The sequence below is a fragment of the Allobosea sp. 05T439 genome (genome assembly GCF_056396005.1).
In genome coordinates this window covers 223,960-279,496 of sequence record NZ_JBFTKP010000003.1, presented here as the reverse complement: position 1 = coordinate 279,496, position 55,537 = coordinate 223,960, and the positions used below count along the sequence as shown (strand labels likewise).

Here is a 55,537-nt window from a genome sequence, read left to right as displayed (position 1 = left end):
GGCCCCTGCGGCAATCCGAAGCGCCGATGGAGCATCCCATGAGTCGTGACGCCGCTGCCGAGAAGCATCTCTCGAACTCATTCTTCGGCGCTTCGCTCGCCGATTCCGATCCGGAGATCTCGCGTGCCATCGGTCTCGAGCTCGGTCGCCAGCGCGACGAGATCGAGCTGATCGCCTCGGAGAACATCGTGTCGCGCGCCGTGCTCGAGGCGCAGGGCTCGGTGATGACCAACAAATACGCGGAAGGCTATCCGGGCCGCCGCTATTACGGCGGCTGCCAGTTCGTCGATATCGCCGAGAAGCTGGCGATCGAGCGCGCCTGCCGCCTGTTCGACTGCCAGTTCGCCAATGTCCAGCCGAATTCCGGCAGCCAGGCCAATCAGGCCGTGTTCATGGCGCTGATGCAGCCCGGCGACACCTTCATGGGCCTCGATCTCGCTGCCGGCGGCCATCTCACCCATGGCGCCCCGGTCAACCAGTCCGGCAAGTGGTTCAAGGTCGTGCCCTACGGCGTCTGCGTCGTCGACCAGACCATCGATTATGATGCGATGGAGCGCCTCGCCGTCGAGCACAAGCCCAAGGTCATCGTCGCCGGTGGCTCGGCCTATGCCCGTCATTGGGATTTCGCCCGCTTCCGCGAGATCGCCGACAAGGTCGGCGCCTATTTCATGGTCGACATCGCGCATTTCGCCGGCCTGGTGGCGGGCGGCGCGCATCTCTCGCCGTTCCCGCACGCCCATGTCGTCACCACCACCACGCACAAGACCCTGCGCGGTCCGCGCGGCGGCATGATCCTGACCAATGACGAGGCGCTGGCGAAGAAGATCAACTCGGCGATCTTCCCCGGCATCCAGGGCGGCCCCCTGATGCATGTCATCGCCGCCAAGGCGGTCTCGTTCCACGAGGCGCTGCAGCCGGAGTTCAAGATCTACGCCCGCGCCGTCGTCGAGAACGCCAAGGCGCTGGCCGAGACGCTGAAGACCAAGGGCTTCGACCTCGTCACCGGCGGTACCGACAACCACCTCATGCTGGTCGACCTGCGCTCCAAGAAGATTACCGGAAAGGCTGCGGAAGCAGCGCTTGGTCGCGCCCATATCACCTGCAACAAGAACGGCATTCCCTTCGATCCGGAGAAGCCGATGGTCACCTCCGGCATCCGCCTGGGCACGCCGGCTGCGACCTCGCGCGGCTTCGGCGTCGCCGAGTTCCAGCGTGTCGGCGAGCTGATCGCCGAGGTGCTGGACGGGCTCGCCGCGCATGGCGAGGAAGGCAATGACGCCGTCGAGCAGGCGGTGAAGGCCAAGGCCCACGAGCTGACGGCACGTTTCCCGATCTATTGAAGACAAGGCGACCCCGTCGCCTGAAGGAGAAGAGCCGCGATGCGCTGTCCCTATTGCGGCTCCCTCGAGACCCAGGTGAAGGACTCGCGTCCCACCGACGATCACGCCTCGATCCGCCGCCGCCGCGTCTGCCCTGACTGCGGCGGCCGCTTCACCACCTTCGAGCGCGTGCAGCTGCGCGAGCTCACCGTGGTGAAGCGCTCCGGCCGGCGCACACTCTTCGACCGCGACAAGCTGCAGACCTCGATCGAGGTCGCCTTGCGCAAGCGCCCGGTCGCGCCGGAGCGCGTCGAGCGCATGGTCAACGGCATCGTCCGCCAGCTCGAGAGTTCGGGCGAGGGCGAGGTTTCGAGCTCCACCATCGGCGAACTGGTGATGGAGGGGCTGAAATCCCTCGACGATGTCGCCTATGTCCGCTTCGCATCGGTCTACAAGAATTTCCGCGAGGCCCGCGATTTCGAGGAGCTGCTCGGCCAGCTCAGCGGCGACGAGATCGAGGCTGCCGGCGTGGTTCCGCCCATTCGTGGCGATGACTGAGCAGAGCGCGCTCGACCGCGCCTTCATGCAGCAGACCCTCGCCTATGGCGCGCGCGGGCTGGGCACCACCGGCACGAACCCTAGCGTCGGCGCGCTGATCACGCAGGACATGCCGGACGGCCCCGTCGTGATCGCACGCGGCCACACCCAGATCGGTGGCCGGCCCCATGGCGAGGCCCATGCCTTCGACCGGGCAGGCGCTGCCGCGACGGGCGGCACGCTCTATGTCACGCTCGAACCCTGCTCCCACCGCACCATCCGCGCCGCGACGCCTTGCGTCGAGCGCACCATTCGGGCCGGCGTGAAGCGGGTCGTGGTGGCGATGGCCGATCCGAATCCGCGCTTTCGCGGGCTCGGCTTCGCGCTGTTGCGCAGCGCTGGCATCAGCGTCACCACCGGCGTTCTCGAAGACGAGGCCAGGCACACCCATCGCGGCTATGTCCTGCGCATCACCGAGGGGCGGCCGATGGTGACCTTCAAGGTGGCGCGCACGGCCGACGGCTATGCGGGCAGCGCGGCAGGCGGCCCCATCGCGGTGTCCTGCCAGGCTGCGAATGGCTGGGTCCATCTCCAGCGGGCGCATCACGACGCGATCATGCTCGGCGTCGGTTCGGTGCTCGCCGATAATCCGATGCTGACGGTCCGCCTGCCGGGAATGGCGCATCGCTCGCCGATCAGGGTCATCCTCGATTCGCATCTGCGCCTGCCGCCGGGCTCCCGGCTCGTGCAGTCGGCAGGCGAGGTTCCGGTCTGGGTGATCGCGGCGGAAACGGCCCCTGTTGCGAACGAGGCCGAGCTGGTCGCGGCAGGTGTCGAGGTCATGCGCGTCTCAGCCGGACCGGACGGTCATCTCGATCTCCGCGAGGCCCTGCATTTGCTCGGCGCGCGCGGCATCAACCGGGTCTTTTCCGAAGGCGGCCCGACGATCGGCGAGAAACTGGCTTTGGCGGGCCTGACTGATGAGGTCATCGTTTCGACCTCGCCGCGTATGCTGGGTTCGCCCGGAATCGTCGCCGTCCGTCCGGCCCTTGCCGGATTGCTGGCCGACCCCGATCTGTACCGGCTTGCGGAGAGTGGCCTGATCGGCCACGACCGTTTCGAGCGTTATGAGAGGATTGCCTGATGTTCACCGGCATCGTCACCGCCATTGGCACGATCGTGGAGGCCCAGAACAAGGGGCCGAGCCTGAAGCGGCTTGCGATTGCGAGCCCGTACGAGGCCGCGGGAATCGAGATCGGCGCATCGATCTGCTGCGCCGGCATCTGCCTGACGGTGACGGCTCTGAAGCCCCGCGAAGATGGCGAGGGGGGCTGCATCTTCCAGGTCGAGGCCGCTGCCGAGACCTTGTCCAAGACCCTCGCCGGGGAGTGGGAGGCGGGCACGAAGGTCAATCTCGAACGCTCGCTGAAAATGGGCGACGAGCTGGGCGGCCATCTGGTGACCGGTCATGTCGACGGCGTCGGCACGATCCTGAAGATCGAGCCGATCGCGGCCGATCCCGACGAGCCCTGGGGCGCAACCGCGCGCTTCCATATCCGCGCGCCGCAGGGTTTGCCGCGTTTCATCGCGACCAAGGGCTCGATTTGCCTCGATGGCACCTCGCTCACGGTCAACAGCGTCGAGGACGATGTCTTCACCGTCCTGCTGATTCCGCACTCCTTCAGCGTCACCACCTGGGGCGAGCGCAAGCAGGGGGACCGCATTCATGTCGAGGTCGATCTGATGGCGCGGTATGCCGCGCGGCTTGCGGAGGCGAGCCCGGGGGGGTAACCAGCCGACTTGAAATCCAACAAGGATAAGAACGATGGCCGGACCCCGGCAGATCTCGGCCGATAAGGCCGCAACTCCCGCCGCTCCCCTGGACGGCGCACGCGTGCTCGTCGTCGAGGCGCGCTTCTATGACAAGCTGGCTGACGAGCTGCTCGAAGGCGCGCTCGCGGTGCTCGACAAGGCCGAGTGCCGCGTCGACGTCGTGACCGTGCCCGGCGCGCTCGAAATCCCGACCGCGATCGTCATCGGCCTGCGGGCCGCCGACGAGGCAATCGACCCCTATGAGGCGGTTGTCGCGCTCGGCACCGTCATCCGTGGCGAGACCGGCCATTACGACATCGTCGCCGGCGAAAGCTCGCGCGCGCTGATGGATGTCTCGGTGGCCTATGCCATGCCGCTCGGCAACGGCATCCTGACCGTCGAGAACGATGCCCAGGCCTGGGCCCGCGCCAATCGTGCCGACATGGACAAGGGCGGCGGCGCGGCGGAAGCGGCGCTCGCCGTCCTGCGTTACAAGCGCTCGCTCGCGGACAAATCCTCATGAGCCGCGCGGAACTGCGTCGCGGTGCACGGCTCTCCGTCGTGCAGGCGCTCTATGAGATGGAGATCGGCGGACGCGGCGTCATCGAGGCGATGGCCGAGTTCGAGGCGTTCTGGATCGGCAAGGAGGTCGAGGATATCGAGCTTCCCAAGGCTGAGATCGCCTTCTTCCGGGACCTGCTCGGCGGCGTCGTCCGCGAACAGCGCCTGATCGACCGCTCGGTCGATGACGTTCTCGCCGCGGGCTGGCCGCTCAAGCGCGTCGAAGCCGTGGTGCGCGCCATCCTGCGCGGCGGCGCCTATGAACTCGCCTTCCGCAAGGATGTGCCGGCGCGCGCCGTGATCTCCGAATATGTCGCGGTCGCCCGTGCCTTCTACGAAGGCGAGGAGATCGGCATGATCAACGCCGTGCTCGACAAGATGGCCCGCGACTTCCGCGCCGACGAATTCGACACGCCGGCCGCCTGACGCGCTGATGGCCGGCGCTCCCCAACGACCCGGCGAGTTCGAACTGATTGCGCGCTATTTCGCGCCGATCGCCGGTGCGGGCGGCCTTGGCCTGCGCGACGATGCCGGGTTGCTGCGCCCGGCGCGCGGCTTCGAGCTTGTGGTCACGACGGATGCGCTGGTCGCAGGCGTGCATTTCCTGCCCGACGATCCGCCAGCCTCGATCGCCCGCAAGGCGCTCGCGGTCAACCTGTCGGACCTGGCGGCCAAGGGGGCATCTCCCTTGGGCTTCGTGCTCTCGCTGGTCCTGCCCAAGGGCTGGACCGAGCCCTGGCTCGCGGGCTTCGCCCAGGGGCTGGGGGAGATCGCGGCCGAGAGCGCCTGTCCGCTCGTCGGCGGCGATACCGTTTCGACGCCGGGGCCGCTGACGCTCTCGATCACTGCCTTCGGCAGCGTTCCGGCCGGGCGCATGGTGCTGCGCTCGGGCGCCAAGCCAGGCGATCTTGTCCTCGTCTCCGGCACGATCGGCGACGGCGCGCTCGGCCTCAAGGTCCATGCGCCGGCCAAGCCGGACTGGGTCGCCGGACTTAGCGAGCCCGATCGCGCCTATCTCGCCGACCGCTACCTGCATCCGCGCCCGCGCCTGGCGCTGGCGGCTGCCCTGCAGGATCATGCCTCGTCCGCCATGGATGTCTCGGACGGGCTCGTCGGCGACCTCGCCAAGCTGGTTGCGGCGTCCGGTATCGGGGCCGAGATCGATCTCGATACCGTTCCGCTCTCGGCCCCGGCCCGCGCCGCGATCATGGCTGACCCCGCTCTGGCGGAACTGGCCTGGACCGGCGGAGACGACTACGAAATTCTCTGCACGGCCTCAGAAAGGGAATTTCCTGCTATGGCTGCTGCGGCCGAGGCGACGGGTCTTGGACTCGCCTGCATCGGCCGGGTCACGTCCGAGCTGGGCGTGGTGCGTTATCTCGAACGGGGCAGGGCGCGCAGCTTCGCGCAAGGCTCCTTCGCCCATTTCTGAGGGCCGCTCGCTCAGGCCGCCCGGTATGTGAACGACGGCCCCAGCGATGAACCAGCATGTTTCCGTGGCCGAGGGCGATGCCCTGGCGAAGCGCAATGCCCTCGTCCTCGCCTGCGCCCAGGCGTTCGGCGGCGCGAACCCGGCGATCGTGGTCTCGCTCGGCGGCATCGTCGGCTCGCAGCTCGTCACCGACAAGACCTTCGCGACCGTACCGGTCAGCCTGATGCAGCTCGGCATCGCTTGCGGCGTCATCCCCGCCGCGATGCTGATGCGCCGGCTCGGCCGCCGCAACGGCTATCTCATCGGGGCGCTGACCGGCGTCATCGCCTCCAGCATCGCCGCCGCCGGCACGGGGAGCCGGATCTTCTGGCTGTTCTGCCTCGGCACCTTCATGTGCGGCCTCTATGGCGCCTTCGTGCAGAGCTACCGCTTCGCGGCGGCTGACACTGCGAGCGAGAGCTTCAAGCCGCGCGCCATCTCCTGGGTCATGATCGGCGGGCTTGCCGCGGGCGTCATCGGCCCGCAATCGGTCTACTGGACCCGCGACCTGACGCCGGACGCGCCCTTCGCCGCCAGCTTCATGGCGCAGGGGCTGCTCGCGCTGCTGGCGATCGGCGTCGTCATGATGCTGCGCGCCCCGCCGGTTGCGGCCGTGCGTTCGAGCGGCGGCCGGCCGCTTTCCGAGATCATGCGCCAGCCCAAATTCATCGCCTCGGTCACGGCTGCACTGGTCTCCTATGGCCTGATGAGCTTCGTGATGACGGCTGCGCCGCTGGCCATGGTCGGCTGCGGCCACAGCATCGGCGATGCTGCGCTCGGCATTCAGTGGCACGTGCTCTCGATGTTCGGGCCGAGCTTCTTCACCGGCCGGCTGATCGCCCGCTTCGGCAAGGAGAAGGTCACGGCGGCCGGCCTGTTGCTGCTGGCCTGCGCCGCCGTCGTCGGCCTGAACGGGCTCAGCGTCGCGCATTTCTGGATCGCGCTGGTCCTGCTCGGCATCGGCTGGAATTTCGGCTTCATCGGTGCGACGGCGCTGGTCACCGACTGCTATCGCCCGGAGGAGCGCGTCAAGGTCCAGGCCGCCAACGACTTCCTCGTCTTCGGCTCGGTCGCGATCGCCTCCTTCTCGGCTGGCGGGCTGCTGAACACCGGCGGCTGGCAGAGCGTCAACTGGCTGGTCTTCCCGCCGGTGGCCGTCGCGCTGGCGCTGGTCGCCTGGCAGGCCACGCAGAAGCGCGTCCAGCTGGCCTGAGGGCCGGCCCGGCGCGTGGCCGGTCGCAAGGCTCCGCAGAACAAGCTTCATCCCCCAGGACCCGGCAGGAGATACGATGCGCCCGCACCAGTTGCCCGTCACGACAGGCCGGTTTCCGCCCGGCGCCATTGGCCATAATCGCGGTGTGGTGCGGCCGAACTATGCGTTCATGCCGCCCGAAGGCGTGCTGATCAGCCGGCTGCCGCATTTCAGCGGGACGATCGTGCGGATCCTGGCTGCGCCGGTGCTGGGCGCCCAGTTCGCGCAGTACCTGCTCGAGATCGCACCCGGCGGCGGCACGCCCGAGGCCTTTCGCGAGGAGGGCATCCAGCATTTCTATTATGTGCTCTCCGGCCAGGGCCGGTTCGTCATGGCGGATGCTCCGGCGCTTGACCTGCGGCCGGGCCACTTCGCCTATGTCCCGCCTGGCACCGCCTTCACGCTGAGCAATACCGGTTTCGAGCCCTTGCGCGTGCTCGGGCTGCGCAAGCGCTTCGAGGCGATCGGCCTGCCAGCGCCCGAGCCGATCCTGTCGCATCGCGACGAGATCCCGGTCACCAACCATACCGGGGCGGAAGGGCGCGGCTTCCAGTTCCTGCTGCCCTGGGGCGACATGCGCTTCGATTTCGAGATGAACCTGATGTGGTTCAAGCCCGGCGCGCATTTCCCCGATGTCGAGACCCATGTCATGGAGCACGGGCTCTATATGCTGGAAGGGCAGGGGCTCTATTTCCTCGGCACCGAATGGCACGAGATCTGGGCCGGCGATTTCATCTGGATGGGCGGCTACTGCCCGCAGCAATTCTACCCGACCGGCTTTGCCGATGCGGCCTATCTGCTTTACAAGAACGTCAACCGGGATGTGGCGCTCTGACGCCCGCATAGACCTCCCGAACGGCCGGCCGCGCCTCGAAGCGGGCCGGCTCGCCCTGACATCTGCGTAAAATTGTCAGCCTCCGCGTTTGCGATTCTGTCGAAAGCTTGGCAGAAAGTTGGCCGGTACTGGCGATGCGCGACGCGGGCGCGATTCCCTCGACCCGTATTCTTCGTCTCCGGACCCAAGAAACCGAATGAATTCGGGGTCTGAAGCCCCGTTGGACGGAAGCTCGAGGTCAGGAATCCCGAATGTCAGCCTTGCTCATCATCATAGTTTTGAGTGCGCTATCGATAGCCTACGGCATCTGGGCCTATGGCGATGTCATGAAGCGCGACGCCGGCAACCAGCGCATGCAGGAAATCTCCGGCGCGGTTGCCGAGGGCGCGCAGGCCTATCTGAAGCGTCAATACGTTACGATTGCCATGGTCGGCGCGGTGCTTTTCGTGGTCCTGACCTATCTGCTCGGCCAATGGGTCGGCATCGGCTTCCTGATCGGCGCCGTCCTCTCCGGCGCGGCCGGCTTCATCGGCATGAACGTCTCGGTCCGTGCCAATGTCCGCACCGCGCAGGCGGCGATGAAGTCGCTCGGTGACGGGCTCGATGTCGCCTTCAAGGCGGGCGCGGTCACCGGCATGCTGGTCGCCGGCCTCGCCCTGCTCGGCGTCGCCGTCTATTACGGCGTCCTGACCTCGTTCCTCGGCTTCTCCCCATCGAGCCGCACCGTCATCGACTCGCTCGTGGCGCTGGGCTTCGGTGCCTCGCTGATCTCGATTTTCGCCCGCCTCGGCGGCGGTATCTTCACCAAGGGCGCGGATGTTGGCGCCGATCTCGTCGGCAAGGTCGAAGCCGGCATTCCCGAGGATGATCCGCGCAACCCCGCGACCATCGCCGACAATGTCGGTGACAATGTCGGCGACTGCGCCGGCATGGCCGCCGACCTGTTCGAGACCTATGCCGTGACGCTGGTTGCCACCATGGTGCTCTCGGCGATCTTCTTCGCCGGCCAGCCGGTGCTCGGCACGATGATGCTCTATCCGATGGCGATCGGGGCGGCCTGCATCGTAACCTCGATCATCGGCACCTTCTTCGTCAAGCTCGGCGCCAACCAGTCGATCATGGGCGCGCTCTACAAGGGCTTCATCGCCGCCGGCGTGTTGTCGGTCGGCGCGATCGCCATCGTCAACTGGCTGATGTTCGGCAGCTTCTCCACCGCGTTCACGACGGGGCAGGGCGTCAGCTTCACCTCCGCCAACCTGTTCGGCTGCGCGCTGGTCGGCCTCGCGGTGACGCTCTTCATCGTCGTCATCACCGAATACTACACCGGCACCGGCAAGCGCCCGGTGGTCTCGATCGCCCAGGCGTCGGTCACCGGCCATGGCACCAACGTCATCCAGGGCCTCGCGGTCTCGCTGGAATCGACCGCGGCGCCGACCATCGTGATCATCGCCGGCATCATCGTCTCCTACACGCTGGCCGGCCTGTTCGGCATCGCAATCGCCACCACGGCCATGCTGGCGCTGGCCGGCGTCGTCGTCGCGCTCGATGCCTTCGGCCCGGTCACCGACAATGCCGGCGGCATCGCCGAGATGGCGGGCCTGCCCAAGGAGGTGCGCCACTCCACCGATGCGCTCGATGCGGTCGGCAACACCACCAAGGCCGTCACCAAGGGCTATGCGATCGGCTCCGCCGGTCTCGGCGCCCTGGTGCTGTTTGCAGCCTACACCTCGGACCTGAACTTCTTCATCGCCGAGGCCAACAAGGCGGGCTCGACCAGCTTCCAGTACTTCAAGGGCGTCACGGTCGATTTCAGCCTGTCCAACCCCTTCGTCGTCGTCGGCCTGCTGCTCGGCGGCCTSATCCCCTTCCTCTTCGGCGGCATGGGCATGACCGCGGTCGGCCGCGCCGCCGGCTCCGTCGTCGAGGAGGTGCGTCGCCAGTTCAAGGAGAAGCCCGGCATCATGCTGGGTACGGACAGGCCGGATTACGGCCGCGCCGTCGACATGCTGACCAAGGCCGCGATCAAGGAGATGATCGTGCCCTCGCTGCTGCCGGTCCTTGCGCCGATCGTCACCTTCTTCGCCATCAACGCCATTGCCGGCCGCAACCAGGCCTTCGCCTCGGTCGGTGCCATGCTGATGGGCGTCATCGTCACCGGCATCTTCGTCGCCATCTCGATGACCTCGGGCGGCGGCGCCTGGGACAACGCCAAGAAGAGCTTCGAGGACGGCTTCGTCGACAAGGACGGCGTGCGCCACATGAAGGGCTCCGAGGCGCACAAGGCCTCGGTGACCGGCGACACCGTCGGCGACCCCTACAAGGATACCGCCGGCCCGGCGGTGAACCCCGCGATCAAGATCACCAACATCATCGCGCTGCTGCTGCTGGCGATCCTGGCGCATTCCTGAGCCGGTCGGCACGGCACGGAGACACTGCCCCGCGGAGCAATCCGCGGGGTTCTTCTTTGATCGCTCAAGGGCTTTCCCTTGATGTTGCAACGGCTTGGCGGCCCGTCTTGAATCAGGATGGCGACCACTTGAATCAGGATCTGAAGCTACGGCCGGGACCGTAGCGTTCCTGCAAGCTCCGGGCGGCCCGCGATGGCATGGTCTCTCCAACAGAAGGAGAGCCATCATGACGATCCAGGCCGCTGCTGCACCCGCCGAGGTCAAGTCCGGGGAGGTCGAGTCCGGGCACGCCGTCGAGCTTGCCCTGCTGGTCCTGCTCGCCACCCTCTGGGGCGGCTCCTACACCTTCATCAAGATCGGCGTGGAGACGATTCCGCCGCTGACCCTGATTGCCGGGCGTACCCTGATCGCAGGCGTGATCCTGTTGGCGGTCATCCGCTGCTGCGGCCTGAGGCTGCCGCGCGACCTCGACAGCTGGCGCAAGTTCCTGTTCCAGGCCTGCCTGAACAGCGCCGTTCCCTTCACCCTGATCGCCTGGGCCGAGCGCAGCGTCGATGCCGGCCTTGCCGCGATCCTGAATGCGACGACCCCGGTCTTCGTCTTCCTGATCACGCTGGCGCTGACGCGGAGCCGGGAGGTCGACCTGCGCAAGGCCTTCGGCGTCGCAGCCGGGCTTGCTGGCATCACCCTGGTGGTCGGCATGCAGACGCTGGGCGGGTTCGGCAGCGAACTGGCCGCGCAGATCGCCATCGTACTTGCCACGGTCTGCTATGCCTGCGCTGCCCTGTTCGGCCGCAACTTCACCGGCTTCGATCCGCTCATCCCCGCCGCCGGTTCGCTGATCTGCGGGGCAGCCCTGCTCACGCCGGTCGCGCTGGTCGTCGACCGGCCCTGGACGCTGAGCCCTTCGCAGGATTCGCTGATCGCGCTCCTGGCGCTGGCGGCGGTCTCGACCGCGCTCGCCTTCGCCATCTATTTCCGGCTGATCCGGACGCTTGGTCCCGTCGGCACCACGGCGGTGTCCTATCTGCGCGTGCCGGTCGGCGTCGCGATCGGCATCGTCTTCCTCGGCGAGCGCCTGAGCCCGACGGCCTGGGTGGGGCTCACCCTGGTCATCCTGGGCGTGATCGCGATGACGCTGCCCGAGCGCAAGCTGGCGCAGCCGGCCCAGATCGCCGTGCGTCCATTCGGACGCAGGAGCGGCGATCGAGCTCTTTGGTCAAGCATCGGATTTTTCCGAAAACCGGATTCCACCTTTCGGTCCGATGCTCTGGCGAATGCCGCAACCCAAAGAAAAACCCCTGCGGCGTGGGCCGCAGGGGTTTCTCGTGTTCGGTCATTCCGGTCGGGTCGGCTCAGTTGCTGGCCCCGCCCAGGCCGCCGAGCGGCGAGAACTTGGTGACGCCGCGGAAGAGGTTGCGCAGGAAGCTCTGCTCCTCGCCGCCGGTGACGGTGGTGCGGCTGATGAAGTCGAAGATCACGCCGTCCTGGAGGCCGTACTGGGCGATGCGCTCGACCTTGAAGGACTTGTTGAAATAGATCACCAGCACCTTCTGGTCGATGACGCTGGGTTCCTGGAACTGGAAGCGCCGGCGCACCGTCTGGCTGATATAGTAGAAGGTCCGGTTCCCGACGGTCGAGGTCGTCGAGGGCGTGCCCAGTATGGTCAGCACCTGCTGCACGTCCATGCCGGTCTTGATCTGCGCGACCAGGCGCTCGTCCATGACGAAGCCGCGGGTGTATTGTTCGTTCAGCCCCGCCGATGTCGGCAGGACGAATCCGCCCCGATCTGCTCCGCATCCGGCTAGAGCGAGTGACGAGGTCGCGAGAAGGCCGAAGAGGGCCGCGCGGCGGGTCATGTCGATCATGCGGGAGAATCCAGGAGCAGAGTGGGCAAGGAGGTATCCGAAGCCGCTTGTCAAACGGGTAGAGGTTGGCGTAACGCCCGAGAATGGCTTTGGCAAGGCAGTGGCGGCGAGCGGAGATGCGCTGGTGATCTTCGGCTTGTTCGGAAAACGCGCAAAAAGGCTCGCGCCGGTCGAGGCGCTGCTGGCCCGCGTGGCTGACGCGTCGCGCCAGCCCGGTCTTTATATCGGCGGCGGCATCCCCGACACGTTCGAAGGGCGCTTCGAATCGCTGACGCTGCATGCCTTCCTGATTCTGCGGCGCCTGCGCGAACTTCCGGCGCCGGCCAGCGATCTGGCGCAGGATTTCGTCGATGCCTGCTTCGCCTATCTTGAGCTCGGCTTCCGCCAGGGCGGGATCAGCGACATCGCCGTGCCCAAGCGCATGAAGAAGATCGGGCAGAGCTTCTACGGCCGCATCAAGGCCTATGAGAGTGCGCTCGCTGCGCCTGAGCCGGGCGCGCTGGCCGAGGCCTTGCGCCGCAATGTCAGCCCGGGCGAGGGGGCGACAGCCCTGGCCGATTATGTCGGCCAGGCGCTGGAACGTCTGTCGCAGCTCGATCTTGACGCAATTTTGGGGCAGGAGACTCTCTTTCCTGCATTCCCGGTTCACGAAAGTACCCCCAGTGTCTGATTCCGCTCGTGCCTTGCCGCTGAGCCAGCCCGTCCGCGTCGAGACGATCAAGCCGCGTGGCACCCATATCGTGGTCAGGCCCGAGGGCTCTGCGCTCGTCGGGCTCGCCCGTGCGCTCGACCTGCCTTCGATCGAAGCGCTCGAGGCGCGCTATGAACTCGCCCGCAATGGCGAGCGCGTGAAGCTGGAGGGCGAGATCGCGGCGCAGCTGCATCAGACCTGCATCATCACGCTCGAGGCCTTCCCGGTCAGCATCAAGCTGCCCGTGAAACTCGATTTCGCGCCGGAGGCCGAGGTTCTCGCCGCCGCCCGCCGCGAGGAGGAGGACGAGAAGAAGGGCGAGATCGACATCGAGGTCATGCTCAACGAGGAGGACCCGCCGGAGCCGATCATCGACGGCATGATCGACCTTGGCGCGATCACCCTCGAGTTCCTGGCGCTCGGGCTCGATCCCTATCCGCGCAAGCCCGGAGTGAATTTCGAAGCGCAGGTCGACGACCCGGCGCTTGCATCGCCCTTTGCGGCCCTGGCCAAACTGAAACGCGGCGAATGACGGCTTTACCGGCACGCGCAGTGGCTTGCGGCGGCTCGCCAAGTCGCTATTGTCCGCCGCCGCCCTATTTTGCGCCACAGCGGCCGAGCCCCTCGGGAACAATCAGCACCCAATGAAACGACCAGTTACAATCGCGCTCGATGCGATGGGCGGGGACCATGGCCCTGCCGTCGTCGTGCCAGGCGCGGCGCTGACCCTCGAGCGGCGGCCCGACGCGCGCTTCGTCATCTTCKGCGATCAGGCCCAGGTCCTGCCGCTTCTGGAGGCCCACCCGAAGCTCAAGGCGGTGACGACCTTCCACCACACCGAAGTGTCGGTGAAGATGGACGACAAGCCGAGCCAGGCCCTGCGCTATGGCCGTTACAAGTCCTCGATGTGGCGTGCCATCGACGCGACCAAGACCGGAGAGGCCGATGTCACGGTCTCGGCCGGCAATACCGGCGCGCTGATGGCGATGTCGAAATTCTGCCTGAAGTCGATGCCGCAGGTCGACCGCCCGGCGATCGCGGCGCTCTGGCCGACGGTGCGCGGCGAGAGCGTGGTGCTCGATGTCGGCGCGACGATCGGCGCCGATGCGCGCCATCTCGTCGATCTCGCGGTGATGGGCGCGGCCATGGCCCGCGTCGTCTTCGATCTCGACCGGCCGACCGTCGGCCTGCTCAATGTCGGAGTCGAGGAGATCAAGGGCGTCGAGGCCGTCAAGGAGGCCGGTCGCATCCTGCGCGAGGGCAACCTGCCGCATCTCGACTATCGCGGCTTCGTCGAGGGCGACGACCTCGGCAAGGGCACGGTCGACGTCGTGGTGACCGAGGGCTTCACCGGCAACATCGCCCTGAAGACGGCCGAGGGCACCGCCCGGCAGATCGGCGAGTATCTGCGCGCCGCGATGAGCCGGTCGCTGATGGCCAAGATCGGCTATCTCTTCGCACGTGGCGCATTTGCCGCGTTGAAGGACAAGATGGATCCGCGCAAGGTCAATGGCGGCGTCTTCCTCGGGCTCGAAGGCATCGTCATCAAGAGCCATGGCGGGACGGACGCGATCGGTTTCGCCAGCGCGACCGAACTGGCTTATGAGATGGCGCGCGATGACCTGATGGCCAAGCTGCGCGAGATGGTGGCTGCCTCGGTGCAGCCGGAGACGGCGCCTCAGGCCGCTGCCGTCGAATAGGGATCTCTGACTTGTCCATTCTGCGATCTGTGGTTTGCGGATGCGGCTCCTATCTGCCGGAGCGCATCGTCACCAATGCCGAGCTTGCCGAGCGCGTCGACACGACCGACGAGTGGATCGTCCAGCGCACCGGTATCCGCCAGCGCCATATTGCGGCCGATGACGAGCCGACCTCGGTCGTCGGCCTCAGGGCGGCGCAGGCGGCCCTGGCCGATGCCGGCATGGATGCCTCCGAGATCGACCTGATCATCGTCGCGACCGCGACGCCGGACCATACCTTTCCGGCAACCGCGACCCAGATCCAGGCGGCGCTGGGCATCACCGAAGGCGCGGCCTTCGACCTGCAGGCGGTCTGCTCCGGCTTCGTCTTCGGCCTCGCGACCGCGGATAATTTCATCAAGACGGGCAGTGCCCGCGCCGCGCTCGTGATCGGCGCCGAGACCTTCTCCCGGATTCTCGACTGGGAAGACCGCACCACCTGCGTCCTGTTCGGCGATGGCGCCGGTGCCGTCGTGCTCAAGGCGGAGCAGGGGGAGGGCACGCTGGCCGACCGCGGTGTCCTGACAACGCATATCCGCTCCGACGGGCGCTACAAGAACAAGCTCTATGTCGATGGCGGCGCAGGCTCGACCAAGACGGTCGGTTTCCTGCGCATGGAGGGCAAGGAGGTCTTCCGCCATGCGGTGCAGAACCTCGCCGATACCGTCCGCCACACCTTCGCCGCGACCGGGCTCAGCGGCAACGACATCGACTGGTTCGTGCCGCACCAGGCCAACCGGCGCATCATCGATGCCACCGCCGACAAGCTCGGCATCGCGCATGACCGCGTCGTGGTGACCGTCGACAGGCACGGCAACACCTCGGCCGCCTCGATTCCGCTGGCTCTGGCGGAGGCCCATCACGACGGGCGAATCCAGCCCGGCCAGCTCGTCCTGATCGAGGCGATGGGCGGCGGCTTCACCTGGGGGTCGGCCTTGATCCGCTGGTGAGCATTTCAGCTGAGAACGCTGGCACTTAGGACAGTTTCTCTTCCCTTTTTTTGCCATTTCGACCGAGGGCGCTACTAAACGGCGCTCGAGGATTGACCGGACCGTCCGGGACGCATAGCGTCCGGCGTCCGTAATGGCGCAAGGCTGGTGACGAGGTCACCGGCCCATGAACGCCTTGGAGGCTATGAATGGCGGGGCAAACGGTCACTCGCGCCGATTTGTGCGAGGCTGTGTATCAGAAGATCGGTCTGTCGCGGACAGAGTCGTCGAAACTTGTCGAAGCGGTGCTCGACGAGATCTGCGATGCGGTCGCGCGCGGCGAGAATGTGAAATTATCGTCCTTTGGCTCGTTCGTCGTGCGAGACAAAGGCGAGCGAATCGGGCGTAATCCGAAAACGGGCGTTGAGGTCCCCATCGAGCCGCGTCGCGTGATGGTGTTCAAGCCTTCGAATGTGATGAAGGCGCGCATCAACGGGCAGGCGGGCGAGGGCGACGAGGAGTGAGTCTGGAGTTCCACACCGGCAACGTAGAGGCCGAATTGGACACCAAGAGCCCAGATGCCTTCCGGACAATCAGCGAGGTCGCAGACGACCTCGACATCCCCCAGCATGTCCTGCGTTTCTGGGAAACGCGCTTTACCCAGATMAAGCCACTCAAGCGCGGTGGCGGCCGGCGCTATTACCGGCCGGACGATGTCGCCCTCCTGAAGGGCATTCGCCGGCTGCTTTACGGCGAGGGCTATACCATCAAGGGCTTGCAGCGGATCCTGAAGGATCAGGGGCCGCGCCATGTCCAGGCCATTGGCCGGGGCGGGCCGATCGGCGGGCAGGCTCCCGCCGCGGTTGCCGCACCCGTGCCGGCGCCGCGTCGGCCCGCGCCGGCGAACGCACCGGAAGGCTCCGACGATGAATTGCCCTGGCAGCTCGATATGGAGCCGGCGCAGCCGGAGGAGCCCGATCACCGGGCCGAGTTCGGCGAGGATCTTGTCCTGCTGAGAGCCGCGCTCGTCGAAATGACGGAATGCCAGCGCGTCCTGCGCGGCGTGCTGCAGCCGGAGCTCGGCGGCGACGCGGGCTGAGAGGCCCGCATCGCGATTGGCTGTCTTCCCAGAGATCAGGAAACCGGCGTGGCCCGTGCCGCGCGCAGGCGGCGGCTGAAGCGCGAGCTGCGCGTGCGGCTTTCGATCCTCGAGGTCGGCACCAGCGTGGCGACGACGGGATTGGGATAGTGCTCCAGCGTCGAGCCCGTCGCGGCGTCGACGCCCATTCCGACGATGCCTCCGACGATGACGTTTCCAGCGAAACCGGCGGCCCCGGCCCCGGCGACCCGGGTCGCGACCGGAATCTGGGCGTCGTGGAAGCCGCGCTTGCTGTAGCTGACCGTGAACTCCGACTTGCGGCTGACCTCGATCGTGCAGGGCGTCGATGGGCAGCTATGCCCGGTCGAGGTGCGTGCGTCTGCGCCCGGCGGAATGCTGTCGATCGTAACCTGGCTTGTCGTACCCCGTGTGACGGTGGCGCAGCCGCCCAACGCCGCGGCGACCGCAATCAAGCCCACCCATTTCCCCAGATTCATCTTTGCTTGGCCCCTTGTTGCCCCCACCGGCAATGCCGGTGCAATGCCCGTAGTCAGCGCCCGAACGGGGCGCCATGCCGCAGGCGGAACTCCTGGGGGCGGCACGAGCCTTATGCACAAGACTAACGTAGGGGTATGTCGGTCGGGCTCCCGCGAAGGAGCTGGCCATGAGAGCCATGCAGAGGTCAGCGGTGGCGCGCTCCTTCCCAACCGGCAGAGGCGCGGCCTAGTTTGGGCTAAGGGYGGCGTCTCCTGCCGCGTCCCGGGGCGTGGACGACCTCGCCTTGTTTCGACTGGCCCCTTCTCATGCGGAGCGCGCTGCCATGGCCTGGCTCTATCTCTTCGTCGCAGGCCTGTTCGAGGTCGGCTGGGCGATCGGCCTCAAATACACGCAAGGCTTCACCCGCCTCGTCCCGACCCTGCTGACGCTCGCCAGCATGGTCGTCAGCCTCGGCCTGCTCGGTCTGGCGCTGAAGACGCTGCCGGTAGGCACAGCCTATGCGGTCTGGACGGGCATCGGCACGATCGGGACGGCGGCGCTCGGCATCGTGCTGCTCGGCGAGCCGGCAGGCGCCCTGCGGCTTGCCTGCATCTCGCTCATCGTGGCGGGGATCGTCGGGCTTAAGCTGGTCTCCTGACCAGCGTCACGTTCTGGCCAGCGTCACCGTCTGACCGGTGTCATCTGCGGAAGGCGTCAGGCCAGTTGCCGCTTCTTTCGAGCAGCACGATCAGCAGGACCACGGCGAGCGTGATCGCCAATGTGATCAGCTTGGCGTTCCAGGGCGCGCCGCGGCCGATCAGCCAGATCAGGCTGAGCCCGATCGCGAGGGGGATAAGCATCTCCATGACGAGAGCCTAGCGCCGGCTGCGCCGTAAGGGAACCCGACTGTGCTCCTGAACGCGGCTCAGCCGCCGCGCGCCGCGACGGCCCGCTCGCCTTCGATCAGCGGCTTCATCCGGCCGATCTCGGCCGCCATGAAATCGAGGAACAGCCGCACGCGCGGCGAGTGCCTGAGATCGGGATGGGTCAAGAGCCAGAGATCGGCCGCGAATTCGGGATCGGGCGCCGCCAGGCGGACGAGGGCCGGCTTGGTGTCTGCAATGAAGCAGGGCAGGAAGCCGATGCCGATGCCCGCCTCGACGGCCTCGGCCAGGCCGAGCACCGTGTTGACCTTGTAGACGATGCGCTCCGGCGGCACGTAATCCTGCAGGAAGCGGACGGCCTTCAGCCAGGCGAACTGGTCGCCGAGCGAAATCCAGTTCTGGTCCCGGAGCGTCTCCATGCTGGTATCGGCATCGGGCKGGAAGCGGCTCGCCAGCCCGTAGAGCGCCCAGGCGATGCGGGCGCCGCGCCGGCCGACCAGGGTCTCGGGCGGATTATCGGTCGCCCTGATCGCGACATCGGCGTCGCGCTTGGAAAGGTTGAGCGCCTGGTTGCTGAGCAGGATGTCGAGGCGGATCTCGGGACATTGCTGCAGGAAGGCCGCGAAGACCGGGGTCAGCAGGTCGACCAGCAGGGTGTCGTTGGTGGTGACGCGCAATTCGCCGGCGGGCTGGATTTCCTGCCCGGCGAGCTTGCGGGTGAAGGCGGTAATGTCCTCGTCCAGCCGCCCGGCGAGCTGCACCATTTCCTCGCCGGCGGGCGTCGGCACATAGCCGCTGCGGTGCCGCTCGAACAGTTTCAGGCCGAGCCCGTCCTCGATCTGGCCGAGGCGGCGAAACACCGTGGAATGGTTCAGGCCGATCAGGCTGGCGGCGGCCGGCAGGGCGCGGGCTTCGGCGATCGCCTTGATCAGCCGGAAATCGTCCCAGGCGAGGGTCTTGCTCGTGCCGCTCATCCGCTTTTCGTCCTTTCATGCGTCCGCCGCCGTCATGGCGCCAGAGCATCGGCCCGGGAATTGGATACCGGTTTTCGGAAGAAGCCGATGCAAGAACAATGCGCTACAGCATCCGGCCGGATGCCCGGTCGGATGCTGTAAGCCATGCGGCGGCGATCGGGAAGACGTGGCGCGGGCCCTTGGGCCGCGCTCACCGATAGTCGACTGCGCTCAGGCGGTGGCGACCGCAGCGCGGGGGCTGAAGCGCACAGGGCGCAGGGCCAGGGCGCCGTCGCCGATCAGGCCGTGGGCCAGCGCCGTCAGCGCCAGGAAGGCGGGATATTCCCAGCCGCCATTGGCCGCGGTGAAGAGCCAGCCATTCGGAGCATGCACCATCAGGGCACCCAGCAGGACCGGCAGCAGTGCCAGCGAGACGAGACGGCCGTAGAAGCCGGTCAGGATGGCGACGCCGCCAATGAACTCGGCCAGGATGATCGGCCAGGCGAGGAAGCCGGGCAAGCCGACCTGGCCCAGAAAGCCGGCGAAGCCTGCGGGAGTGAACACGGCGAGCTTGAGATAGGCATKGGCGATGAACATCAGGCCGAGCGCGACACGCAGGCCGAGGGCGCCGTAAGGGGCGAGGCGATTGTCGATCATGATTGCATCTCCAGAAGCAGGGGACCGGGTTGGTCTCGGCACTGAAAATGCCCTCTCTCCGGCGCAATGCAAATTGTTAGATGCCAAGACGTTCATTGCTTCCGTGCAATGATACCGGGCTGGTGCTTTGCCTGCCGCACTCCGATCTTTGGCCGGAACGAGGCGCCCCGCCTCAAGCCCTTTCGGAGGACAGGCCATGCAGATCAACGGCATCCACCACGTCACCGCCATTTCCGGCCCCGCGCGCCGCAATCTTGATTTCTACGGTCGCGTGCTGGGGCTGCGCCTGGTCAAGAAGACCGTCAATTTCGACGATCCGAGCAGCTATCATCTCTATTACGGCGACGAGGGCGGCTCGCCCGGCACGATCCTGACCTTCTTCCCCTGGGAGCACGCCGCTCCGGGCCGGCTCGGCGTCGGCGAGACCCAGGAAACCGCCTTCCGCGTGCCGGAGGGGGCAATCGGCTACTGGACGCATCGCTTCGTCGAGCTTGGCGTCGCCCATGAGGCGCCGCAGAAGCGCTTCGGCGACACCGTGCTGCCCTTCCGGGATCCGGACGGGATGCGGCTTGCCCTGATCGGCCTGCCCGGCATTGCCGCCGAGCCGGCCTGGACGGGCGGCGCGATTCCGGCCGAGCATGCGATCCGCGGCTTCCACTCCGTCAGCCTGCTGCTCGAGGATGCGGCGCCGACCGGTGCGATCCTCAGTGACATCTTCGGCTTTGCCGAGATCGCGAGGGAAGGCAGCGTGACCCGCTTCCGGACTGAGGGCGCGGCATGCGGCGGGATTGTCGATCTGCGCACCGCCGGTGGCTTCCTGCCGGCACGCCAGGGGGCCGGCTCGGTGCACCATATCGCCTTCCGGGCGGCGGGTGATGCCGAGCAGGAAGCGATGGTGCGCCGCCTAAAGGAGAACCATGGCATCCGCGCCACGGAGCAGCGGGACCGGAACTATTTCCGCTCTGTCTATTTCCGCGAGCCCGGCCGGGTCCTGTTCGAGATCGCCACCGACGCGCCGGGCTTCGGCATCGACGAGGCGAGCGAGAGCCTCGGCCAGGCGCTGAAGCTGCCGCCGCAATACGAGGCGCAGCGCAGCCGTATCGAGGCCGTGCTGCCGGAACTCGCCTGACGACACCTGACCAAACAAGACGCCCTGCCTCGCCGCGCTGACGGGGCAGGGCCGTCCCCTGCATTATCGAGGAGTGACCCATGCTGGACGCCGTCGCGACCACACCCTTCATCCATGCGTTCGAGCCGGGCAGCGATACCGCCCGCAAGCCCCTGCTGCTGCTCCATGGCACCGGCGGCAACGAGCATGACCTGCTGCCGCTCGGCCGCATGGTCGCGCCCGGCGCCGCCTTGCTCTCGCCGCGCGGCCAGGTGCTGGAAGGCACGATGCCCCGTTTCTTCCGCAGGCTCGCCGAAGGCGTCTTCGACGAGGCCGATCTGAGCCGCCGCACCCATGAGCTGGCGGATTTCATCGAGGATGCGCGCCGACGCTATGATCTTGCCGCGCCGATTGCCGTCGGCTTCTCGAACGGGGCGAATATCGCGGCGAGCCTGCTGTTGCTGCGCCCAGAGGTGCTGGCCGGGGCGGCGCTGCTGCGGGCGATGTCGCCCTTCCGGGAGCCACCAAAGGCCGATCTCGCCGGCAAACGCGTGCTGATGCTGTCGGGAGCGCAGGACCCGATCATTCCGGCCGCCGACGCCGCACGGCTTGCCGCGACTCTGTCGGGCAATGGCGCGACGGTCGAGCACCGCATCCTACCGGCGGGCCATGGCCTGTCGCAGGCCGATATCGGCCTGCTCACCGCCTGGCTCGACCAGGCCTGAACGCCTCGGCGAATCGGCGCTCTGCATTGGGGGCGCCGTTCCGGCACAAACAAAGACCCCGGATCCGTCGCAACGCCCTGCGGCGTTCGATGGATCCGGGGCCGAATCTCGTAACTCCCGGGCGTCCGGATGACGGCCCTGCTGCCGTTCGAGTCAGTCCTAGGGCGCTGTCGCCTTCGGCTTGCTGCGTGCAGCCGGCTTGGGCTCGGGCGGCGGCTCAGTTGCTTCCTTCGCCAGCCGCTGCGCCCGCAAGGCCTCGATCTTCTTGCGTGCCGCAGCCTCTTCAGCTGCGATTCGCCCGCTGGCCTTCTGCCTTTCGCGCGGGGCCTCCTGCACGCTGTGTACGTCATGCCAGACGCGTGGCCGACGGTCGTCACCTGCCATCTTCTTCTCCCACCGCAGTTTTCCCCTGGTCGTGAGTGTACGCCTGATTGTGGCGGGATACGAGCGCGCGATTACCGGGAGCAGGCGAGGGCTCAGCGCTCGACGCGGGTCGAGAGAATGATCGACGACATCGTCCGCTCGACACCGTCGAGCGCGCCGATCCGGTCGATCAGCTCGTCGAGTTCGCCGATCGACGGCGCGATCACGATCGCGATCATGTCGAAATGACCGCTGACCGAATGAAGGGTCCGGACCTCCGGAATGCGGCGCAGTTCCGCCTCGACCCTGGGAGCGAGCTTGGTCAGTGCGGTGATCAGGACATGGGCCTTGACCTGCCCGCGCTCATGCTCGTCGGAGAGCCGCGCCGTGTAGCCGGTGATGACGCCGCGCCGCTCCAGCCGTTCGATCCGGCTTTGCACCGTCGTGCGTGAGAGGCCGAGCTGGCGGCCGAGCTCGGCCACCGGCGCCCGGGCGTTCTCGGTCAGCAGGATAAGGAGCTGTCTGTCTGTGCGGTCGATCGGCATGATGCTGAGTACTTACGGCAGATCGCCGTAAAATCCCATATGAATCGTCGTGATGGCCGCTTCTATTCGACGAAATCGTCAGCCAGCATAGGACATCAACGAACGCACGGAGCGCCACAATGAAGGAAATCGTCGTTATTGGCGCGGGTAAGATCGGCCAGACCATCGCCGACATGCTCGGCAGCAGCGGGGATTACCGCGTCACGGTCGCCGACCGCTCCGAGGCGCAGCTCGCCGGCATCCGCACCAGCGCCACGGTTTCGACCCGCAAGGTCGATATCGCCGACAAGGAGGCGCTGACCGCCCTGCTCGAAGGCCGTTTCGCCGTGCTGAGCGCAGCCCCCTTCGATCTGACGACGCGGATCGCCGAAGTCGCGGCCCCGCTTGGCGTCCATTATCTCGACCTGACCGAGGATGTCGCCAGCACGAGGCGCGTCAAGGAACTCGCCAAGACGGCGAAGGCAGCCCTCATTCCGCAATGCGGCCTGGCGCCGGGCTTCATCTCGATCGTCGCCGCCGATCTGGCGCGTGATTTCGACACGCTCGACAGCCTCAGGCTGCGCGTCGGCGCCCTGCCGCAATACCCCTCCAACGCGCTCAACTACAACCTGACCTGGAGCACGGACGGGGTCATCAACGAGTATTGCGAACCCTGCGAAGCGGTCGTCAACGGCGAGTTGACCCTCGTCCCGGCGATGGAAGAGCGCGAGGAATTCTCGCTCGACGGCGTCACCTATGAGGCGTTCAACACCTCTGGCGGCCTCGGCACGCTCTGCGAGACGCTGGCCGGCAAGGTCCGGACGCTGAACTACCGCACGATTCGCTATCCCGGCCATTGCGCGATCATGAAGGCGCTGCTCCAGGACCTGCGCCTGGCCGATCGCCGCGACGTGCTGAAGGACATTTTTGAGAACGCCCTGCCGAGCACCCTGCAGGACGTCGTGGTGATCTTCGTCACCGTCAGCGGCATGAAAGATGGCCGCCTGCTGCAGCAGACCTATGCCAACAAGGTCTACAGCGCGACCGTCGGCGGCGTGACGCGCAGCGCCATCCAGATCACCACCGCTTCGGGCATCTGCGCGGTGCTGGACATGCTGGCGCAGGGCAAGCTGCCGCAGCAGGGATTTGTCCGCCAGGAAGAGATCACGCTCGATTCCTTCCTCGCCAACCGCTTCGGCAAGGCCTATGCGCGGGCCGAGGACGGCACCCCGGGCAAGGGCGAAATCGAGCGCAGCCGCGCGGCCTAGAGCATTCTGCGAAAAAGCGGCAACGGTTTTTCGCATGACTATGAGGTTCGATCACGTTTTCTGCGTCTGGGCGATTTCGTCCAGACGCAGCGCGGCCTAAGGCCGCGCTTGCGACGAACGGCAGGCGCTCCACGCAGGGAGCGCATGCTGTATACACATCTGGCATAGACCCGAACGACCGTTAAAAAGAGTCGAAAAGGGTCCGGGAGGGACACGAGGATTATGGCACGACGCGTTCTGGTCGCAGAGTTCATGCATGAGACGAACACATTCAGTGTTCAGCTCACCGGAGAAGAGGTCTTTCGCAACGCCGGCCTCTATCTCGACAACGAGATTCCCCCGGCTTTCAGCGGCACGCGGACATCGCTCGGCGCAGCCTTCGAGGCGGCCGAGAAGTTCGGCTGGAGCCTGACCCACCCCATCGTCGCCCATGCCAACCCTTCAGGCCGCGTCACCGATGCGGCCTTCGAGCTATGCGCAGGCAAGATCGTCGCGGCCTGCGCCGGCGTCGACGGTGTGCTGCTGCATCTCCACGGCGCCATGGCGACGGAAAGCTCCGATGACGGTGAGGGCGAGCTGCTCTCCCGCATCCGCGCCAAGGTCGGCCCCTCCGTTCCGGTCGTCGCGGTGCTCGATCTGCACGCGACGCTCACCCAGCTGATGGCCGACAGCGCCAATGCGCTGATCTCCTACCGGACCTATCCGCATATCGACCAGTATGAGCGGACCTGGCAGGCGGCCGAGCTGCTGCAGAAGGCGATGGATGGCGAGATCACGCCGACCGCCGCCGTTGCCCGCCGGCCCATCCTCTACGCTCTCGATGGCGGGCGCACGACCTCGCCCCCGTTCAAGGAGCTGCTGCGCCGCGGCGACGAGCTCGAGGCGAAGGGCGAGGCGCTGGTCGTCAGCGTCCAGGCCGGCTTCTCCTCGGCCGACGTCCACGATATCGGCCCCTCCGTCGTCGTCACCGCCAATGACCGCAACAAGGCCCAGGCCATCGCCGAAGAGCTGATGGATTATGCCTGGGAGCAGCGGCATTTCTCCTCGATCCATTTCACGCCCGTGGCCGAGGCCATGGTGAAGGCGAAGAATGGTGAGGGCCAGAACGGCGAGGGTAAGGCCGGCAAGCCGCTGGTGATCTCCGATTATTCCGACAATCCCGGCGCCGGCGCCTATGGCGACGCCACGAACCTGCTGCGCGCGGTCCTGGCCACCGGCCTGGAGAATGTCGCTTTCCACGCGATCTGCGACGGCGAGGCTGCGCTGCAGGCGCAGGCTGCCGGCGTCGGCAACACCGTGACGCTGATGCTCGGCGGCAAGGTCGATCCGAACATGGGCGGCGGCCCGCTCGAGGTCACCGGCCGGGTCGTCTCGATCACCGACGGCCATTTCATCGCTTATGGCCCGATGGGCGGCGGTGCCTGGCGCAGCTACGGGCTCAGCGTCATGCTGCGCATCGGCGGCGTCGAGCTCGTCATCATCACCCATAACGGCCAGGCGACCGACCTCGCGCAGTTCACCTCGCTCGGCGTCGACCCGACGCGGAAATCGACGGTGATCGTCAAGTCGATGCAGCATTTCCGGGCCGCCTTCGAGCCGATCGCCCGCGAAGTGGTCGAGGTCGATACCGGCGCGCTGGCGACGCGCAATTTCAAGGAGCGCCCCTACAAGAGCGTTCGCCGGCCGATCTTCCCGCTCGACGACATCTAGCGCCTAAAGCATCGGCCCGAAAAGTGGATTGCGGTTTTCGGGAAAACCGATGCGAACACAGAAGGTTAGATCATCGAACCGAATAGGAAATCCGGTCCGATGATCGAGCCGGGGGCTTTGGCCTCCGGCGTGACGTTCGGACTAAAGCCCTGACATGAATTCGGAGTTTCCATGACGCTCTCCGCTCAAACCCCGGCTCACCGCGCCCGGCCGCAGGCCGATCTCGTCCTCAGGAACGGCCCGATCTGGTGCGGCCGCGAGGACGGGGTCGTCGAGGCCCTGGCGATCTGGCAGGGCAGGGTGCTCGCCACCGGCAGCGATGCCGAGATCGCCGCCCTGATCGGCCCCGGGACCAAGGTGATCGATCTCGAGGGCCGGCTCGCCACGCCCGGCCTGAACGATTCCCACCTGCACCTCGTCTCGCTCGGCATGACCATGGACTGGGTCGACGCCCGCCCGGCGGTCGCGCCCGATCTCGCCTCCCTGCTCGATGCCATCGCAAAGCGTGCCGCCGGCACCAAGCCCGGCGACTGGATCCTGTCGCGCGGCTACGACCAGACCAAGCTCGATACCGGCCGGCATCCCTATCGCGAGGAACTCGACCGCGCCGCGCCGAACAATCCGGTCATGCTGATCCGGACCTGCGGCCATGTCTCGATCTGCAATTCGATGGCGCTGGAGCTCGCGGGCATCGACGAGGCCTCGCCGACCCCGCCCGGCGGCCTGATCGAACAGCAGAACGGTCGGCTCACCGGCATGCTGGCGGAAAACGCCCGCGCGCCGGTCTGGGCCGCGATCCCGCGCCCGACCGAGGAAGACCTCGTCACCGGCATCGAACGCGGCGGCAATTACCTGCTCTCGCTCGGCATCACCAGCTGCATGGATGCGGCGGTCGGCCAGCGCGGCGCCTTCGGCGAGATCTCGGCCTATCACCGCGCCAAGCGCGACGGCCGCCTGCCGGTGCGGACCTGGCTGACCCTGCTCGGCGACGAAGGCCGCTCGGTGGTGCCGCAATGCTACGAGGCCGGGCTGATCTCCGGCACCGGCGACGACATGCTGATGGTCGGCGCGGTCAAGCTCTTCCTCGACGGCTCGGCCGGCGGGCGCACCGCCTGGATGAACGCGCCCTATCTCGGCGAGGACAAGACCACCGGCGTGCAGATGTGCTCGAACGCGGATGTCGAGCGCCAGGTCATGGACGCCCATGTGAAGGGCTATCAGCTCGCCTGCCACGCCATTGGCGATGCCGCGATCGAGCAGCTGATCACGGCCTATGAGAAGGCGCTCGCCGCCCATCCCGATCCGGACCGCCGCCACCGCATCGAGCATTGCGGCTTCTCGACGCCCGAGCAGCATGAACGCATGGTCGCGGCCGGCATCTATCCCTGCCCGCAGCAGGTCTTCATCTACGATTTCGGCGATGCCTATGTGAAGGTGCTCGGGCGGGAGCGGGCGCTGTCGAGCTACCCCTTGCGGACCTGGTTCGATCTCGGCCTGAAGCCGGCGACGGGCAGCGACGCACCGGTCTGCGACCCCAATCCGTTCCCGAACTTCTACACCATGCTGACCCGCAAGACCTGGCGCGGCACGGTGATGGATGAGGCCCAGTGCGTCTCGATCGACGAGGCGCTGCAGGCCTATACCGAATTCGGCGCCTTCTCGCAGAAGCAGGAGGCCGTGAAGGGCCGGCTCGTGCCGGGCTATCTCGCCGACGTTGCCGTGTTCTCACGCAACCTTTTGACCGCAGCGCCCGAAGAGATCCTGAAGGACACGCGCTGCGATCTCACCATCCTGAACGGCAAGGTCGTGTTCGACCGCGCCGCGCAGAATGCCTGACCGGATAATTGCTCGGGGACAGCCGGCTAGACGACGGAGACAGACCGGAAAAACCAAGTAAGGTTCCGTACGGGACTGACCGGCGCCGCCCTTGAAAAGGGGGGCGCCACCAAAAAGATCAACGGGAAATTTGGGAGGATTTGACGTGTTGAAACGACTGGCTTTGACCACTGCCCTGACGCTGACGATGGCGTTCTCGGCCCAGGCGCAGGAACCGCGCCGCGGCGGCACGATCCGCTTCACGGCGCCCTATGCCGCATCCTTCGTCAGCAATGACAGCCATGTCTCGAACCAGATCCAGGACGAGATCTATGGTAACGCGCTGCACCGCGCGCTCTACAAGTGGGACTCGACCAACAACAAGCCGGTGCTGGAGCTCGCCAAGAGCGTGACCGCCTCCGCCGATGGCACGGTCCACACCTTCAAGCTGCGCGACGACGCGCTTTTCCATAACGGCCGCAAGATGACGGCTGACGACATCATCTGGACCTACACCCGGCTGATGGATCCCACGAAGAACTATCCCGGCGCGGCCTTTGTCCGGCGCGTCAAGGGCGCCCAGGAATTCCAGAAGGGCGAGGCCAAGGAAATCTCCGGCCTGAAGAAGATCGATGATTTCACCCTCGAGATCACGCTGATCGAGAAGGCCGATCCCGGCTTCCTGTTCCGCACCGCGATCACCTCGATCTTCCCGGCCAAGGAAGCGCAGGAACCCGATTTCTTCAACAAGCCGATCGGTCTGGGTCCGTTCAAGTTCGTCGAGCATGTTCCGGGCTCGCGCATGGTGCTGGAGCGCTGGGAGAAGTTCTACCAGGCCGGCAAGCCCTATGCCGACAAGGTCGTGATCTCGCCGATGGGTGAGGCGGCTGCCCGCGACATCGCCTTCCGCAACAAGGAGATCGACGTCTCGATCCTGGGACCGACGCAATATGTCGCCTACCAGGCCGATCCGAACCTGAAGAAGGGCATTCTCGAAGTCGCGGAAGTCTTCACCCGCAACATGGGCATGAACCCGAACTTCAAGCCCTTCTCCGACAAGCGGGTGCGCCAGGCGATCAATCACGCGATCGACAGCGACCTGATCATCAAGCGCCTCGTCCGCGACAAGGCCTATCGCGCCACCGGCTGGCTGCCGCTCTCCTCGCCGGCCTATGACAAGGACATGAAGCCCTACGACTTCAATCCGGAGAAGGCGAAGAAGCTCCTGACCGAGGCCGGCTATCCCGATGGCTTCGAGTTCGAATGGACCGCTTCCCCGAACGAGAGCTGGGGCGTTCCGATCGTCGAGGCCGTGATCCCGATGCTGGCCAAGGTCGGCGTCAAGGTGAAGATCAAGCCGGTCGAAGGCTCGGCGCTCGGCGGCATCGTCTCGAAGGGTGATTTCCAGGCCTATATCTGGTCGAACACCTCTGGTCCCGATCCGCTGACCCAGATGAAGTGCTTCTACTCCGCGACCCCGCAGAGCGCCTGCAACTACACCACCTACAAGAACCCGGCCGTCGACAAGCTGATCGACGAAGCCGCCGCGACGGACGATGCGGCCAAGCGCATCGACCTGCTGAAGAAGGCCAACGGCATCGTCTATGAAGACGCCCCGGTCTGGTTCTTCAACTACAACAAGGCAGTCATGGCCTATCAGCCCTGGCTGAAGGGCCTGCAGCCCAACGCGACGGAACTCGCTCTGCAGTACTACGAGGATCTCTGGGTCGACGCGTCGTCCCCGGCCGCGAAGTAATCTCCAAACCCCGGCGCCCGGCGGCCTTCGCTGCCGGGCGTTCGCGGCCAAGAGTTCGCGGCCAAGGGTTCGTGGCCAGGAGTTCTGCATGCTGTCTTATGTCTTTCGGCGCCTGCTGCAGGCGATCCCGATTCTGCTTGCCGTTGCGGCGCTGATCTTCCTACTGTTCAGCGTCATCCCCGGCAGCTTCGCCTCCAGCCAGATGGCTGACGGACGCACCGTCATGGATGCGGAAGCCGTCTCCCGCATGAACCAGCAATTCGGGCTCGACCAGCCCGTCGCGACCCGGTTCGTGAAATATATCGGGCAATTGGTGACGCTCGATCTCGGCACCTCGTTCCGCACCCGCCAGCCGGTCTGGCACCTGATTGCCGAACGTCTCTGGCCGACGCTCCAACTCGCCTTCGCCTCGATGCTGTTTGCGATCGCGATCGGCGTCCCCCTGGGGTTTCTGGCGGCGCTGCGGCCGGGCAGCTGGATCGACATGGTCTCGATGGTGGCCGCCGTTTCCGGCCTCTCCCTGCCAAAGTTCTGGCTCGGCCTGATGCTGATGTATCTCTTCGCGCTGACCCTGGGCTGGCTGCCGAGCTTCGGCTATGGCGACGGCGCGATGAAGAACCTGATCCTGCCCTCGATTGCGCTCGGCGTCGCCCCGCTCGCCCTGCTGGCCCGCACCACGCGCGCCTCCGTGCTCGAGATCATGAATGCCGATTTCGTCCGCACCGCCCGGTCCAAGGGCATGAGCGAGCGCCGCGTCGTGCAATGGCACCTGGCGCGCAATGCGCTCGTCATCGTGCTCACCACCGTCGGCCTGCAATTCGGCTCGGTGATCGGCCAGGCCGTCGTGGTCGAAAAGCTCTTCGCCTGGCCGGGCCTCGGCTCGCTGCTCGTCGACAGCGTCTCGCTGCGCGATATCCCGGTGGTGCAGGGCTGCATCCTGGTGATCGTGCTGTTCTTCCTGCTGGTCAACATGCTCGTGGACGTTCTCGCCGCGATCATCGACCCCCGCATCAGATACACCTGAGGGTGCCGATGAAATTCAGAGCCAATCTCGTGATCGGGGGCGTGCTGTTCGCGGCCGTCGTCGTCGCCGGTACCTTCGCCCCGTTCCTCGCCCATACCGACCCGGTCATGGACGCCAACCTGATGAATGCCGAGGTTCCGCCCGGCAGCGAATTCTGGTTCGGCACCGATGCGCAGGGGCGCGACATCTACAGCCGCGTGCTGCACGGCGCCCGCATCTCGCTGACGGTCGGCATCGTCTCGCAGCTGATCAACACGGTGATCGGCGTCGCACTCGGCTTGTCGGCCGGCTATTGGGGCGGCTGGTGGGACGATCTGGTCAGCGGCCTGACCAACATGATGCTGGCGATCCCCTCGCTGATCTTCGCGCTGGCGATCATGGCGATCCTGAGCCCCGGCCTGACCAGCCTCCTGATCGCGCTCGGCCTGACCAACTGGTCCTATACCTGCCGGCTCTCGCGCGCCTCGACGCTCTCGCTCAAGAACCAGGGCTATGTCCAGGCCGCCAAGGTGCTGGGCTACAGCGATATCCGCATCATGGTGACGCAGATCCTGCCCAATATCCTGGGGCCGATCATCGTCATCGGCACGCTCGGCATGGGCGGCGCGGTGCTGGCCGAGGCCGCGCTCTCCTTCCTCGGGCTCGGCATCCGTCCGCCCTTCCCGAGCTGGGGCAGCATGCTCTCGGATGCGCGCGACCAGATCACCACCGCGCCCTGGATCTCGGTCTTCCCGGGCCTGGCGATCTTCGTCACCGTGCTCGGGCTGAACCTGCTCGGCGACGGCCTGCGCGACATCCTCGATCCGCAGTCACGGGCGCGACGCGCATGAATGGGACGGGCATGAGTGGCGAGGCGCTTCTCGAAGTCGAGAACCTGCGGCTCGACCTGATCGTCGGTGCGAGGCGCTTCCCGGCGGTGAAGGATGTCTCCTTCACCATCGGCCGCGGCGAGACGCTCGGCCTCGTCGGCGAGTCCGGCTGCGGCAAGAGCATCACCGCGCTCTCGCTGATCGGCCTGCTCAGGCATCCGCTCGCGATCGGCGGCGGCACAATCCGCTTCAAGGGCCGCGAGATCCAGAACCTCTCGGCGGGCGAGATGCGCAAGCTGCGCGGCAACGCCATCTCGATGATCTTCCAGGAACCGATGACGGCGCTGAACCCGCTTTCGCCGGTCGGGCGCCAGATCGCCGAGATGTTCGTGCTGCACAAGGGCGCGACCTGGCACGAGGCTGAAGCCAAGGCGGTCGAGGCGCTCGCCAATGTCCGCGTCCCGGCGCCGGACCGGCGCGTCAAGGATTTTCCGCACCAGCTTTCGGGCGGCATGCGCCAGCGCGTGATGATCGCGATCGCGCTCGCCTGCCGGCCGGACCTGCTCTTGGCCGACGAGCCGACGACGGCGCTCGACGTCACCGTCCAGGCCGAGATCMTCGACCTGATCCGCGATCTCTCGGCGGCGCAGGGCACGGCGGTGCTGATGATCAGCCATGATCTCGGCCTGATCGCCAATATGTGCGCCCGCGTCGGCGTGATGTATGCCGGCCGCCTCGTCGAGCAGCGCCCGGCGCAGGAGGTTTTTCGCACGCCGAGCCACCCCTATACCAAGGGCCTCGTCGCCTCCTTGCCGCTGCTGGGTGCGCGCGCCCGCCATGGCCGCCACAAGCTCAAGGAGATCACCGGCGTCGTGCCGGCGGTGACGGCTTTTCCTGACGGGTGCCGCTTCAACCCGCGCTGCTATGCCAGGACCGAGATCTGCGTGGCGCAGGATCCCGGAGTGACGCCGTTGCCGCAGGACGGCCTGGTGAGGTGCCATCATCATGAGTGACACGGGCGACCAGACCATCCTCAAGGTCGAGGACCTCGAGGTGAAGTTCGATCTCGGCGGCGGGCTGTTCGGTGGCAAGCGCCGCACCGTCCATGCCGTCGACGGTGTCGATCTCGTGCTGCGCAAGGGCGAATGCCTTGGGCTCGTCGGGGAATCCGGCTGCGGAAAATCGACGCTGGCGCTCTCGATCCTCGGCCTGCAGGCGCCGACGCGCGGCCGCGTCATTCTCGACGGGCAGGACATCGCGGCGCCCGGCGTCGACCGCAAGGCCCGCGCCCGCATCGCGCAGATGGTGTTCCAGGACCCGTATTCCTCGCTGAACCCGCGCCAGTCGGTGCGCCGGACGCTGGAAACGCCGCTGCGCATGCATGGCGTGACGACGAAGAGCGAGGTCGACGACCGCATCGCCGAGATCATGCGCCATGTCGGCCTGCGGGCGGAGCAGGCCGAGCGCTATCCGCATGAATTCTCCGGCGGCCAGCGCCAGCGCATCGGCATCGCGCGTGCGCTGATCCTGAAGCCGAAGATCGTGGTGCTGGACGAACCGGTCTCGGCGCTCGACGTCTCGATCCGGGCGCAGATCATCAACCTGCTGCTCGAGCTCAAGGACACGCTCTCGCTCTCCTACATCATGATCAGCCATGATCTCGGTGTGGTCGAGCATATGAGCGACCGCGTCGCGGTGATGTATCTCGGCCGGATCGTCGAGACCGGCGACTGGCACACGATCTTCACTGAGCCGCGCCACCCCTATACGCGCGCGCTGATCGCCGCGATCCCCGACCCGTTCAACCACGGGCTGGCGGTAAAAATGTCGGGCGAGGTGCCGAACCCGCTGGAGCCGCCCTCCGGCTGCCGCTTCCACCCGCGCTGCCCCGAGATGCGGGAGGGCTGCCGCGCCCTGCCGACGCCGCCGCTGGCCTCGATCGGTGGCGCGCACGCAGTCCCGCACGAGGTCCGCTGCATCAGGGCCGCAGAACTGGTCTGAGCGGCCTAAGCATCGGCCCGAAAAGTGGATTGCGGTTTTCGGGACAAAGCCGATGCAAACACAAAGGACTAGATCGTCGGACCGGATACGATTTCCAGTCCGATGATCTAACCGCGTCAGCATTATTGATCATCCGAAGGACAAGACCCATGGCCAAGCCCATGCCAAACCATTCCGCCCCGGCTCAGGCCGCTGCTGGCCTCGATGAGGGCCCGCTCGAGAGCATCCGCTTCACCGGCCTCAACGCCGGCCCAAAACTGATCGTGCTCGGCGCCGTCCATGGCAACGAGACCTGCGGACCCAACGCCATCCGCCGGATCATCGAGGAGTGCCGCTCCGGCAAGCTGGTCATTCGCCGCGGCGAGGTCACCTTCCTGCCGATCGCCAACCCCAAGGCCTACCGGCTGAAGACCCGCGAGGGCGACCGCAACCTCAACCGCGACATGCGCGAGAAGCCGCTGCCGGCGAATTACGAGGACCGGATCGGCAACCACATCTGCGCGCTGCTGCGCCAGCATGAGGTCCTGCTCGATGTGCATTCCTTCCGGGGCGAGGGCGAGCCCTTCGTCTTCTTCGGACCCGAGGACAACCGGGGCGAGCTCGAGCCGTTCCGCCAGGCGCAGGCCGAGGGCGCCTTTGCCGCCTGCCTCGGCGTGCCGGTGGTGATCCATGGCTGGCTCGACAATTACGCCAGGCTGATCGCGGCCCGCGAGGAGCTGAACCTGCCGCGCCTCTCGGTCACCGAAGGCTATGGCACGACCGAATATATGCGCTTTGCCGGCGGCTATGGCGTGACGCTCGAATGCGGCTCGCATGACGACCCGGCCTCGATCGAGATCGGCTATGCCGCGATCCTGAACGCGCTCGCCCATCTCGGCCTGATCGATGCCCCGGCGCCTTCAACCGCTGGCCGGACCGTCATCCACATCACGCAGGTGATCATCTGCGAAGCCGAGGGCGACAAGGTCGAGGGCGACTGGAAGACCGGCGACGCGCTCGCCAAGGGCCAGGTGATCGCGCGCCGCGCCAATGGCGCGGCCGTGACCGCGCCGGAAGCCGGCTACATCATCTTCCCGAGCACGACGGCCAAGCCCGGCGAAGGCATCTGCTATTTCGGGGTGAAGAGCGCCAGAACGCTCTGATGCTATCGGCCGGGCAGGGGGGCGCCGCCTTCTGCCCGGCCTCAGAAGCAGGTGAAGGAATAGGTTTTCTGGGTCTGCAGCAGGCGGTCGGTCAGGCCGCCCGGCGGATCGGAATTGTCGTTGAAGTCGAAACCGTATGGACAGATCGTCGACGCATAGCGGTTCGCGAAGGAATCCATGCGCAGCACCACCGAGGCGCGCGGCTCGTCAAACTCGCGCTTGGTGTGGATCTTCAGGAGATGGCTGTAGAGGCCGAGTTTCTCGACCGAGTACTTGATCGGCCCGGTCGGGGCGTTGATGCCGTCGGGAATATCAATCAGCACGGAATTGGCGCAGCCCGACAGGGCGGCCCCCAACGCCAGCGCGAGCAAGGCCTGACTTCTCATGGCGACTCAAGCCCCCGCGACCCGACAGCGACAAGCTCAGCATAGTCCGGTGCAACTGTCGATTTTCAAAGCGGCTTCAGGGGATATACGACGCGGCCCTTGATACGGCCGGGAGCCGTTGCAGTCTTGCCACGCGCATCGGCACGTGCCCGCTTCGGGTCGGCCTCACCTGCGTGGCAGCCTCGCTGCGAGATCAGTCGATGATTTCGTCGGCCAGGGCGATCAAGGCATCGGGTATGATCAGACCGATCTGCCTTGCCGTCCTGAGGTTGAGCACGAGTTCGAACTCGGAGGATCGTTCAACCGGCAGCTCGGAGGGCTTGGCTCCCTTGAGGATGCGAGCGGCATAATAGGCCAGCCTCTTGAAGCTCTCCTCGAGGCGAGGACCGAAGGTCAGGAGCCCGCCACTGCGGGCAAACGTGCTCCAGCCGGATAGGGCGGGGATCCGGTGCGCCGAGGCGAACGCGGCAATCTGCTTCTGGCTCTGCAGCATGACGCTGTCAGGCAGCACCACGAGCGCGTCCGGCGGATGCCCGGCGAGGCTTGCAAGCAGGTCGCCGACCTCCTGGACATTGCGCGTCGGAACCCACCGAAGCTCCATCCCGAGCTGGCGTGCCATGGCCTGGGACGCGGCGATTTCGAGCGCGGCGCCGGGATGGACGGGGTCGCCCATGAGGACGACCCTCCTGGCCTGTGGCGCGGCCATCCGCAGGAGATCGAGCCGCTTCTCGTTCAACTCGATCGCCATGAAGCTGACGCCCGTCAGGTTCCGGCTTGGGCGGGCCAGGCTGTCGGTGAGTTCAGCCGCGACGGGGTCGCCGCTGAAGCCATAGACGACGGGGATCTCGGTCAGCCCCCGCAGGCCGAAAATGGCCGTGCCTTGAGCGATGATCACATCGGGCCTGAGGCCGATGAGCTCGTCGACGACGGCCGATAGCCGTTCCGGATTCCCGTCGGCCGAGTGCGCGAGGACTTCGATGTTCCGGCCCTCGATATAGCCTTCGGCCGCGAGGCCGCTTCGGAAGGCGCCAAGATAGCTCTCGACCTGAGCCAGCGGAAACAGGGAAATCCAGCCGATCCGGGCGGGCTTGCGCCCCGTTTGCGCATGGGCGGAATTGCCGGGAAGAACGAGGCTGACCAACAGAACAAGGCCGGCCAGGAGGACGGGGCTGAAAGCGAGACGCCAGCTTGGCTTCATCGGTCACTCCACAGGTCTCAGCCTTGAGCAGGAGCAGGCCTCTCGTCGACGGATCGGCCGGACACKAGCGGCTCCCCATCATACGCATCAATGCGCCGTTTGGTAGCAAACCCTGCCGGGGGCCGCGGTTGCGGCGCGCCGCCGGAATGGCCAGGGGGACCCGTCGCGCCGCGCTCATTCGCCCGCATCGCGATAGCGCTGGTCGAACCGGCGCTCGTCGCCGTGCTGCGACCAGTCCTCGTCTGGGATCGGCTTCCAGAACAGCACGCGGATGAACAGCATCATCAGCGCCCCCAGGAGGATCAGGGCGACCAGCGCGGCGATCAGATATTCCAGGATGGTCGGTGCCATCGGTCAGCCTCCAAGCGGCAGTGCGTGGGTGATGTCGGCGCGGAACGGCACTGGCAGGCCGGCGGCTTGCGCATTCGCGCCCGTGATAGTGATGATCCGGAACGGCCCGCCGGCCGCGAGCCGGGTCGCTTCCGCGCAGGCCAGCGCGCCAAGGCGCGCGATCTGCTGCTGGTCGAAGCCGGCGCCGCGCAGCGCCGCATCAGCGCATTCGCCCTGGTCGCCGGTGATCTCGATGATCGCGAGCGCCATCCTGCGGATGCTGTTTGTGTCCGCGAGCGAACGGGCCTGCGCCCAGTTGCTGCGGAGATCCTCCAGCGCCTCGGCAAAACTTGGGCCCCGGCCATGGATGCAATGGCCGGCAGCGATCCCCCCGGGGTAGAGCACGCCGCGCACGGCGGACTCATCCGGATGCTCCGTGCTGACCGAGAGATCGGCCCAGGCCGCCGGCCCGGCTTCCCCCGCAATCGTGCGCAAGGCCTCCCTGATGGCGATCGGGGTCATCTGCGAATCCTCGGAGGCGATGGGTTTGGAAAGGCTGGTCGTCGCCATGGCGCTCACTCCGCGGCCTCAAGGCGCCGGGCGCGGGTGAAATCGGCATAGGCTGCGGCGCGGGCATCGGGGCTGGTCGCCTCGATCATCGCCTCATGCAGCTGGCTGAATTTGCGCAGCGCCTGGATCGCGATCCATTCCTGCGCCATGCCCCAGCGCCATTCCCCGGAGCGCACCGTCTTGCCGTCGCTGGTCATCGCCTGGAGATCAAAGAAGGTGGCCTCCGCATCGGTGCCGACCACCAGCTCGTAAAACCCCTCCGACCGGTCGTCATGACCGAGTTCCAGCGTCTCGATACTCACCGGGAAGTTGCGGGCCATCTCAGGCCCCCGGCAGCGTGGCCGCGGGCTTGGCGCAGCGCGGCGAGAGGTCAGCCGCTGGCTGCCCGGCCGCGCCAGCGCGTTCGCCGCTCCGCCGGATGGTCTCGCGATCGCCGTCCGTGCTGACAAAACTGATCTCGCTMATCCCCGTCATCCCGCTCTCCCTCCGGGGAGGGCGCTGCCAGCCCGATGGGCGGCGCGCCTCTCCGTTCGATACTGGAACGATAACTTAAATTATCATCGTGTCAATAATGAAAGTTATCGAAATCGCCCGGGGCGCACCGTCGATCGAGACTCGACTTGTCCTCCGCCCTCTGGCTTAAATGAGAACATAACACGAACAGAAGGGATGTGTGATGAGCCTGGCCTATTCGGGAAGTGGTGAGCGGCCCGAACTGTCTTACGTCGCGTCGCTGGACATCCAATGCGAGGATTGCGGGCGCACGAAGCGGATGTGGCCGGGCGCGATCCAGGAGGTGATCGGGCAGGGGACGCGCACCCTGATGGGCCTGCACAACCGGCTGTCCTGCTCGGTCTGCCGCGAGCGCGGCGGCCTCGGCAAGAACATCAACCTCGTGCCGATTTTCAGGAGGAGCGCATGACGATTCCAGCGAACCGACGTCAGGCAACCCAGGATCGGAACATGGCCGGCGGCGCCCTGGCGCGCCCTACAACAGGATCGTTAGATACTGTTGTATGTGATTGTGATTGTGATTGGCATGCCTGCAGCATCTGCCGCGGCAATGCCCCAGCACATGCTGCAGCATGTGCCCCGGCATATGCCGCAGCTATGCAGCAGCATCCCGCCGATCGATCAGACACCCCTGGCGTTTGCACCGTTCTTCCGGGGCTTCATGCGCGAGACGCTTGGCCTGTCCGGCGAGGCACGAAGCGCCCTCCGTGAGCGCATCCGGACCAGCCTCAGTCTCGTGGGCGAGGATGCCAGCGGAGGGCTGAAGACGCCGCCGGCAATGGCGCGGCTGCTGGAGATCAGGGCGGGGGCGTTGCTGGACATTCCATGCGAGGATTGCGGGCGCACGAAGCGGATCTGGCCGGGCGCAATCCAGGAGGTGATCGGGCAGGGCACGCGGACCCTGATGCGCCCCCGACAACCGGCTCTCCTGCTCGGCCTGCCGCGAGCGCGGCGGGCTCGGCACGACCATCACCCTCGTGCCGAGCTTCAGGAGGAGCGCATGAACCGCCATTGGACCGAGGGGCTCGAACACGCCACGCAGTTCGTCATCTTCCCGCCGCTCGGCCGGGAGGCGGAGTTCGGCGCGGCCAAGCCTCGCCTGCTCGCTCATCTCAAGGCGCGCTTCCCCGATTACAGCTTCGGCCTCACCGCGATCGCCATGGACGACGAGATCAGCATCCTGCCGGTCTGCGGAACCGTGGGGGACGATGCCAGCGGCAGGCTGAAAAGGCCGCCGGCGATGGCGAGGATGCTTGAGATCAAGGCGGCGGTAGGGGCGTTCGATCCCGGGCGGGCGGGGCTGAGTTAGGGGCGCGCGGGGAGGGCAATGGGGACGTCAATTTATCGGAGACTCTTGAGGAGCGGTGTCTGGTGACCGGAGTAGGCCCAGAGCCGGCTTCTTGGATGTCCGCTGCTGGGAGTGATACTTCAGCGGCAGCCGGTGTTGGCTCATTGCCGCTGCTAGGAACATCCGCTTCCTGAGAGTTGGCTGATTACGCTCGAACTACTGTCAGGCGGCATTGGGACCAATCGCGGTGCCCAGGCCGATTTCAGAGCGAAGTTCTTCACCTTCATGCCGCCGTTACGAACACATCGGAGGCAACGTCGCTGGCAAAGAAGGTCCTTGCGATCTCCCGGCTCGGGATCTCGACCTGCGCCCGGTCGAGGTCGCAGCAGGCCAAGGCGTCGACGAGCGCGTTCATGATCGGGTTGTTCGCCCAAAGTCCGCCATCGACCATCACGTAGCCATTGTTCGGCAGGGCTTCGAAGTAGGCCGGGGCCGCGGCGGTCGAGAGGCCCACCTTCACCATGCGCTCGACCCGATCGCGCTTGTAGTCGGGATGGTGCGGGGTCTTGAAGATCCACGGCTCGCCGTGCCAGCCCTCGAAGGCGAGGTGCGCGGCTGAGCTGGCGAGCGCGTCCATAGTGGCTTGCGCAGTTGACCGGTGGTATTCGCACGGCGCTACTTCACGCGGTGAACCCGCCGTTCCTGCACGCAGATGACCATCCCCGAATATCTGATGATCGTCGGCACGAGGTTCGAGGAGTTCCACCTCCAGCGCCGGCGCGAGAAGCACAAGGCGTACGGGCGGCTCGAGTCCGACATCAGGGACGGCGCCCTTCTTCCCTCAATCACATTGGCGGTGAAGCCGGAGATGGTCGCCGCCATCCTGCCTGCGTACGAGGAGTACCGCGAGAACCCCGGCAAGGCCGGCGCGCTCGCGGCACTGTTGAACACGCCTGAGACGGTCGACATCCTGGACGGGCTGCAGCGCACGTACATCATGCGGGATCTCGCCAATCAGGGTGAGACGTTCAAGCAGGATCAGAGGATACTAGTCGAGTTCTGGCTCGAGCGGGACCTACACAACCTCATTTACCGCATCATCGTGCTAAATGCCGGCCAGAAGCCGATGTCGATCCGGCACCAGCTCGAACTGCTCTTCGCGTCTCTGCAGGAGTCAATCCTGAAGCGGCTGCCAGGCGTGGAGATTTACCTCGAACGGGACAACACCCGGCGCACGCGCCCCAAGAAGTTCGCCTTCGATGTGGTCGTGACCGCCTATCAGGCGATGATCACTGGTTCCCCTGAGATCCAAAAGGCCAACCTCGTCGCCAACGAACTCATCGAGAGCAGTGCACTCGATCTTGGCGAACAGGGGGTCTCCGAGCAGTTCGACCGCTTCGTAGAGATGCTGAAGCGGTACGTCGAATTGGACGAGCAGACCGCCCGGATCTACGAGGGAGGACCGGCCATTGCTGACGTTGATGACGACGCGAACCCGGGCGGGACGGGTCAGAAGGTCGCGGCGGGAGTCGCGAACTGGTTCGCGACGAGCAACGTCATGGCGGCCTTCTTCGCCGCAGTCGCGCAGTTCGGCAAGGGTGAACACCGCAGGCGCCGCGTAGACCAAGCGCTAGATGCGCTGAGGCGCATCTTGGAGAGTGCGCCGGAAGCGTCGGACCCTCTTGGGCTCGAGGAGTTCGCGAAGCTCAGGTCCGGCTTCAATCCTCGCAAAGTCAACGTTGGCCTCGCCACGCGCCGGCTTCTCACCAACGGTTTCAAAGAGTTCTTCCGCGAAGGCGGCGAAGTTCCGCTGGCCGGATGCTGGACGCTAGCGGCGGAATGAATGGACGCCACTGAGATCGTTGCAGCTGCGGCGGCTGGACTCCTGCCGCAGGTCGAGGACGTTGACCCCGCAACGGCCCGCATGGAGGGCGACTGCCTGGTCGTCAGCGGTCGCGTCGCCATGCCGGTTCACGGCGTCGCCTGGACGCTGGATCGGGCGAGCGACCTTCCGATCCGCGACGAGCTCAGCGCCCCGCTCGGCGTTCTCTGCCTCGTCGCCGGGCGCTCAGCGAGGCATACGGAGGAGCTCACGCGCTACCAATATACGGCGCTGCTGGCGGACGCATCCAGCCCGGATGCCCTGATAGGACCGGCGCTCTTCTCGCGCGACTACGCGATCATCGAAGAGAGCGAGTTCGGCCGGTATCTCGAGCATTACCTGACAGGCTCGGCGATCTGGGGTGGGTTCAGTCACGGCATTTCGCCAGCGGAAGGTTCGGGCAGCGTCGCAGAGATCCGGGCCCGCAGAGACGTCATTGCACCCACGCCGCACCACGTGAGCTCGTTCCGGCGCCTGACACGCGCGACAGGCCCGCGCGAGCAGTTCCTTCGAACTTATCACACAGTGGAGCTGCTGTTCGACTACATCACCTACCGCCACCTGGTGAGGGCGGGTGACGACCTCGTCGGCTTCGGGAAGATCATGTCGGCCTACCAGCGTGTCGAGCTCGCGCGGCTGAAGGGGATCGTTCGCGAGTTCTGCCGGGACTTCGACGCGATCGCAGCGACAATGTCCGCGCTCGAACCCTATCTCGACCGGGCGCAGGAGATGTTCCAACTACACGGCAAGGACGGCAATCCGCTGTCGGAAGACGCGAAGTGGAGCACGTTCCGCGGTCTTGTTGAGACCGGTCCGGTGGAGCGCGCAAATGTCAAGCTTGCCAAGCTGGCGAAAACTGACAAGGACTTCGACGACTTCATGGCCCACCTCGCCGCCTACCAGATCTACCGATTGAGGAGTTCGATCGCGCACAGCCGCATTGGCGAGTATCTGCTGACAGACGCGGACGACGCGATGATCGCGGGCTTTGGCCTGCCTCTTCTGCAGGAGATCGCGGTCCAAGTGTTCAGCAGCTCGGAGCTCGCCGCCCTAGTCGCTTAGCGGGCGGCCGGCCGAGGCTCCATCGCGGGCTTGACGCTAGATTGACGCGTGGCGCTGCTCAGCCCGTGTTGCGCACGCCTCCCGCGAATACCGGCTTGAATCTCCTCGGCCGCGCGGACAGCCTCTCCTAGACGAGCGCAGATCAGGCGCCCCCGCTGGGCGGGTGGTCCTGGCGCCGCTGGTTGCACCCGAGGTGTTTCAGCAGGCGTCCGCAGCCCGTCTGCGCTTCGCGGCACGACGGCGGTCGAAAGTCGGGGATTCCGGATGGTACCGACCCATCCGGCGGCGCTAGGAACGTGTCGGCCGCAGCGGGCGCAGATCGAGCGCTGCCCATTGGAGGGCGCTACGCTGCGCGGCGGATTAGGTCACGCCGCCAGGTTCGACGTTGGCTCGCGGCTCACGCGCGGCGCTTCGTAGGTCAGCTTTCGGGCAACTAGCCAGAGTCCGCTCCTGGCGCGAAGCAGCAGCCAGCGTTGGCGGCCCCGAAAGGGCCGCGCGGCTATTCCCCGAGCCGAAGACCACCCCCAATCCCTGAAACCAGACCAATTCGAATATCGATATACGCGCCCGCCCTGTGCCCATATTATCGGCGGGAGAGCAGAGTCGGCTCGTCAGCGAGCGGGGTGTCGGCGTGAAGACAGGTCTATCCCGCAGAACCGTCCTCCAGGCCGCAGCGGCCGGCGTCGCGATTAGGATTTCGCTGCTGCCCTCGGCCACCCGGGCGGAGCTGATCGAGACGCCGCCGCATCCCGGGGCCGATTGGCTCGAGGCCGGCGGCAAGCCGAAATACCGGCTCGACGCCATCGCCAAGGTCACCGGCGGCAAGACGTTTACGCGCGACTACCGCGCCCGCGACCTTGCAGGCTGGCCGAAGCAGCAGGCGCACGCCTTCATGCTCCATGCGACGCGGGTCGACCGCGTCTTCGATGGCGTCGATCTTAGCCTGCTCGGCGAGGACCTCAGGCCGGATCGGCTGGTGCTGCACGAGGACCTCGTCGCCGACGGCGTCGCGATCCCCGCGCCCGGCTTCTATGGCGATGTCTTCTTCGTCCCCAAGGGTGAGACCGCACGCCTGCTCGGCCAGCCGGTCGCGCTGCTGATCTATCACGATTTTGCCCGCTATGACGCGGCCAAGCGCAAGCTGCGCTTCAACGACAGGGTCGTGCGCTACGGCGCGCAGGGCCCGTCCACCACGCCCGGCCCCTATGGCGCGGCGCGCTATGTCCGGATCGATGGCGGTACTCCAGAGGCCGAAGACCGCTATTCCGCGCTCAAGGACACGACGATCCGCACCGGCTTCAAGGGGGAGGAACCGCAATGGCCCGCCGCCGGAGACGGTGACGCCATGGCGCGCGGCATGGCGGCCGCAGCCGAGATCGAGCGCGAGATCGCCACTGCCGGGGACGACGTGCTGGTGCTGCGGCGTAGCTTTACCAGCCAGTCGGCCGATGCCTCGGCGATGGAGGCCGATAATGGCAATGTCTGGTACGAGCGTTCGACCGGCATCCTGCACGCCCTGATCGCCACGCAGTCCCCGCACGAGGTCGCCGAGATGGCGGCCCATATGGTGTCGAAGTCAAAATTCCCGCTGAACAGCATCGATCTCAAGATCGGCTACACCGTCGGCTACGGCACCAAGGACCACGCGATCTTCCCGTTCTACTGCGTGCTCGCCGGCCTCTATGCGGACGGGCGGCCGGTCCGGCTCGCCAATGACCGCTACGAGCAGTTCCAGACCGCGCTGAAGCGCCATGCCTTCGAGATGGACAAGGTCATGGTCATCGACCGCAAGACCGGACAATTCCGGGCGATGACCGGGCGCTATCGCAACGATGGCGGCGGGCGCGAGAATTTTTCGGTCTCGGTCGGCACGGTCGGCGCGACGGCGGCGCAGTCGATCTATTACCTGCCGAAGAGCGACTTTTCCGCGACGATCCTGTCGTCGCGCGCCGTCGATGCCGGCTCGATGCGCGGCTACGGCACATTGCAGACCATGGCGGCGACCGAGATGATGGTCGACGAGGCGGCCGAGGCGCTGGGCCTCGATGCCATGGAGTTCCGGCGGCGCAATGCGCTGAAATCGGGCATGAAGAACTCGCAGGGCGCGATCCCCTCAGGTGCGCTGCGTCATGACGAGATCCTGGCGCGGGCGGAAAGGCACCCGCTCTGGGCCGGGCGACAGGAGCGCAAGGCCGCTTTCGAGGCCGCCAATCCCGGCAAGAAATACGGCGTCGGCTACGGCCATGTGCATAAGGATTACGGCACCGGCGCCGAAGCGGCGCTCTGCGCGCTCGCCTTCGACGCAGGCGGCCGGCTTACGCTCTCGCATGTCGCGCATGAGATCGGCACGGGCGCCACGACCTCGCAGGCGGTGATGGCCGCCGGCATCCTCGGCCGGCAACCCGACGAGACCGAATTCGGCAAGGTGCGCTGGCCGCAGATGCCGCTCGAGACCACAGACGAGCCCTATACGCTCTCCCAGGAGGAGGAAGACCGGCGCATGGCGAATCCGCGCTGGACGCCGAGCTTCACCTCGCCGATGAGCGCCTCCAACAGCGTCTACTATCTCGGCCATGCGACGCGCGAGGCGGCCCGCGCGCTTGTCGACCTCGCGCTCTGGCCCGCCGCGCGCTCGCTCTGGTCGCGCGGCATCGGCGGCGGCCAGCTGGCGCCCGAAGTGGTGCGCCGCGAGGATCTGCGCATCATCCGCGGCACGGTCAATGCGGCGGCCATGCAGCCTTTGTCCTTTGCCGAGGTCGCGGCCGAGGCGCACCGGCTCGGCCTCGTCACCGGCGTCACCGTGCACAGCTTTAACCGCTGGCAATGGGCCGAAGCGGAGTTCGAAGTGTCGGGCACTGGGCGCCGCCGCTTCGCCATCGATGCGCTGGCGGTGCAATACGGCGAAGGAGCACCAGTCGAGCGCAAGGCCCTGATGACGGAAGCAGGCTGGCACTTCGTCGACCGGGCCTCGGTCTCCTACCCGCCGACGCAGCGCAACAATGCCGGCGTCACCTATTACGCGCCGATGGCGACGCTGGCCGAGATCACCGTCGATACCGGCAGCGGCGAGGTCAGCCTGCTGTCGCATCACTCCATCCTCGAATGCGGCAACCAGATCGTGCCGGAGCTGGTCTCCGGCCAGATCCAGGGCGGGCTCGMCATGGGCATCGGCCACGCCCTGAAGGAGTATCTGCCGCTTTACGAGGACGGGCCGGGCAACGGCACCTGGAACTGGAACCGCTACGAGCTGCCGACATCCAGGGATGTCGCGGTCTGGTCGCAGACGGCCGAAATCCTGCCGCCGCTGTCGGAGACCGATCCGCCCAAGGGCATGGCCGAGGTGGTGATGATCGCGGTCGTGCCGGCGATCGTGAACGCGGTCGCCCACGCCATCGGCAAGCGCTTCTACAGCCTGCCGATCACGCCCGAGAAAATCCGAGAGGCGCTGGCATGACCATCGCGACCCGCACGCTCTCCCTGACCATCAACGACGAGGCCGTCGGTCCCATCGACGTGCCGGAGACGATGATGATGCAGGATTTCCTCTACGAGTATCTCAACCTGACCGGCTCGCGCATGGGCTGCGGCCAGGGCATCTGCCATGCCTGCACCGTGATCGTCGAGAAGGGCGACGGCTCGCTCGAGGAGATGCGCACCTGCATCACCGGCGCCCACTGGTTCACTGGCCGCAAGGTGAGGACGGTGGAGGGCCAGGCCAGGCGCGACGCCACTGGCGCGATTACACAGCTCTCACCGGTCCAGCAGGCCTTCATCGAGCATTTCTCCTTCCAATGCGGCTACTGCACCCCCGGCTTCGTCACCGGTGCGACGGTGCTGCTCGACCAGTTGAAGCGCAACCCGGTCCGGCGCGAGGCGCTGGAACAGGTGATCGGCGAGGCGCTCGACCGGCATATCTGCCGCTGCACCGGCTATGTCCGCTATTTCGAGGCGGTGCGCGATCTCGTCCTCAGGACACCCGGCTTGGTGAAGGCGTAGCGCGCATGGCGAGGAAGCTGCTTCTGGCCGTGCTGACGGTCGCCTTCATCGGTGCGCTCGCGGCGGGAGCCGTCTTCCTCGGCCTGTTGGAGCGCAGCGTCGTTTCCCGGGATATCGAGCAGCCGCTGACGGCGGAGCAGATGAAGGGGCTCGTCAAGCGCGGGGCCTATGTCGCCGTCGCCGCCGATTGCTATGCCTGCCATGTCACCAAGGGCGGCGCGCCCTGGGCCGGCGGGCTGCCCTTCGAGACGCCGTTCGGGACGATCTACTCGACCAATATCTCGCCCGACAAGGAGCACGGCATCGGCGCCTGGACGCGCGCCGAATTCCACCGCGCGGTGCGCGACGGCGTCGGCAAGAACGGCCATCTCTATCCGGCGATGCCCTATGCCTCCTATCGCAAGCTGACGGCCGGGGATGTCGACGCGGTCTACGCCTTCCTGATGAGCCGCGAGCCGATGAAGGTGGCAAACCGCGCCAACCACCTGCCGTTTCCCATGAATATCCGGCAAGGGCTGACCTTCTGGAACCTCGTCAACCTGTCGGGCGACACCGGGACGGAGGTGGCCGGGCGTTCGGAGGCCTGGAACCGCGGCCGCTATCTGACCGACGCGCTCGCCCATTGCGGCGAATGCCATACGCCGCGCAACCTGACGATGGGCATGAAGGAGAGCGCCTATCTCCAGGGCTCGGAGCTGGAAGGTATCGTCGCGCCCGACATCACCAAGGCCGGGCTGACGCGCATGGGTTTCGATCCTCTGGTCTTCGCAAACTTCATGAAATCCGGCATCTCGGCGCAGGGCGCCATGACCAACCAGATGTTCGAGGTCGTGCATTTCTCGACGCAATATCTGAGCTCCGACGACCTTGCGGCGATGTCGGCCTATCTGTTCGATCTCGACACACTGCCGGAGCGCGCGACCCCGCCGGCGCCGCCTCAGCCGGTTGCCGTTGCCGCCGGGACCGCAGCATCGGCCCGCGCCACCTATCTCGCCGTCTGCGCCAGCTGCCATGGCGTCGAGGGGCAGGGCATCCCGCATGTCGTGGTGCCGCTGGCGACCAACGCCTCGCTGCGGCTGGCAGATGCGCGCAACCTGAACCGGGTCATCCTCTCCGGCATTCCGGCCCAGCGCTTCCCCGGGCTCGAGCGGATGCAGCCCATGCCGGGCTTTGCCGCGCAGCTCAGCGACCAGGAGGTCGCCGACCTCTCCAACTGGCTGCGGGCGAACTGGGACGGCCAGAAGCCGACCGTGACGGTGGAAGAGATCCGGCGGCTGCGCTAATCGGCCAGCCGTCTGCGCAATCTGCGGGCGACGAACTGGGCACTCAGGTCGGCGCGGGCTTCGTTCCTCAGCGCCGGGGCTTGGCCCCGAGCCCCCGCAATGCATAGGCGATGACCTGTTCGATCTCGGGCCTCGCATGCTCCGCGCTCAGCGCCATCATCGTCGGGTGCATGAAGCAGACCATGGTCGTCTTCACACAGGCTGCCCCGGCTGCCGCATCCTCGACGCTGAAATCGCCTGAAGACTGGCCGTCCTCGACGATTGTCCTGATCAGGCCTTCGACGCGCTGGATGTAGCGAAGACAGACGCCCCAGCTTTCAGCCATCGCGTCCTCGACCATGTCGTTCACGCGGCTATTGGTCATGAAATGCCGCTCGCTGAGCTCCGAGAGCGCAAGCAGGAAGGCGGCAAGACGCTCGGGAGGGGACGATTGTCCGGCGGCGATCACCGCGAGCTCGTCGCCGATCTKACTGAGCAAAAGCTCGGCCACGGCCTCGTTGATGGCCCTCTTGCTGTCAAAGAAGCGGTAGACATGTGCCGGGCTCTTGCCGAGTTCGGCCGCGATCTCCGCGACCGTGGTCTTCTGGTAGCCAATGGTCGTGAACAGCCGCCGGGCGACCGCGAGAATCTCCTGCAGCGGCTCGATGCCGTCCTGCCGCCGGCTCGCATTCTCGCTCTGGGCAGTCACGCGCGCCGTGTAACGGGATGGATGTGTCACCAAGGCTACTCCGAGACAATCGTGAGGTTCGATCGTCGAGCCGGATACGATTCCGGTCCGATGATCTGGTGGGCAACCGAGGTCGCGAAGCTCGGCACAAGCGTGACTGGCTCCGGCCCCGCCGGCGCGCCACGCTCATCCAGCGACTTGCGGAACCATAGCGCGTAGAGCGCCGGCAAGAACAGGATCGTGAGAAAGGTCGCGACAAAGAGCCCGCCCATGATGGTGACGGCMATCGGGCTCCAGAATGCGCTCGACGACAGCGGGATCATGGCGAGGATCGCCGCAAGCGCCGTCAGCACCACGGGCCGCGCTCGCCTGACCGTCGCGTCGACGATCGCCTCGCGCCGGCTGTGCGATCCCGATGCGACATCGCTCTCGATCTGGTCGACGAGGATKAGCGTATTGCGCATGATCATGCCGGCGAGTGCGATCAGCCCCAGCAGCGCGGTGAAGCCAAAGGGCTGATGGGCGAGATTGAGACTTGCCGATGTCCCGATCAGGCCAAGCGGCGCCGTCATGAAGACCAGGGCCAGGCGGGAGAAGTTCTGCAGCTGGATCATCAACAGGGTCAGCATCGCGAGAAACATGATGGGGAAGAGCACGAACAGCGCGGCGTTCGCCTTCTCCGACTCCTCGACTGCGCCTCCTGTCTCGATACGGTAGCCAGGCTCCAGGCCATTCTTGATCGACTGCAGGCGCGGCAGGATCTGCGCCGTCACATCCGGCGGCTGGACCCCGTCCACCACGTCGGCGCGCACGGTGATGACGGTGTCGCGGTTGCGCCGCCGCAGGATCGGATCCTCGTGGACATAATCGAGCCTTGCCACCTGGGACAGCGGAACGGCGACGCCGTTGCGGGCGACGATGGTCAGGTCGCCGACATGGCCGAGATCCAGCCTTTCGCTTTCGCCGGCCCGCGCGACCACGGCGACTTGCTCGACGCCGTCGCGAACGGTCGTGACGGTCGCCCCGGAGACAAGGGTCTGCAGCGTCTGCGAGACATCCTGCACGTTCAGCCCAAGGGCACGGGCCCGCTCCTGATCGACCACCAGCCTCACCGAGGGCGACATCTCGTTCCAGTCCAGATGCGGGTTGACCGCGTTCCTGTTGGTGCGAACGGCGTCGCGGACCTGGTAGGAGATCTCGCGCACCTTCATCGGGTCCGGGCCGATCACGCGGAACTGGACGGGAAAGCCGACGGGCGGTCCGAAGGAGAAGCGGTCGACGCGCGCGCGCGCCTGGGTCAAGGCGCCAGCGCCGATCGCGGCATCGAGGCGCGACTTGACGCGCTCTCTGCCCTCGATCGACTTCGTCAGGATCACGATCTCGGCGAAGGCCTCGTTCGGCAGCGTCGGATTCAGGCCGAGCCAGAACCGCGGGGAGCCCTGTCCGACATAGGCCGTGAAGGTCTGGATGTCGGGATCGCTCTGGCCGATCAGCTTTTCGGCCTCGGCGACGACGCCGGACGTGGCTCCGATCGACGAGCCCTCGGGAAGGCGAAGCTGCAGGAACAGCTCCTTGCGCTCCGATAACGGGAAGAATTGCTGCTGGACGAAGCCGAACCCGACGACAGCAGCAGCGAAGATGCCGACCGTGACGACGACAGTCGTCAGCCGCCAACGCACGCAGGTCTGGATCGCCCGGCGCAGGGCGCGATACAGGCGGGTATCGTAGATCGCGCCAGGGTCTCCATGCGCGCCGCCCTTGGACAGCGACGACGGCAGCAGCAGGACCCCGAGATAGGGCGTGAAGACCACCGCCACGATCCAGGACAGGGCGAGCGCGATCCCGACGACCCAGAAGATGCCTCCGGCATACTCGCCCGCACCCGACTTCGCGAAGCCGACGGGCAGGAAACCCGCGACGGTGACGGCGGTGCCGGTCAGCATCGGGAAGGCGGTCGATCGCCAGGCAAAGGCTGCGGCCTGGATGCGGTCGTAGCCCTGCTCCATCTTCACCACCATCATCTCGACCGCGATGATGGCATCGTCGACCAGCAGCCCGAGCGCGATGATCAGCGCACCGAGCGTGATCCGGTGCAGGTCCATGCCGAGCATGTACATCACGACGAAGGTCGCTGCGAGCACCAGCGGCACCGAAAGCGCGACCACGATCCCCGTGCGCCAGCCGAGCGACAGGAAGGAAACGCCGAGCACGATGGCGAGCGCTTCGACGAAGGAGCGCTCGAACTCGAAGATCGACTCCGCGACGATCTCGGGCTGGTCGGCAATCTGCTCGAACTTGACCCCCTGCGGCACGTCCAACTGGAACGCGCGCGTCGCGGCGGCCACGTCCTTGCCGAAACTCAGGATATTGGCGCCGCGCGCCATCACGACGCCCACGCCGAGCGCGGGTTCGCCGCGTTGGCGGACAAGAAAGCTCGGTGGGTCGACGAAGCCGCGCGTCACGGTTGCGATATCGCCGAGCCGGAAGGTGCGTCCTCCTGCATCGACCGGCGTTTCGGCCACCGCCTTGACGCCGTCGAGCGCTCCGGTGACGCGAAGCGGAATGCGTTGCGCGTTCGTCTCGACGGTCCCGGCGGGCGTCACGTCGTTCTGGCGGGCCAGCGAGTCGAAGAGCGCCTGCGGCGCCACGCCGAGCGTCGCCAGCTTGGCATGGCTGAACTCGACATAGATGCGCTCCGGCTGGACGCCGTAGATGTTCACCTTCGCGACGCCGGGAACCCGGAGCAGCCGTTGCCGCAAGGCATCGGCGACCTTCTTGAGCTGAGCGTAGTCTGCGCCGTCGCCCGTCAGCATCGTGAGGATCGAGTCGACATCGCCGTACTCGTCATTGACATTCGGGCCGATCACGCCCGCCGGCAGGGAGGGCCGGACATCGTCCATCTTCTTGCGGAGCTGATAGAACAGGCCCGCGACCTCGGCCGGCGGCGTGCTGTCCTTGAACGAGATCTGCATGGCCGCAAAGGACGGCTTCACATAGGTCTGCACCTTGTCGAAATAGGCCAACTCCTGCAGCTTCTTCTCGATGGGGTCGGCGACCTGGTCCTGCATCTCGCGCGCCGTGGCGCCTGGCCACACCGCCGTCAGCACGGCGTCCTTGATCGTGAAGTTCGGATCCTCCGAACGCCCGAGCCGCATGAAAGACAACGTCCCCGCTATCGCGATCACGATGATCAGGAAGAGGACGAGGGCGCGGTGCTCGACAGCCCAGCGCGAAAGGTTGAATTCTTTCATGGCGTCCTGGGCCTTCTCAGAATGAGAATTGATCGACGGCGCGAACGGTCAGGCCGGCGTCGAGCTTCTGCGCGCCAAGCAGGACAACGCGGTCGCCCTCCGCGAGTCCGCCAGAGACGATCACGTCCTTCGCTTCGTAGACGGCGACGGTGACCGGCTTGGCTGCGAGCTTTCCGTCCGGGCCCACAGTCCACACCGACGGCCCCGCGCCCTGGTTGACGAGCGCTGTCAGCGGCAGGCGAACGATGCGCTCGGGATCGGAATCGGTCAGGGTTACGGTCGCCGTCATGCCGAGTTGCACTTCCGGGCCTGCTGCCGCGACAGGGAAGCGCGCGAGATAGGTCCGCGTCGCGGCGTCGGCGGCAGGCGACAGTTCACGCAAGGTCGCGCCATAGCGGACCCCGGCGTTCGACCAGAGCGTGACGACGGCCTTCGCCTGTCGCGCGCGTTCGACCGAGGCCTCCGGGATCGCCACGACGGCCTCCTTTTCTGCTGTGCGGGCAAGCCGGATCGCCGCGTATCCCGGCTGGACGACCTGGCCGGGCTCGACCGCGGTCGCGGTGATGACACCGTTCGCGTCGGCGCGCAGGACGGCGTAGGACGAGGCGTTCCTGGCGAGGTCCAGCGCACGTTCAGCGCGGGCGAGGCGGCTCCGCGCCTCCTCCGAAGCGGCGCGCCTTGCGTCGAGCGTGGCGGCTGTCGTCCACCCCTGCTTGATCAGCGACCTGGCGCGATCGAAATCGGCCTCGGCCTGCGCCCGGCTTGCGGCCGCTGCCGCGCGCTCCGCCTCGGCCTGTGCGACCTGGAGCCCGAAATCGGCCTCGTCGAGCGTGGCGAGCACGTCGCCGTCCCGGACCACGTCCCCGACATTCACGAGCCGCTTGGCGACCTTCCCCTGCACGCGGAAGCCAAGATCGCTTTCGACGCGGGCACGAATGACACCGACGAGGCTGCGCTCGCCGGTCCTTGGCTCGAAGGCGACGGCCGGAGCCAGGACGGGGCGGGCCTGGTCGTGCGTTTCGGCGCGCTCTGCGCCGTCCGAAGGCCCGCAACCGGCGAGCACCGCGGCGAGCCCCACAATGGATGTGGCGCGAAAGACGTTGGAAAGCAGTGGTGATCCGCGCATGGCGCCCTCGAACTGTTGTGAGGCCGGACAGGGGTGCTGCGGAAGGTCTGGATCGCGGGTTTGACGCGCGGATCGCACCTTCAGGAAACACCGGTAGCGCAAGCATGATCGGCTAACGTGTGACGAATGTCAATATTCGTCACACGTATTTTGTTATTTGATTATCGTCGCTGCGGGACCTTCCGCCTGGGCCGCCCCGGCGCTCGCCGCGTTCGGGGGGCGGTCTCCGCGAAGTGTCCGTGTTCGCTGAAAGGGGCCGTAGCGCGCACCGCGCGTCAGCTCGAGCGTGGTCGTGAGAGCGCTGACGGTGAGCCCGAAATCGCCGCGCGCGTTCGATCTGCCGCTGGCGCCGCCGGTCGCACCGGGGAGGGCGCCTTGCCCGACCAGCGAATCCTGGTAGAGCGGAATTCCGGCTCCTTTCGAAGGAAATCGCAATGCCGGATCTCTCCACCCTCATGCTCTTTGCCGCCGCTTCCGTGGTGCTCACCGCCACGCCCGGCCCCGACATGCTGCTGATTGCCTCGCGCAGCATCAGCCAGGGGCGCAGCGCCGGGTTTTTGACCTATGCCGGCATCGCGCTCGGCACCTATTGCCATGCGCTGGCCGCCGCGCTCGGGCTCTCCCAACTCTTCCTGACCGTGCCGATCGCCTATGAGATCCTGCGCTGGGCCGGCTGCGCCTATCTGCTCTATCTCGCCTGGAAGACCTTGCGCTCGGACGGAGCAGGGTTTTCTCCGACAGCGACGCTGCAGCGGCTGTCAGGGCGGCGGATCCTCGGGGAGGGCCTTGCGACCAACCTGCTCAATCCAAAGATGGCGCTCTTCGTCCTGGCGCTGTTTCCGCAATTCGTGACGCCTGAAGGCGGCTCGATGGTGGCGCAGATGCTGGTGCTCGCCACCATCATCAACGGCATCGGCTTCCTCGTGAACGGCGCGGTGATCCTGCTCGGCACCCGGCTTCGTAGCCTTGTTGCCGGCCGGCTCCGCTTCCCCAGGTTGCCCCAGTATCTGCTCGCGGGTGTGTTCGCGGGGCTGGCCTGCCGTCTCGCGCTCGGGGCCAGGAACTGAGCGTGCCTCGCGCGTGACACGACACGAGGCAAAAAAACGCCCGGCCGCGGAAACCGTGGCCGGGCGTTTTCAAGAGCTGAGCTTTCGCCCTTACTTCGCGGCGCTCGCGAAGGACTGCCAGCGCTTGAGGAACTCGTCGCGCTTGGCCGCGGCTTCGTCCTCGTCGATGCCGAAGACCTTGACGCTGTCCATGGCCGGCAGCTCGACATGTTTGGAGACGTCGATGTCGCTGCGGCTCGGCCGGCGGAAGGCGTTCTCCAGAAGGGCGATCTGGGCCTCCTTCGAGAGCATCAGGTCATAGGCGGCCTTTGCCGTGGCGCCGCCCGGCGCGCCCTTGATCAGCACCTGGAATTCCGGCGTGCTGAACGTGCCCTCACTGGGGTAGACCAGCGAGATCTCGCGCTGGCCGCCGGCGACATAGGCATAGGCATTCGACTCGAAGGTCAGTCCGATCGGGTATTCGCCCTGGCCGACGCTGCGCAGCACCGTCGAGGCGGCGCTGGACACCGTCAGGTTCGCGGCGAGCGCCTTCAGCCCATCGGGGCCGAGCAGCTTCTCGACGCCCCACAGGATCGTATAGGCGGTCGAGCTGTTGGCGGGGTCGGCGATGATGATCTTGCCCTTGAAGGCCGGGTCGAGCAGCTCCTTCCAGGTCTTTGGCGCCGGCTTGCCGCCGAGCTGGTTCTTGTTGACCATGGCCACGACGAGATGGACGTTCGAGGCGGTCCAGAGGTTCTCCGGCTGGCGCAGGGCTGCCGGGATCGCGGCGGCTTCCGGCGAGGCATAGGGCTCGAAGAGCGGCTTGAAGGCGCCGAGCGTATTGGCGCTCGAGCTCCAGAACAGATCGGCCTGGGGCTTGGCGGCTTCAGCCTCGATCCGGCGCAGGAGCTGGCCGGAGCCGCCGGTGATCGTGCTGATCTTGAGTTTTGCCTGCTTGTCCTTGGCGACGCCGAGCACGGCGTCCACGGCCTGGGCATTGTTCGAGGTGTAGAGCACGACGGTGCCCGCTGCACCCTGGGCGAAAGCCGGTAGCGCCGGTGCGGCCGCAAGGCCCGCTAGCCCGGCAAGGACGGCGCGGCGGTCGATCAGGTTTGTCATGGTCGTTCCTTTCTCCCCGCCTTCCCCTTGCTGTGTCCGGACGGCGAGGCGGAGCCGGCCCGGCTTGGTCGTTTTCTGGAACCGTTCAGGCCTTTGACGAGAACAGGTCGATCTTGAAGACGCGGGTCGCGACGATGATCGGGATCAGGATCACCGCGACCAGCACGAGGCCATAGGCGGAGGCCGAGGCCATCAGGTTGGAATCGATCAGCTTGTAGATCTGGATCGGCATCGTCTCGCGCCCGCCGGAATAGACGATGATCGAGGCCGAGAGCTCGGCGACGGTGGTCGTCCAGGTCAGCACCGCGGCCGCGGCGACGGCCGGCAGCATCAGCGGCAGCACGACCTTGAAGAAGGTCGCGACCGGCGGCACGCCGAGGCTGACCGAGGCCTCCTCGATCGAGTTCGGGATATTGTAGAGCGTCGAGGAGGAGTTGCGGATGCCGAAGGGCAATCGGCGCACGACATAGGCGAGCACGATGATGCTCGCCGTGCCGGTCAACGGCAGGAAGCCGGTGTTGAAGGACATCACCAGGCCAAGGCCGATGATCGTGCCCGACAGCGCCAGCGGCAGCGCCGTCAGATAATCCAGCGCCGGCGTCAGGATATTGCGCTTCTTGACGATGAGATAGCTGACGAGCGCGCTGAAGGTGATGCCGATCACGGTCGCGACGGCGGAATAGGCCAGCGTGTTCAGCACCGGATCGGGCGCGATCCGCACCAGCCGCTCGACATGGGCCGTCGTCCATTCGCCCCAGCGCATCACCGGGCCGCGCGAGACGGTGAAGGCGCCGATCACGATCGAGCCGAGCGGCAGCAGCGAGACGACGACGAGCAGCCCGGCGAGCAGGCCGATGAACAGGCCGGGCAGGCCGCGCAGCCGCTCGGCCCTGGCGCCGCGCCCCTGCGTGACCTCGTGGCGGCCGCGCGAGACGATCCAGCGCTGCACGAAGAGCACGATCATCACGAGCGCGATCGAGACCGTCGCCAGCGTCGACTGCATCACCGGGTCGGAGCCGCCCTCGGCGACCGCCGCCTGGTAGGTCAGCACCGAGAGCAGCGGCACGCGGCTGCCCAGAATGGTCGCGGTCGCGAAATTGCCGACGACGAGGGTGAAGACGAGGAGCGAGCTGGCGAGCACCGAGGGCAGGACCACGGGCAGCATCACGCGCAGCCGCGAGCGCGCCGGCGAGGTGCCGAGGCTCTGGGCGGCTTCCTCGAGCTGGACGTCGAAGCCGCGGATGGCGGCGAGCGTGCCGATATAGATGTAGGTGTAATAGGTGAAGGTCATCACCGTGATCAGGCCGGGCCAGCCGTAGAAGCTCGGGATGTCGATGCCCCGCGCGCCGAGATAGCGGGTGATGAAGCCGTTATTGCCGAGCATCATCAGCCAGGTCTGGGCCGCGATGACCTCGGGGATGACGAGCGTGATTAGCGGCAGCACCGCGACGATCGATTTGCCCGGGAATTCGAAGCGCGCCGTGAAATAGGCGAGCGGCACGCCGATCAGCGTCGTGGTCAGGGTGACGGCGACGCCGAGCACGATCGTGTTGAGGATGGCGGCGAAATATTTCGGATCGGCCGCGAGCAGCGCCCAGCCGCTATGGCTGCCGCTGCCCAGGCTGCCGGTCAGCACCCTGAGCAGGGGATAGAGCAGGAACACGGCCAGGATCCCGAGCGCCAGCGCCGAGAACCAGAACCAGACCGAGCGGAACTGCCGGCTCATGATGCGAGCACCAGCGTCCGGGCCGGATCGAAGCCGAGGCCGACCTTGGCGCCGGGCTCGAAACGGTCATGGGCGCCGCTCTGGAGATCGACCGCCAGAACGCGCCCGCTGTCGAGCACGACCTTGTAGCTGGTCTTGCCGCCGAGATATTGCCGATGCGCGATGCGGCCGGGCAGGGTGCCGGCGCTGCCGGGCTCGGCGAGCAGGATGTCTTCGGGCCGCGCCACCAGCGTCGCGCGGCCGGCCGCGAGCGCCGCCGGCGCACGGGCCGCGATCGCCGTGCCGTCGAGCACGACCGGGCCGGTCTCGCCGGCCTGGCGCGCCAGCGTGTCGACCTCGACCAGATTGGCGCCGCCG

The 55,537-nt window shown here is 66.5% G+C and carries 56 protein-coding genes and 1 pseudogene (1 of these 57 cut by a window edge); 37 read left to right on the top strand and 20 right to left on the bottom strand.

Going from position 1 to position 55,537, the window contains the following annotated elements:
• Positions 1-38: 38 nt before the first annotated feature.
• The 11 genes and pseudogenes from glyA to AC1DIO_RS05270 form a co-directional block, all read left to right on the top strand.
• Complete coding sequence (glyA, locus tag AC1DIO_RS05320; RefSeq protein ID WP_476853200.1) at positions 39-1,340, top strand: serine hydroxymethyltransferase; 1,302 nt, start codon at positions 39-41, stop codon at positions 1,338-1,340.
• Positions 1,341-1,379: 39 nt separating this feature from the next.
• Positions 1,380-1,877, top strand: coding sequence for a transcriptional regulator NrdR (nrdR, locus tag AC1DIO_RS05315; protein WP_441488694.1), 498 nt, complete (start codon positions 1,380-1,382; stop codon positions 1,875-1,877).
• Positions 1,870-3,000 (top strand): bifunctional diaminohydroxyphosphoribosylaminopyrimidine deaminase/5-amino-6-(5-phosphoribosylamino)uracil reductase RibD, encoded by a 1,131-nt coding sequence (gene ribD, locus AC1DIO_RS05310; RefSeq protein ID WP_476768162.1) that lies wholly within the window; start codon positions 1,870-1,872, stop codon positions 2,998-3,000. The genes nrdR and ribD overlap by 8 nt, the downstream gene beginning before the upstream one ends.
• Complete coding sequence (locus AC1DIO_RS05305) at positions 3,000-3,647, top strand: riboflavin synthase (RefSeq protein ID WP_441504747.1); 648 nt, start codon at positions 3,000-3,002, stop codon at positions 3,645-3,647. The genes ribD and AC1DIO_RS05305 overlap by 1 nt, the downstream gene beginning before the upstream one ends.
• Positions 3,648-3,681: 34 nt before the next feature.
• Positions 3,682-4,191 (top strand): 6,7-dimethyl-8-ribityllumazine synthase, encoded by a 510-nt coding sequence (gene ribH, locus AC1DIO_RS05300; protein ID WP_441504746.1) that lies wholly within the window; start codon positions 3,682-3,684, stop codon positions 4,189-4,191.
• Complete coding sequence (nusB, locus tag AC1DIO_RS05295) at positions 4,188-4,655, top strand: transcription antitermination factor NusB (protein ID WP_441478347.1); 468 nt, start codon at positions 4,188-4,190, stop codon at positions 4,653-4,655. The genes ribH and nusB overlap by 4 nt, the downstream gene beginning before the upstream one ends.
• A gap of 7 nt (positions 4,656-4,662) precedes the next feature.
• Positions 4,663-5,661, top strand: coding sequence for a thiamine-phosphate kinase (gene thiL, locus AC1DIO_RS05290; RefSeq protein ID WP_441504745.1), 999 nt, complete (start codon positions 4,663-4,665; stop codon positions 5,659-5,661).
• Between the two features lie 46 nt (positions 5,662-5,707).
• Entirely contained in the window at positions 5,708-6,913 is a 1,206-nt protein-coding gene (locus AC1DIO_RS05285) for an MFS transporter (protein ID WP_441488689.1), read from the top strand.
• 76 nt (positions 6,914-6,989) lie between these two features.
• Positions 6,990-7,787 (top strand): (S)-ureidoglycine aminohydrolase, encoded by a 798-nt coding sequence (allE, locus tag AC1DIO_RS05280; protein ID WP_441504744.1) that lies wholly within the window; start codon positions 6,990-6,992, stop codon positions 7,785-7,787.
• 251 nt (positions 7,788-8,038) lie between these two features.
• On the top strand, positions 8,039-10,195 hold the full coding sequence (locus AC1DIO_RS05275) for a sodium-translocating pyrophosphatase (RefSeq protein WP_441504743.1): 2,157 nt from the start codon (positions 8,039-8,041) through the stop codon (positions 10,193-10,195).
• 226 nt (positions 10,196-10,421) lie between these two features.
• Positions 10,422-11,357: pseudogene (locus tag AC1DIO_RS05270) on the top strand (DMT family transporter); the annotation flags it as partial.
• A 193-nt stretch (positions 11,358-11,550) separates the two neighbouring features.
• On the opposite strand, the gene AC1DIO_RS05265 reads toward AC1DIO_RS05270, so the two are convergent.
• On the bottom strand, positions 11,551-12,063 hold the full coding sequence (locus tag AC1DIO_RS05265; protein ID WP_441488685.1) for an outer membrane protein assembly factor BamE: 513 nt from the start codon (positions 12,061-12,063) through the stop codon (positions 11,551-11,553).
• On the opposite strand from AC1DIO_RS05265, the gene AC1DIO_RS05260 reads away from it, so the two are divergent.
• The 6 genes from AC1DIO_RS05260 to AC1DIO_RS05235 all read left to right on the top strand — a co-directional run bounded on the left by AC1DIO_RS05260 (position 12,053) and on the right by AC1DIO_RS05235 (position 16,521).
• Positions 12,053-12,733: a ubiquinol-cytochrome C chaperone family protein gene (locus AC1DIO_RS05260; protein WP_476853199.1), complete on the top strand. Its 681-nt coding sequence runs from the start codon at positions 12,053-12,055 to the stop codon at positions 12,731-12,733. The two genes, AC1DIO_RS05265 and AC1DIO_RS05260, sit on opposite strands and share 11 nt — an antisense overlap.
• Positions 12,726-13,286, top strand: coding sequence for a YceD family protein (locus AC1DIO_RS05255; RefSeq protein ID WP_441504741.1), 561 nt, complete (start codon positions 12,726-12,728; stop codon positions 13,284-13,286). Before AC1DIO_RS05260 ends, AC1DIO_RS05255 begins: the two co-directional genes overlap by 8 nt.
• A gap of 112 nt (positions 13,287-13,398) precedes the next feature.
• Positions 13,399-14,454 carry a phosphate acyltransferase PlsX gene (gene plsX / locus AC1DIO_RS05250; protein ID WP_476853198.1) on the top strand — a complete coding sequence of 352 codons (1,056 nt, stop codon included), beginning with the start codon at positions 13,399-13,401 and terminating at the stop codon, positions 14,452-14,454.
• Between the two features lie 11 nt (positions 14,455-14,465).
• A complete protein-coding gene (locus AC1DIO_RS05245; RefSeq protein ID WP_441504740.1) occupies positions 14,466-15,443 on the top strand; it encodes a beta-ketoacyl-ACP synthase III in 978 nt (325 codons plus the stop codon).
• 188 nt (positions 15,444-15,631) lie between these two features.
• Positions 15,632-15,946: an integration host factor subunit alpha gene (locus AC1DIO_RS05240; RefSeq protein WP_069876977.1), complete on the top strand. Its 315-nt coding sequence runs from the start codon at positions 15,632-15,634 to the stop codon at positions 15,944-15,946.
• Positions 15,943-16,521 carry a MerR family transcriptional regulator gene (locus AC1DIO_RS05235; RefSeq protein ID WP_441488680.1) on the top strand — a complete coding sequence of 193 codons (579 nt, stop codon included), beginning with the start codon at positions 15,943-15,945 and terminating at the stop codon, positions 16,519-16,521. Before AC1DIO_RS05240 ends, AC1DIO_RS05235 begins: the two co-directional genes overlap by 4 nt.
• 35 nt (positions 16,522-16,556) lie before the next feature.
• Here AC1DIO_RS05235 and AC1DIO_RS05230 read toward each other — a convergent pair whose 3' ends face one another.
• On the bottom strand, positions 16,557-17,018 hold the full coding sequence (locus AC1DIO_RS05230; RefSeq protein WP_441504739.1) for a translation initiation factor 2: 462 nt from the start codon (positions 17,016-17,018) through the stop codon (positions 16,557-16,559).
• A 323-nt stretch (positions 17,019-17,341) separates the two neighbouring features.
• Between AC1DIO_RS05230 and sugE the strand changes: the two genes are divergently transcribed.
• Positions 17,342-17,656, top strand: coding sequence for a quaternary ammonium compound efflux SMR transporter SugE (sugE, locus tag AC1DIO_RS05225; protein ID WP_069876975.1), 315 nt, complete (start codon positions 17,342-17,344; stop codon positions 17,654-17,656).
• Between the two features lie 40 nt (positions 17,657-17,696).
• On the opposite strand, the gene AC1DIO_RS05220 is transcribed toward sugE, so the two are convergent.
• The 3 genes from AC1DIO_RS05220 to AC1DIO_RS05210 form a co-directional block, all read right to left on the bottom strand.
• Positions 17,697-17,864, bottom strand: a complete 168-nt coding sequence (locus AC1DIO_RS05220; protein ID WP_176733240.1) for a hypothetical protein — start codon at positions 17,862-17,864, stop codon at positions 17,697-17,699.
• A gap of 59 nt (positions 17,865-17,923) precedes the next feature.
• Entirely contained in the window at positions 17,924-18,856 is a 933-nt protein-coding gene (locus tag AC1DIO_RS05215) for a LysR family transcriptional regulator (RefSeq protein WP_476853197.1), read from the bottom strand.
• Between the two features lie 210 nt (positions 18,857-19,066).
• Positions 19,067-19,492 carry a DoxX family protein gene (locus AC1DIO_RS05210; protein ID WP_476853196.1) on the bottom strand — a complete coding sequence of 142 codons (426 nt, stop codon included), beginning with the start codon at positions 19,490-19,492 and terminating at the stop codon, positions 19,067-19,069.
• A gap of 196 nt (positions 19,493-19,688) precedes the next feature.
• On the opposite strand from AC1DIO_RS05210, the gene AC1DIO_RS05205 reads away from it, so the two are divergent.
• Both AC1DIO_RS05205 and AC1DIO_RS05200 read left to right on the top strand, forming a co-directional pair.
• Positions 19,689-20,621, top strand: a complete 933-nt coding sequence (locus tag AC1DIO_RS05205) for a ring-cleaving dioxygenase (RefSeq protein WP_441504738.1) — start codon at positions 19,689-19,691, stop codon at positions 20,619-20,621.
• Positions 20,622-20,701: 80 nt separating this feature from the next.
• Positions 20,702-21,325, top strand: a complete 624-nt coding sequence (locus AC1DIO_RS05200; protein WP_441504737.1) for an alpha/beta hydrolase — start codon at positions 20,702-20,704, stop codon at positions 21,323-21,325.
• Between the two features lie 159 nt (positions 21,326-21,484).
• Here AC1DIO_RS05200 and AC1DIO_RS05195 read toward each other — a convergent pair whose 3' ends face one another.
• Together AC1DIO_RS05195 and AC1DIO_RS05190 are read right to left on the bottom strand one after the other, a co-directional pair.
• Positions 21,485-21,709 (bottom strand): hypothetical protein, encoded by a 225-nt coding sequence (locus AC1DIO_RS05195; protein WP_441488675.1) that lies wholly within the window; start codon positions 21,707-21,709, stop codon positions 21,485-21,487.
• Between the two features lie 92 nt (positions 21,710-21,801).
• On the bottom strand, positions 21,802-22,233 hold the full coding sequence (locus tag AC1DIO_RS05190) for an Lrp/AsnC family transcriptional regulator (RefSeq protein ID WP_043239300.1): 432 nt from the start codon (positions 22,231-22,233) through the stop codon (positions 21,802-21,804).
• A gap of 119 nt (positions 22,234-22,352) precedes the next feature.
• Here AC1DIO_RS05190 and AC1DIO_RS05185 point away from each other — a divergent pair, with 119 nt between their 5' ends.
• The 9 genes from AC1DIO_RS05185 to AC1DIO_RS05145 all read left to right on the top strand — a co-directional run bounded on the left by AC1DIO_RS05185 (position 22,353) and on the right by AC1DIO_RS05145 (position 33,737).
• Positions 22,353-23,480, top strand: coding sequence for a saccharopine dehydrogenase family protein (locus AC1DIO_RS05185; protein ID WP_441488674.1), 1,128 nt, complete (start codon positions 22,353-22,355; stop codon positions 23,478-23,480).
• 222 nt (positions 23,481-23,702) lie between these two features.
• On the top strand, positions 23,703-25,190 hold the full coding sequence (locus tag AC1DIO_RS05180; protein WP_441504736.1) for a M81 family metallopeptidase: 1,488 nt from the start codon (positions 23,703-23,705) through the stop codon (positions 25,188-25,190).
• A 171-nt stretch (positions 25,191-25,361) separates the two neighbouring features.
• Positions 25,362-27,026: an amidohydrolase gene (locus AC1DIO_RS05175; protein WP_441504735.1), complete on the top strand. Its 1,665-nt coding sequence runs from the start codon at positions 25,362-25,364 to the stop codon at positions 27,024-27,026.
• A 148-nt stretch (positions 27,027-27,174) separates the two neighbouring features.
• On the top strand, positions 27,175-28,761 hold the full coding sequence (locus tag AC1DIO_RS05170; protein WP_441504857.1) for an ABC transporter substrate-binding protein: 1,587 nt from the start codon (positions 27,175-27,177) through the stop codon (positions 28,759-28,761).
• Between the two features lie 88 nt (positions 28,762-28,849).
• Positions 28,850-29,785, top strand: a complete 936-nt coding sequence (locus AC1DIO_RS05165; RefSeq protein ID WP_441504734.1) for an ABC transporter permease — start codon at positions 28,850-28,852, stop codon at positions 29,783-29,785.
• Positions 29,786-29,793: 8 nt separating this feature from the next.
• Positions 29,794-30,615, top strand: a complete 822-nt coding sequence (locus AC1DIO_RS05160) for an ABC transporter permease (protein WP_441488670.1) — start codon at positions 29,794-29,796, stop codon at positions 30,613-30,615.
• Positions 30,616-30,626: 11 nt separating this feature from the next.
• Entirely contained in the window at positions 30,627-31,607 is a 981-nt protein-coding gene (locus AC1DIO_RS05155; protein WP_476853219.1) for an ABC transporter ATP-binding protein, read from the top strand.
• Positions 31,600-32,595 (top strand): ABC transporter ATP-binding protein, encoded by a 996-nt coding sequence (locus AC1DIO_RS05150; protein WP_441504733.1) that lies wholly within the window; start codon positions 31,600-31,602, stop codon positions 32,593-32,595. Before AC1DIO_RS05155 ends, AC1DIO_RS05150 begins: the two co-directional genes overlap by 8 nt.
• A 149-nt stretch (positions 32,596-32,744) precedes the next feature.
• On the top strand, positions 32,745-33,737 hold the full coding sequence (locus AC1DIO_RS05145) for a succinylglutamate desuccinylase/aspartoacylase family protein (RefSeq protein WP_441504732.1): 993 nt from the start codon (positions 32,745-32,747) through the stop codon (positions 33,735-33,737).
• A 41-nt stretch (positions 33,738-33,778) separates the two neighbouring features.
• Here AC1DIO_RS05145 and AC1DIO_RS05140 read toward each other — a convergent pair whose 3' ends face one another.
• The 6 genes from AC1DIO_RS05140 to AC1DIO_RS05115 form a co-directional block, all read right to left on the bottom strand.
• The gene (locus AC1DIO_RS05140; RefSeq protein WP_441488667.1) at positions 33,779-34,123 is read right to left on the bottom strand and encodes a hypothetical protein; all 345 of its coding nucleotides are present in this window, start codon (positions 34,121-34,123) and stop codon (positions 33,779-33,781) included.
• A 193-nt stretch (positions 34,124-34,316) separates the two neighbouring features.
• Entirely contained in the window at positions 34,317-35,321 is a 1,005-nt protein-coding gene (locus tag AC1DIO_RS05135; protein WP_441504731.1) for an ABC transporter substrate-binding protein, read from the bottom strand.
• Between the two features lie 174 nt (positions 35,322-35,495).
• Positions 35,496-35,672 carry a hypothetical protein gene (locus AC1DIO_RS05130; protein WP_441504730.1) on the bottom strand — a complete coding sequence of 59 codons (177 nt, stop codon included), beginning with the start codon at positions 35,670-35,672 and terminating at the stop codon, positions 35,496-35,498.
• Positions 35,673-35,675: 3 nt separating this feature from the next.
• Positions 35,676-36,221, bottom strand: a complete 546-nt coding sequence (locus tag AC1DIO_RS05125) for a hypothetical protein (protein ID WP_441504729.1) — start codon at positions 36,219-36,221, stop codon at positions 35,676-35,678.
• 5 nt (positions 36,222-36,226) lie between these two features.
• Complete coding sequence (locus AC1DIO_RS05120) at positions 36,227-36,541, bottom strand: hypothetical protein (protein WP_441637843.1); 315 nt, start codon at positions 36,539-36,541, stop codon at positions 36,227-36,229.
• Between the two features lies 1 nt (position 36,542).
• Entirely contained in the window at positions 36,543-36,695 is a 153-nt protein-coding gene (locus tag AC1DIO_RS05115) for a hypothetical protein (protein ID WP_476853195.1), read from the bottom strand.
• A 202-nt stretch (positions 36,696-36,897) separates the two neighbouring features.
• Here AC1DIO_RS05115 and AC1DIO_RS05110 point away from each other — a divergent pair, with 202 nt between their 5' ends.
• Both AC1DIO_RS05110 and AC1DIO_RS05105 read left to right on the top strand, forming a co-directional pair.
• A complete protein-coding gene (locus AC1DIO_RS05110; RefSeq protein ID WP_113518228.1) occupies positions 36,898-37,143 on the top strand; it encodes a hypothetical protein in 246 nt (81 codons plus the stop codon).
• 117 nt (positions 37,144-37,260) lie between these two features.
• On the top strand, positions 37,261-38,043 hold the full coding sequence (locus tag AC1DIO_RS05105) for a hypothetical protein (RefSeq protein WP_441504726.1): 783 nt from the start codon (positions 37,261-37,263) through the stop codon (positions 38,041-38,043).
• Positions 38,044-38,305: 262 nt separating this feature from the next.
• Here AC1DIO_RS05105 and AC1DIO_RS05100 read toward each other — a convergent pair whose 3' ends face one another.
• Entirely contained in the window at positions 38,306-38,659 is a 354-nt protein-coding gene (locus tag AC1DIO_RS05100) for a patatin-like phospholipase family protein (protein WP_441504725.1), read from the bottom strand.
• Between the two features lie 75 nt (positions 38,660-38,734).
• Here AC1DIO_RS05100 and AC1DIO_RS05095 point away from each other — a divergent pair, with 75 nt between their 5' ends.
• The 5 genes from AC1DIO_RS05095 (at position 38,735) to AC1DIO_RS05075 (ending at position 46,245) form a co-directional block, all read left to right on the top strand.
• Complete coding sequence (locus AC1DIO_RS05095; RefSeq protein ID WP_476853194.1) at positions 38,735-39,865, top strand: hypothetical protein; 1,131 nt, start codon at positions 38,735-38,737, stop codon at positions 39,863-39,865.
• Positions 39,866-40,966, top strand: coding sequence for a hypothetical protein (locus AC1DIO_RS05090; protein ID WP_476853193.1), 1,101 nt, complete (start codon positions 39,866-39,868; stop codon positions 40,964-40,966). It begins immediately after the preceding gene.
• Between the two features lie 631 nt (positions 40,967-41,597).
• The gene (locus tag AC1DIO_RS05085) at positions 41,598-44,420 is read left to right on the top strand and encodes a xanthine dehydrogenase family protein molybdopterin-binding subunit (RefSeq protein WP_476853192.1); all 2,823 of its coding nucleotides are present in this window, start codon (positions 41,598-41,600) and stop codon (positions 44,418-44,420) included.
• The gene (locus AC1DIO_RS05080) at positions 44,417-44,962 is read left to right on the top strand and encodes a (2Fe-2S)-binding protein (RefSeq protein WP_441504723.1); all 546 of its coding nucleotides are present in this window, start codon (positions 44,417-44,419) and stop codon (positions 44,960-44,962) included. The genes AC1DIO_RS05085 and AC1DIO_RS05080 overlap by 4 nt, the downstream gene beginning before the upstream one ends.
• 5 nt (positions 44,963-44,967) lie before the next feature.
• A complete protein-coding gene (locus AC1DIO_RS05075) occupies positions 44,968-46,245 on the top strand; it encodes a c-type cytochrome (protein WP_476853191.1) in 1,278 nt (425 codons plus the stop codon).
• A 67-nt stretch (positions 46,246-46,312) separates the two neighbouring features.
• On the opposite strand, the gene AC1DIO_RS05070 is transcribed toward AC1DIO_RS05075, so the two are convergent.
• The 3 genes from AC1DIO_RS05070 to AC1DIO_RS05060 are packed head-to-tail and all read right to left on the bottom strand — an operon-like array spanning position 46,313 to position 51,289.
• Entirely contained in the window at positions 46,313-46,963 is a 651-nt protein-coding gene (locus AC1DIO_RS05070) for a TetR/AcrR family transcriptional regulator (RefSeq protein WP_476853190.1), read from the bottom strand.
• Between the two features lie 5 nt (positions 46,964-46,968).
• A complete protein-coding gene (locus AC1DIO_RS05065) occupies positions 46,969-50,163 on the bottom strand; it encodes an efflux RND transporter permease subunit (protein WP_476853189.1) in 3,195 nt (1,064 codons plus the stop codon).
• A gap of 16 nt (positions 50,164-50,179) precedes the next feature.
• A complete protein-coding gene (locus tag AC1DIO_RS05060) occupies positions 50,180-51,289 on the bottom strand; it encodes an efflux RND transporter periplasmic adaptor subunit (RefSeq protein WP_441504719.1) in 1,110 nt (369 codons plus the stop codon).
• A gap of 434 nt (positions 51,290-51,723) precedes the next feature.
• On the opposite strand from AC1DIO_RS05060, the gene AC1DIO_RS05055 reads away from it, so the two are divergent.
• The gene (locus tag AC1DIO_RS05055; protein WP_441504718.1) at positions 51,724-52,356 is read left to right on the top strand and encodes a LysE family translocator; all 633 of its coding nucleotides are present in this window, start codon (positions 51,724-51,726) and stop codon (positions 52,354-52,356) included.
• A gap of 90 nt (positions 52,357-52,446) precedes the next feature.
• Here AC1DIO_RS05055 and AC1DIO_RS05050 read toward each other — a convergent pair whose 3' ends face one another.
• From AC1DIO_RS05050 to AC1DIO_RS05040, 3 genes are all read right to left on the bottom strand, one after another.
• Positions 52,447-53,454 carry an ABC transporter substrate-binding protein gene (locus AC1DIO_RS05050; protein ID WP_441504717.1) on the bottom strand — a complete coding sequence of 336 codons (1,008 nt, stop codon included), beginning with the start codon at positions 53,452-53,454 and terminating at the stop codon, positions 52,447-52,449.
• Positions 53,455-53,539: 85 nt separating this feature from the next.
• On the bottom strand, positions 53,540-55,180 hold the full coding sequence (locus AC1DIO_RS05045) for an ABC transporter permease (RefSeq protein ID WP_441504716.1): 1,641 nt from the start codon (positions 55,178-55,180) through the stop codon (positions 53,540-53,542).
• Positions 55,177-55,537: the final stretch of an ABC transporter ATP-binding protein gene (locus AC1DIO_RS05040; protein WP_441504715.1), read on the bottom strand. Its footprint extends 698 nt past the window's final position; only the last 361 of its 1,059 coding nucleotides appear in the window; its start codon lies off the right edge, out of view; it ends in the stop codon at positions 55,177-55,179. Before AC1DIO_RS05040 ends, AC1DIO_RS05045 begins: the two co-directional genes overlap by 4 nt.

What these genes read in the sequence shown, in the direction of transcription:
- glyA (WP_476853200.1), top strand. Translation starts at nt 39, where the DNA reads ATGAGTCGTGACGCCGCTGCCGAGAAGCATCTCTCGAACTCATTCTTC.
- nrdR (WP_441488694.1), top strand. Translation starts at nt 1,380, where the DNA reads ATGCGCTGTCCCTATTGCGGCTCCCTCGAGACCCAGGTGAAGGACTCG.
- ribD (WP_476768162.1), top strand. Translation starts at nt 1,870, where the DNA reads ATGACTGAGCAGAGCGCGCTCGACCGCGCCTTCATGCAGCAGACCCTC.
- AC1DIO_RS05305 (WP_441504747.1), top strand. Translation starts at nt 3,000, where the DNA reads ATGTTCACCGGCATCGTCACCGCCATTGGCACGATCGTGGAGGCCCAG.
- ribH (WP_441504746.1), top strand. Translation starts at nt 3,682, where the DNA reads ATGGCCGGACCCCGGCAGATCTCGGCCGATAAGGCCGCAACTCCCGCC.
- nusB (WP_441478347.1), top strand. Translation starts at nt 4,188, where the DNA reads ATGAGCCGCGCGGAACTGCGTCGCGGTGCACGGCTCTCCGTCGTGCAG.
- thiL (WP_441504745.1), top strand. Translation starts at nt 4,663, where the DNA reads ATGGCCGGCGCTCCCCAACGACCCGGCGAGTTCGAACTGATTGCGCGC.
- AC1DIO_RS05285 (WP_441488689.1), top strand. Translation starts at nt 5,708, where the DNA reads ATGAACCAGCATGTTTCCGTGGCCGAGGGCGATGCCCTGGCGAAGCGC.
- allE (WP_441504744.1), top strand. Translation starts at nt 6,990, where the DNA reads ATGCGCCCGCACCAGTTGCCCGTCACGACAGGCCGGTTTCCGCCCGGC.
- AC1DIO_RS05260 (WP_476853199.1), top strand. Translation starts at nt 12,053, where the DNA reads ATGTCGATCATGCGGGAGAATCCAGGAGCAGAGTGGGCAAGGAGGTAT.
- AC1DIO_RS05265 (WP_441488685.1), bottom strand. Translation starts at nt 12,063, where the DNA reads ATGATCGACATGACCCGCCGCGCGGCCCTCTTCGGCCTTCTCGCGACC.
- AC1DIO_RS05240 (WP_069876977.1), top strand. Translation starts at nt 15,632, where the DNA reads ATGGCGGGGCAAACGGTCACTCGCGCCGATTTGTGCGAGGCTGTGTAT.
- AC1DIO_RS05230 (WP_441504739.1), bottom strand. Translation starts at nt 17,018, where the DNA reads ATGAATCTGGGGAAATGGGTGGGCTTGATTGCGGTCGCCGCGGCGTTG.
- sugE (WP_069876975.1), top strand. Translation starts at nt 17,342, where the DNA reads ATGGCCTGGCTCTATCTCTTCGTCGCAGGCCTGTTCGAGGTCGGCTGG.
- AC1DIO_RS05220 (WP_176733240.1), bottom strand. Translation starts at nt 17,864, where the DNA reads ATGGAGATGCTTATCCCCCTCGCGATCGGGCTCAGCCTGATCTGGCTG.
- AC1DIO_RS05205 (WP_441504738.1), top strand. Translation starts at nt 19,689, where the DNA reads ATGCAGATCAACGGCATCCACCACGTCACCGCCATTTCCGGCCCCGCG.
- AC1DIO_RS05200 (WP_441504737.1), top strand. Translation starts at nt 20,702, where the DNA reads ATGCTGGACGCCGTCGCGACCACACCCTTCATCCATGCGTTCGAGCCG.
- AC1DIO_RS05195 (WP_441488675.1), bottom strand. Translation starts at nt 21,709, where the DNA reads ATGGCAGGTGACGACCGTCGGCCACGCGTCTGGCATGACGTACACAGC.
- AC1DIO_RS05190 (WP_043239300.1), bottom strand. Translation starts at nt 22,233, where the DNA reads ATGCCGATCGACCGCACAGACAGACAGCTCCTTATCCTGCTGACCGAG.
- AC1DIO_RS05185 (WP_441488674.1), top strand. Translation starts at nt 22,353, where the DNA reads ATGAAGGAAATCGTCGTTATTGGCGCGGGTAAGATCGGCCAGACCATC.
- AC1DIO_RS05180 (WP_441504736.1), top strand. Translation starts at nt 23,703, where the DNA reads ATGGCACGACGCGTTCTGGTCGCAGAGTTCATGCATGAGACGAACACA.
- AC1DIO_RS05175 (WP_441504735.1), top strand. Translation starts at nt 25,362, where the DNA reads ATGACGCTCTCCGCTCAAACCCCGGCTCACCGCGCCCGGCCGCAGGCC.
- AC1DIO_RS05165 (WP_441504734.1), top strand. Translation starts at nt 28,850, where the DNA reads ATGCTGTCTTATGTCTTTCGGCGCCTGCTGCAGGCGATCCCGATTCTG.
- AC1DIO_RS05160 (WP_441488670.1), top strand. Translation starts at nt 29,794, where the DNA reads ATGAAATTCAGAGCCAATCTCGTGATCGGGGGCGTGCTGTTCGCGGCC.
- AC1DIO_RS05150 (WP_441504733.1), top strand. Translation starts at nt 31,600, where the DNA reads ATGAGTGACACGGGCGACCAGACCATCCTCAAGGTCGAGGACCTCGAG.
- AC1DIO_RS05145 (WP_441504732.1), top strand. Translation starts at nt 32,745, where the DNA reads ATGGCCAAGCCCATGCCAAACCATTCCGCCCCGGCTCAGGCCGCTGCT.
- AC1DIO_RS05140 (WP_441488667.1), bottom strand. Translation starts at nt 34,123, where the DNA reads ATGAGAAGTCAGGCCTTGCTCGCGCTGGCGTTGGGGGCCGCCCTGTCG.
- AC1DIO_RS05135 (WP_441504731.1), bottom strand. Translation starts at nt 35,321, where the DNA reads ATGAAGCCAAGCTGGCGTCTCGCTTTCAGCCCCGTCCTCCTGGCCGGC.
- AC1DIO_RS05130 (WP_441504730.1), bottom strand. Translation starts at nt 35,672, where the DNA reads ATGGCACCGACCATCCTGGAATATCTGATCGCCGCGCTGGTCGCCCTG.
- AC1DIO_RS05125 (WP_441504729.1), bottom strand. Translation starts at nt 36,221, where the DNA reads ATGGCGACGACCAGCCTTTCCAAACCCATCGCCTCCGAGGATTCGCAG.
- AC1DIO_RS05120 (WP_441637843.1), bottom strand. Translation starts at nt 36,541, where the DNA reads ATGGCCCGCAACTTCCCGGTGAGTATCGAGACGCTGGAACTCGGTCAT.
- AC1DIO_RS05110 (WP_113518228.1), top strand. Translation starts at nt 36,898, where the DNA reads ATGAGCCTGGCCTATTCGGGAAGTGGTGAGCGGCCCGAACTGTCTTAC.
- AC1DIO_RS05105 (WP_441504726.1), top strand. Translation starts at nt 37,261, where the DNA reads ATGCCTGCAGCATCTGCCGCGGCAATGCCCCAGCACATGCTGCAGCAT.
- AC1DIO_RS05100 (WP_441504725.1), bottom strand. Translation starts at nt 38,659, where the DNA reads ATGGACGCGCTCGCCAGCTCAGCCGCGCACCTCGCCTTCGAGGGCTGG.
- AC1DIO_RS05095 (WP_476853194.1), top strand. Translation starts at nt 38,735, where the DNA reads ATGACCATCCCCGAATATCTGATGATCGTCGGCACGAGGTTCGAGGAG.
- AC1DIO_RS05090 (WP_476853193.1), top strand. Translation starts at nt 39,866, where the DNA reads ATGGACGCCACTGAGATCGTTGCAGCTGCGGCGGCTGGACTCCTGCCG.
- AC1DIO_RS05080 (WP_441504723.1), top strand. Translation starts at nt 44,417, where the DNA reads ATGACCATCGCGACCCGCACGCTCTCCCTGACCATCAACGACGAGGCC.
- AC1DIO_RS05075 (WP_476853191.1), top strand. Translation starts at nt 44,968, where the DNA reads ATGGCGAGGAAGCTGCTTCTGGCCGTGCTGACGGTCGCCTTCATCGGT.
- AC1DIO_RS05060 (WP_441504719.1), bottom strand. Translation starts at nt 51,289, where the DNA reads ATGCGCGGATCACCACTGCTTTCCAACGTCTTTCGCGCCACATCCATT.
- AC1DIO_RS05055 (WP_441504718.1), top strand. Translation starts at nt 51,724, where the DNA reads ATGCCGGATCTCTCCACCCTCATGCTCTTTGCCGCCGCTTCCGTGGTG.
- AC1DIO_RS05050 (WP_441504717.1), bottom strand. Translation starts at nt 53,454, where the DNA reads ATGACAAACCTGATCGACCGCCGCGCCGTCCTTGCCGGGCTAGCGGGC.
- AC1DIO_RS05045 (WP_441504716.1), bottom strand. Translation starts at nt 55,180, where the DNA reads ATGAGCCGGCAGTTCCGCTCGGTCTGGTTCTGGTTCTCGGCGCTGGCG.